Origin of the sequence: Cognatilysobacter xinjiangensis, assembly GCF_014651995.1 — a bacterium.
Lineage (GTDB): Bacteria > Pseudomonadota > Gammaproteobacteria > Xanthomonadales > Xanthomonadaceae > Cognatilysobacter > Cognatilysobacter xinjiangensis.
The window spans coordinates 452,787-508,963 of record NZ_BMXY01000001.1 but is presented as its reverse complement, the minus strand read 5'-3'; the positions used below and the strand labels follow the sequence as shown (position 1 = coordinate 508,963).

Annotated in this window: 52 protein-coding genes (2 of these 52 cut by a window edge); 17 read left to right on the top strand and 35 right to left on the bottom strand. The window is 68.3% G+C overall.

Annotated features, from left to right (window positions below; genetic code table 11):
- The 5 genes from IE066_RS02385 to IE066_RS02365 form a co-directional block, all read right to left on the bottom strand.
- Window positions 1-2,652, bottom strand: the 5' portion of a protein-coding gene (locus tag IE066_RS02385) for a pilus assembly protein (protein ID WP_229790632.1). Its footprint begins 1,071 nt before the window's first position; only the first 2,652 of its 3,723 coding nucleotides appear in the window; the start codon lies at window positions 2,650-2,652; the stop codon falls past the left edge of the window.
- A gap of 1 nt (window position 2,653) precedes the next feature.
- Window positions 2,654-3,109: a pilus assembly PilX family protein gene (locus IE066_RS02380; RefSeq protein WP_268244843.1), complete on the bottom strand. Its 456-nt coding sequence runs from the start codon at window positions 3,107-3,109 to the stop codon at window positions 2,654-2,656.
- Window positions 3,110-3,174: 65 nt separating this feature from the next.
- Window positions 3,175-4,326, bottom strand: coding sequence for a PilW family protein (locus tag IE066_RS02375; protein WP_229790631.1), 1,152 nt, complete (start codon window positions 4,324-4,326; stop codon window positions 3,175-3,177).
- Window positions 4,326-4,808: a type IV pilus modification protein PilV gene (gene pilV, locus IE066_RS02370; RefSeq protein WP_189446723.1), complete on the bottom strand. Its 483-nt coding sequence runs from the start codon at window positions 4,806-4,808 to the stop codon at window positions 4,326-4,328. The genes IE066_RS02375 and pilV overlap by 1 nt, the downstream gene beginning before the upstream one ends.
- Window positions 4,799-5,326 (bottom strand): GspH/FimT family pseudopilin, encoded by a 528-nt coding sequence (locus tag IE066_RS02365; RefSeq protein WP_189446722.1) that lies wholly within the window; start codon window positions 5,324-5,326, stop codon window positions 4,799-4,801. The genes pilV and IE066_RS02365 overlap by 10 nt, the downstream gene beginning before the upstream one ends.
- Before the next feature lie 144 nt (window positions 5,327-5,470).
- Between IE066_RS02365 and IE066_RS02360 the strand changes: the two genes are divergently transcribed.
- Window positions 5,471-6,514 (top strand): sensor histidine kinase, encoded by a 1,044-nt coding sequence (locus IE066_RS02360; RefSeq protein WP_189446721.1) that lies wholly within the window; start codon window positions 5,471-5,473, stop codon window positions 6,512-6,514.
- A 36-nt stretch (window positions 6,515-6,550) separates the two neighbouring features.
- On the opposite strand, the gene ppnN is transcribed toward IE066_RS02360, so the two are convergent.
- The 5 genes from ppnN to grxD form a co-directional block, all read right to left on the bottom strand.
- The gene (gene ppnN, locus IE066_RS02355) at window positions 6,551-7,933 is read right to left on the bottom strand and encodes a nucleotide 5'-monophosphate nucleosidase PpnN (RefSeq protein ID WP_229790630.1); all 1,383 of its coding nucleotides are present in this window, start codon (window positions 7,931-7,933) and stop codon (window positions 6,551-6,553) included.
- A gap of 124 nt (window positions 7,934-8,057) precedes the next feature.
- The gene (locus IE066_RS02350) at window positions 8,058-11,447 is read right to left on the bottom strand and encodes a TonB-dependent receptor (RefSeq protein ID WP_189446719.1); all 3,390 of its coding nucleotides are present in this window, start codon (window positions 11,445-11,447) and stop codon (window positions 8,058-8,060) included.
- Window positions 11,448-11,624: 177 nt separating this feature from the next.
- A complete protein-coding gene (locus IE066_RS02345) occupies window positions 11,625-12,209 on the bottom strand; it encodes a YhgN family NAAT transporter (protein WP_189446718.1) in 585 nt (194 codons plus the stop codon).
- A gap of 6 nt (window positions 12,210-12,215) precedes the next feature.
- Complete coding sequence (locus tag IE066_RS02340) at window positions 12,216-12,956, bottom strand: SDR family NAD(P)-dependent oxidoreductase (protein WP_189446717.1); 741 nt, start codon at window positions 12,954-12,956, stop codon at window positions 12,216-12,218.
- The gene (gene grxD, locus IE066_RS02335) at window positions 12,953-13,273 is read right to left on the bottom strand and encodes a Grx4 family monothiol glutaredoxin (RefSeq protein WP_189446716.1); all 321 of its coding nucleotides are present in this window, start codon (window positions 13,271-13,273) and stop codon (window positions 12,953-12,955) included. The genes IE066_RS02340 and grxD overlap by 4 nt, the downstream gene beginning before the upstream one ends.
- Window positions 13,274-13,374: 101 nt before the next feature.
- On the opposite strand from grxD, the gene IE066_RS02330 reads away from it, so the two are divergent.
- Complete coding sequence (locus IE066_RS02330; protein WP_189446715.1) at window positions 13,375-13,953, top strand: superoxide dismutase; 579 nt, start codon at window positions 13,375-13,377, stop codon at window positions 13,951-13,953.
- Between the two features lie 61 nt (window positions 13,954-14,014).
- On the opposite strand, the gene IE066_RS02325 is transcribed toward IE066_RS02330, so the two are convergent.
- The 3 genes from IE066_RS02325 to purE are packed head-to-tail and all read right to left on the bottom strand — an operon-like array spanning window position 14,015 to window position 16,297.
- Window positions 14,015-14,599: a hypothetical protein gene (locus tag IE066_RS02325; RefSeq protein WP_189446714.1), complete on the bottom strand. Its 585-nt coding sequence runs from the start codon at window positions 14,597-14,599 to the stop codon at window positions 14,015-14,017.
- Window positions 14,600-14,651: 52 nt separating this feature from the next.
- A complete protein-coding gene (locus IE066_RS02320; RefSeq protein WP_189446713.1) occupies window positions 14,652-15,794 on the bottom strand; it encodes a 5-(carboxyamino)imidazole ribonucleotide synthase in 1,143 nt (380 codons plus the stop codon).
- Window positions 15,791-16,297 (bottom strand): 5-(carboxyamino)imidazole ribonucleotide mutase, encoded by a 507-nt coding sequence (gene purE / locus IE066_RS02315; protein ID WP_189446712.1) that lies wholly within the window; start codon window positions 16,295-16,297, stop codon window positions 15,791-15,793. Before purE ends, IE066_RS02320 begins: the two co-directional genes overlap by 4 nt.
- A gap of 55 nt (window positions 16,298-16,352) precedes the next feature.
- On the opposite strand from purE, the gene IE066_RS02310 reads away from it, so the two are divergent.
- Both IE066_RS02310 and nadC read left to right on the top strand, forming a co-directional pair.
- Window positions 16,353-16,619, top strand: a complete 267-nt coding sequence (locus tag IE066_RS02310; protein WP_189446711.1) for a Trm112 family protein — start codon at window positions 16,353-16,355, stop codon at window positions 16,617-16,619.
- On the top strand, window positions 16,616-17,467 hold the full coding sequence (gene nadC / locus IE066_RS02305) for a carboxylating nicotinate-nucleotide diphosphorylase (protein WP_189446710.1): 852 nt from the start codon (window positions 16,616-16,618) through the stop codon (window positions 17,465-17,467). Before IE066_RS02310 ends, nadC begins: the two co-directional genes overlap by 4 nt.
- A gap of 9 nt (window positions 17,468-17,476) precedes the next feature.
- On the opposite strand, the gene IE066_RS02300 is transcribed toward nadC, so the two are convergent.
- Complete coding sequence (locus IE066_RS02300; RefSeq protein WP_189446709.1) at window positions 17,477-18,244, bottom strand: FHA domain-containing protein; 768 nt, start codon at window positions 18,242-18,244, stop codon at window positions 17,477-17,479.
- A gap of 66 nt (window positions 18,245-18,310) precedes the next feature.
- Between IE066_RS02300 and IE066_RS02295 the strand changes: the two genes are divergently transcribed.
- Complete coding sequence (locus IE066_RS02295) at window positions 18,311-18,646, top strand: DUF3301 domain-containing protein (protein ID WP_189446708.1); 336 nt, start codon at window positions 18,311-18,313, stop codon at window positions 18,644-18,646.
- Window positions 18,647-19,024: 378 nt separating this feature from the next.
- Here the strand turns inward: IE066_RS02295 and IE066_RS02290 are convergent, their stop codons facing one another.
- From IE066_RS02290 to IE066_RS02265, 6 genes are all read right to left on the bottom strand, one after another.
- Complete coding sequence (locus tag IE066_RS02290; protein WP_189446707.1) at window positions 19,025-19,519, bottom strand: ClpXP protease specificity-enhancing factor; 495 nt, start codon at window positions 19,517-19,519, stop codon at window positions 19,025-19,027.
- Between the two features lie 106 nt (window positions 19,520-19,625).
- Entirely contained in the window at window positions 19,626-20,261 is a 636-nt protein-coding gene (locus IE066_RS02285; RefSeq protein ID WP_189446706.1) for a glutathione S-transferase N-terminal domain-containing protein, read from the bottom strand.
- A gap of 123 nt (window positions 20,262-20,384) precedes the next feature.
- Window positions 20,385-21,125, bottom strand: a complete 741-nt coding sequence (locus IE066_RS02280) for a cytochrome c1 (RefSeq protein WP_189446705.1) — start codon at window positions 21,123-21,125, stop codon at window positions 20,385-20,387.
- Between the two features lie 49 nt (window positions 21,126-21,174).
- Window positions 21,175-22,464 (bottom strand): cytochrome b, encoded by a 1,290-nt coding sequence (locus tag IE066_RS02275; protein ID WP_189446704.1) that lies wholly within the window; start codon window positions 22,462-22,464, stop codon window positions 21,175-21,177.
- 1 nt (window position 22,465) lies between these two features.
- Window positions 22,466-23,098 carry a ubiquinol-cytochrome c reductase iron-sulfur subunit gene (petA, locus tag IE066_RS02270; RefSeq protein WP_189446703.1) on the bottom strand — a complete coding sequence of 211 codons (633 nt, stop codon included), beginning with the start codon at window positions 23,096-23,098 and terminating at the stop codon, window positions 22,466-22,468.
- Window positions 23,099-23,312: 214 nt separating this feature from the next.
- Window positions 23,313-24,227, bottom strand: a complete 915-nt coding sequence (locus IE066_RS02265; RefSeq protein WP_189446702.1) for a lytic transglycosylase domain-containing protein — start codon at window positions 24,225-24,227, stop codon at window positions 23,313-23,315.
- Between the two features lie 145 nt (window positions 24,228-24,372).
- Here IE066_RS02265 and miaB point away from each other — a divergent pair, with 145 nt between their 5' ends.
- Together miaB and IE066_RS02255 are read left to right on the top strand one after the other, a co-directional pair.
- Window positions 24,373-25,776, top strand: coding sequence for a tRNA (N6-isopentenyl adenosine(37)-C2)-methylthiotransferase MiaB (gene miaB / locus IE066_RS02260; RefSeq protein ID WP_189446701.1), 1,404 nt, complete (start codon window positions 24,373-24,375; stop codon window positions 25,774-25,776).
- On the top strand, window positions 25,773-26,057 hold the full coding sequence (locus IE066_RS02255; protein WP_189446700.1) for a hypothetical protein: 285 nt from the start codon (window positions 25,773-25,775) through the stop codon (window positions 26,055-26,057). The genes miaB and IE066_RS02255 overlap by 4 nt, the downstream gene beginning before the upstream one ends.
- Here IE066_RS02255 and IE066_RS02250 read toward each other — a convergent pair.
- Window positions 26,012-27,574 carry an amidohydrolase gene (locus IE066_RS02250; RefSeq protein ID WP_229790629.1) on the bottom strand — a complete coding sequence of 521 codons (1,563 nt, stop codon included), beginning with the start codon at window positions 27,572-27,574 and terminating at the stop codon, window positions 26,012-26,014. The genes IE066_RS02255 and IE066_RS02250 overlap by 46 nt on opposite strands.
- A 230-nt stretch (window positions 27,575-27,804) precedes the next feature.
- Here IE066_RS02250 and IE066_RS02245 point away from each other — a divergent pair, with 230 nt between their 5' ends.
- The 8 genes from IE066_RS02245 to IE066_RS02210 all read left to right on the top strand — a co-directional run bounded on the left by IE066_RS02245 (window position 27,805) and on the right by IE066_RS02210 (window position 35,599).
- On the top strand, window positions 27,805-28,776 hold the full coding sequence (locus IE066_RS02245; protein ID WP_189446698.1) for a PhoH family protein: 972 nt from the start codon (window positions 27,805-27,807) through the stop codon (window positions 28,774-28,776).
- Window positions 28,777-28,802: 26 nt separating this feature from the next.
- Window positions 28,803-29,666 carry a hypothetical protein gene (locus IE066_RS02240; protein WP_189446697.1) on the top strand — a complete coding sequence of 288 codons (864 nt, stop codon included), beginning with the start codon at window positions 28,803-28,805 and terminating at the stop codon, window positions 29,664-29,666.
- A complete protein-coding gene (ybeY, locus tag IE066_RS02235; protein WP_189446696.1) occupies window positions 29,663-30,130 on the top strand; it encodes an rRNA maturation RNase YbeY in 468 nt (155 codons plus the stop codon). Before IE066_RS02240 ends, ybeY begins: the two co-directional genes overlap by 4 nt.
- Window positions 30,131-30,241: 111 nt before the next feature.
- On the top strand, window positions 30,242-31,105 hold the full coding sequence (locus IE066_RS02230; protein ID WP_189446695.1) for a CorC family transporter: 864 nt from the start codon (window positions 30,242-30,244) through the stop codon (window positions 31,103-31,105).
- On the top strand, window positions 31,092-32,279 hold the full coding sequence (locus IE066_RS02225; RefSeq protein ID WP_189446694.1) for a lipoprotein N-acyltransferase Lnb domain-containing protein: 1,188 nt from the start codon (window positions 31,092-31,094) through the stop codon (window positions 32,277-32,279). The genes IE066_RS02230 and IE066_RS02225 overlap by 14 nt, the downstream gene beginning before the upstream one ends.
- The gene (locus IE066_RS02220) at window positions 32,279-33,268 is read left to right on the top strand and encodes a magnesium and cobalt transport protein CorA (protein WP_189446693.1); all 990 of its coding nucleotides are present in this window, start codon (window positions 32,279-32,281) and stop codon (window positions 33,266-33,268) included. The genes IE066_RS02225 and IE066_RS02220 overlap by 1 nt, the downstream gene beginning before the upstream one ends.
- An 82-nt stretch (window positions 33,269-33,350) precedes the next feature.
- Window positions 33,351-35,405, top strand: a complete 2,055-nt coding sequence (locus IE066_RS02215; protein WP_189446692.1) for a carbon starvation CstA family protein — start codon at window positions 33,351-33,353, stop codon at window positions 35,403-35,405.
- Complete coding sequence (locus IE066_RS02210) at window positions 35,405-35,599, top strand: YbdD/YjiX family protein (RefSeq protein WP_189446691.1); 195 nt, start codon at window positions 35,405-35,407, stop codon at window positions 35,597-35,599. The genes IE066_RS02215 and IE066_RS02210 overlap by 1 nt, the downstream gene beginning before the upstream one ends.
- A 2-nt stretch (window positions 35,600-35,601) precedes the next feature.
- On the opposite strand, the gene IE066_RS02205 is transcribed toward IE066_RS02210, so the two are convergent.
- The 3 genes from IE066_RS02205 to IE066_RS02195 form a co-directional block, all read right to left on the bottom strand.
- Window positions 35,602-36,522 carry an NAD(P)H-hydrate dehydratase gene (locus IE066_RS02205; RefSeq protein WP_189446690.1) on the bottom strand — a complete coding sequence of 307 codons (921 nt, stop codon included), beginning with the start codon at window positions 36,520-36,522 and terminating at the stop codon, window positions 35,602-35,604.
- Entirely contained in the window at window positions 36,519-37,283 is a 765-nt protein-coding gene (locus IE066_RS02200) for a histidine phosphatase family protein (protein ID WP_189446689.1), read from the bottom strand. Before IE066_RS02200 ends, IE066_RS02205 begins: the two co-directional genes overlap by 4 nt.
- Before the next feature lie 101 nt (window positions 37,284-37,384).
- Window positions 37,385-39,445 (bottom strand): dipeptidyl-peptidase 5, encoded by a 2,061-nt coding sequence (locus tag IE066_RS02195; protein ID WP_189446688.1) that lies wholly within the window; start codon window positions 39,443-39,445, stop codon window positions 37,385-37,387.
- Window positions 39,446-39,577: 132 nt separating this feature from the next.
- On the opposite strand from IE066_RS02195, the gene IE066_RS02190 reads away from it, so the two are divergent.
- Window positions 39,578-41,395: a peptide MFS transporter gene (locus IE066_RS02190; protein ID WP_229790628.1), complete on the top strand. Its 1,818-nt coding sequence runs from the start codon at window positions 39,578-39,580 to the stop codon at window positions 41,393-41,395.
- Window positions 41,396-41,541: 146 nt separating this feature from the next.
- Here the strand turns inward: IE066_RS02190 and IE066_RS02185 are convergent, their stop codons facing one another.
- From IE066_RS02185 to ssb, 7 genes are all read right to left on the bottom strand, one after another.
- Entirely contained in the window at window positions 41,542-43,521 is a 1,980-nt protein-coding gene (locus IE066_RS02185; RefSeq protein ID WP_189446687.1) for an alpha/beta hydrolase family protein, read from the bottom strand.
- A 304-nt stretch (window positions 43,522-43,825) separates the two neighbouring features.
- Window positions 43,826-45,808: an alpha/beta hydrolase family protein gene (locus IE066_RS02180; protein ID WP_189446686.1), complete on the bottom strand. Its 1,983-nt coding sequence runs from the start codon at window positions 45,806-45,808 to the stop codon at window positions 43,826-43,828.
- A gap of 78 nt (window positions 45,809-45,886) precedes the next feature.
- Window positions 45,887-46,789, bottom strand: a complete 903-nt coding sequence (rfbD, locus tag IE066_RS02175; protein ID WP_189446685.1) for a dTDP-4-dehydrorhamnose reductase — start codon at window positions 46,787-46,789, stop codon at window positions 45,887-45,889.
- Window positions 46,786-47,340 carry a dTDP-4-dehydrorhamnose 3,5-epimerase gene (gene rfbC, locus IE066_RS02170; RefSeq protein ID WP_189446684.1) on the bottom strand — a complete coding sequence of 185 codons (555 nt, stop codon included), beginning with the start codon at window positions 47,338-47,340 and terminating at the stop codon, window positions 46,786-46,788. The genes rfbD and rfbC overlap by 4 nt, the downstream gene beginning before the upstream one ends.
- Window positions 47,337-48,230, bottom strand: a complete 894-nt coding sequence (gene rfbA, locus IE066_RS02165) for a glucose-1-phosphate thymidylyltransferase RfbA (RefSeq protein ID WP_189446683.1) — start codon at window positions 48,228-48,230, stop codon at window positions 47,337-47,339. The genes rfbC and rfbA overlap by 4 nt, the downstream gene beginning before the upstream one ends.
- Window positions 48,227-49,279: a dTDP-glucose 4,6-dehydratase gene (gene rfbB / locus IE066_RS02160; RefSeq protein WP_189446682.1), complete on the bottom strand. Its 1,053-nt coding sequence runs from the start codon at window positions 49,277-49,279 to the stop codon at window positions 48,227-48,229. Before rfbB ends, rfbA begins: the two co-directional genes overlap by 4 nt.
- A 60-nt stretch (window positions 49,280-49,339) precedes the next feature.
- Complete coding sequence (ssb, locus tag IE066_RS02155) at window positions 49,340-49,840, bottom strand: single-stranded DNA-binding protein (RefSeq protein WP_189446681.1); 501 nt, start codon at window positions 49,838-49,840, stop codon at window positions 49,340-49,342.
- Between the two features lie 161 nt (window positions 49,841-50,001).
- Here ssb and IE066_RS02150 point away from each other — a divergent pair, with 161 nt between their 5' ends.
- Entirely contained in the window at window positions 50,002-50,988 is a 987-nt protein-coding gene (locus IE066_RS02150) for a polyprenyl synthetase family protein (RefSeq protein ID WP_229790627.1), read from the top strand.
- A gap of 180 nt (window positions 50,989-51,168) precedes the next feature.
- Here the strand turns inward: IE066_RS02150 and IE066_RS02145 are convergent, their stop codons facing one another.
- The 4 genes from IE066_RS02145 to IE066_RS02130 all read right to left on the bottom strand — a co-directional run.
- Window positions 51,169-51,981: a dienelactone hydrolase family protein gene (locus IE066_RS02145; protein WP_189446680.1), complete on the bottom strand. Its 813-nt coding sequence runs from the start codon at window positions 51,979-51,981 to the stop codon at window positions 51,169-51,171.
- 78 nt (window positions 51,982-52,059) lie between these two features.
- The gene (gene murD, locus IE066_RS02140) at window positions 52,060-53,478 is read right to left on the bottom strand and encodes a UDP-N-acetylmuramoyl-L-alanine--D-glutamate ligase (RefSeq protein ID WP_189448736.1); all 1,419 of its coding nucleotides are present in this window, start codon (window positions 53,476-53,478) and stop codon (window positions 52,060-52,062) included.
- Complete coding sequence (gene murL / locus IE066_RS02135) at window positions 53,459-54,817, bottom strand: UDP-N-acetyl-alpha-D-muramoyl-L-alanyl-L-glutamate epimerase (RefSeq protein ID WP_189446679.1); 1,359 nt, start codon at window positions 54,815-54,817, stop codon at window positions 53,459-53,461. The genes murD and murL overlap by 20 nt, the downstream gene beginning before the upstream one ends.
- A protein-coding gene (locus IE066_RS02130; RefSeq protein ID WP_189446678.1) for a bifunctional aspartate kinase/diaminopimelate decarboxylase crosses the window boundary here: on the bottom strand, window positions 54,810-56,177 show its 3' portion. Its footprint extends 1,227 nt past the window's final position; the window shows 1,368 of its 2,595 coding nt (coding positions 1,228-2,595); its start codon lies off the right edge, out of view; the stop codon is at window positions 54,810-54,812. Before IE066_RS02130 ends, murL begins: the two co-directional genes overlap by 8 nt.

Here is a 56,177-nt window from a genome sequence, read left to right as displayed (position 1 = left end):
CTTGACCGTCGCGTCCGAGGATCGATCGTTGATGTCCCAGAGGACGGCGCTGGTGGCGAACGACGTCGGTGCCGACACGTCGATCGCGAAAACGCCGCGACCGCCAGCGCCGAGCGCGCCCACCAGGACCGTCTGCCACGAACCGCTGTAGTAGGCGTCGGACACGTTGACCGGGCCGTCGACGTAATAGCGATGGGTGAAGACCTGATCGTCCTTGTCTTCGGCGCGGTATGGGAAAAGCAGGTTGCCCATGTGGCCGAGCGACGCGACCGGCACGTAGGCGAACTGCTCGACGCCCGTGTCACCATGAAACGCGTGCAGCATGCCGTCGTTGGCGCCGACATAGATCATCGGCTTGCGGGCCTTCTTGGCCTCGAGATAGGCCGCGTAGTTGTACGGATCCGCGCCACCGAGCGAACGGTAGCCGTAGTCGTTCAGGGGCGACACAATCAACGGGCTGGAGTTGACGATATCGCCGAGACGGGTAGTGCGACGGCGCAGCGGCGTCGTCGTCGAGCCTTCGAGCGACTGGTCGCCACGCAAGTAGGCGATGGCCTCAGCCTGGTTCACGCCCAGAGAGTTGATCGAGTTGCGCGCCGAACCGGCCGCCGTGCAACGCGACAAGGTGTCGCTACACAGATCCGCGAGTGAGACGTTTGTCGTGTTGAACGCCGTGACCGTCGGCTTGACGTTACCGGAGCTCTTGCCCACATAGATGTTGCGGCTACCCGCAACGGGCAGCTTCGCGGACGCCTCCCAGCGAACCGTCTGGTAGACCTGTCCGGTCAGATTGTTGGTCGTCAGGCCATAGGCCGTCAGCGTGCTGTACCAGTCGGTGCCAGAATTGGCTGAGGCATACAGCGGCTCAACGCTGAAGGACCCCTCGCCCACGCGCGCGCCGGTCAACGCGAGCGAACCTGACGGGGTCTCGCCGCCACCGACCGAGGCGAGGATGCGGCGCATCGCATCGGTGATGTCGCGGGGCGTGCGCGCGTTGATGTACTCGCCACGCGTATTCGTGGCGGCATGCCAGATGTCGTCGACCGTGCTCGGATTGTCGTTCTGACGCGATGGCCAGTTGCTGTAGACCGAACTGTCGGTGAAAGCGTCCTGGTTCAGCGCGGCGTTGTAGAGGTTGCCACGCGCTCCAAGCGTCACACCATAGAAATTGACGTGCAGGTTGGACTGACAGTCGAGCTTCGGGTCGGGGTTCGGGGCATTGCACGCCTGGGGAACCGGGACCTTGCCCGCCGACATGGTCGGCCGCAGGGACGACGCACCCGCGGCGCCCACCGTGCCATTCGCATTCAAGTAGTACTTCGTCGCGATGTCCGCAAGCGTGTTCGACCAGCCGTCGCCGAATGGCGCCCCCATGACCGTATCAACGTTACCGACGTTCGGGCCGTCCTGATTGCTGTAGCCGTCCGTGAACAGCATGACCGCGTTCTTCTGGCATGCGTACTGAATGGGCGCACCCGAATCCGTGCGGGTGAACTGGATTGACGCGGAGTTGACAGCTTGGCGATTGGGAGTGCTACCCGATGCAGGCAGCGCGAATAGCGAGTTGTAGAGACTGACGCGATCGGCAGTGACGGCCATGTCGTTCATCGTCACCCGCTCACCGGTCGCCGCGACAGGGTTGTCGTAGCCCGCGTGCTGGTTGATGCGCAGGTAACCAATGCGCATGTTGTTGATATCGACCAGCGACTGCGTCATCCCGGCGATCATCGCGCGGTTGCGATTGCCGTAGTAGGTGAACCAGTTCGCGAAGTTCTTCGCCGCAGCGTTATAGTCGGACGTCGACGAATAATTGCCCGACTTGATATCGTACCTGTAGAGGTCGCAACCGGTGCCGCAGCCGTCGTTTACGAGCGTGCGCTTCTCAGTCCTATAGCCGGCAGGCGCCGCAACCGAGGTCGGAAGGTAGAACGTGGCCGGGTAGTACTCGATACCCACGGTGCACGTCGCGCCAACGGTCTGCACCGAGTCTCGGGACTCCCACTTGTTGTTGTCGCCCGCAAGCCCGGAACAGTTACCGGTCTTGTAGTACTTCGTTCCCGCGGGGATCTTCATGCCATTGAGGACGCGGAAGTAATAGTCCGCGTTGCCAGCCATGGCTCGGTCATCGAGCAGGTTGATGGTCAGCGTCTTGCGCGGGTCGACCTTGGCATTCGACGCAGTGGAGTCCGCGTACCGCGTACCGTCTTCGTTGACCCAAGGAACGTATTCGACCGACGGATTGAAGTACTGCGGGTTGTACGTAGGCGACCGTGCAGCTCCCAGCTGATCGATCGGCGGGATCGCATAGCGCCCCGTGTCGATCCGGTAGCCCTCGTAGGGGAACAAATGGTGGTAGTCGCAGGTGCCGCCGCTCGCCCGAAGGACGCCCGGCCCCGTGAAGAACGAGCCGCCGCTAAAGCAGGCTTCGCCATCCTGTCCCGGGAACAGCGTTTCGAAGGTCATCGAGCCGGAGTCGTCGACCGCCATCATGAATGCAGGCGCGACGCTGGACTGGATGTTGAGCGGCGCCTGCGCGAGCACGCCCTGCCCCTGGACCGCATCGGCGTTGTAAGCCCAATAGGAAAGCCCACCCGCAACGACGAGGAGCCCGAGTCCGAGGGATGTCTTGCGCGCGTTGATCATGGTCGTCATGTCACGGCCTGAAAATGGTGTCGACGGCAGCCGTCGCACTGGCGGCGGTGCCGTCGGTGTCGAAAGCCGTTACCTGGAAAACCGGATTCGGATCTTCCTCGATGGGCGTTCGGCCCATGCCGAGGCTGCTGTTGCCGGAGATGCACTGACCGATCGCACGCACGTTCACGGCACCGGTCGCCGCACCTGCGGCCGCCTTCGTCTTCGCCCAGTCGGACGCATCAAAGCCATCGTCGCAGATGGGGTTGATCGACACTGACGCGCAGGTGGTCGAGGTGCGATTGACCGTCGCCTCGACGAAGCATTCGGCCGTGCGTGCACCCGCCTCCGCGTTCTGGAAGGCCAGATTGAGGGTGCGGTAGTTGTAGGCCATGCGCTCCTGCAGGCCACTGACCTGCATGCCGATGACACCCAGCATGGCCAACAGCACCAGCATGATCAGCGCGATGTAGAGCACCGCGCCTCGCTGGCTGCGACGCGAGTGAAACCGGCGACGGGGATTTCAGGGCACCATGGCGGTACTCAGTTTCCGTAGAGACGATTGCGCAAGGCGATCGTCGTTTCATAGGACGCGCGGTAACGACCGTCTTCCGGACCTACGACGCGAAGACCGAGCGCGCGTGGCCGCGTCTGCTCGCTGTCAGCCTGCCGGGTCGTTGCCGGATCTGGACTCGAGGCCACCACGGCAACCTGTACAAGCCCCACGCGGCGCCAGTTCTGCTCGCCCGCGGTCGTCGTAGCCGCACCGAGATCGGAGGCCGGCACCTGATTGGCCATGAAGCCCGAAGGGTTGCCAACGTCCGTCGAGCGATCCTGGCCGTAAAGGAACTGGATGCTTTCGATCCCTTCGACCAGTTCTTCGACGACAGGTGCAGCGGCGCCCGTCCAGCGCGCCCTGAAAAGGGACCGGCGGTTGCTGGCGTTATTGGCGACGTAGTACGCCACGGCCTCGGCGCGATAGAGCGCAGCGTGCCCGGCGGGATTCGGCGTATACCGATCCAGCGCGACGGTAGCCGAGACGGTCTTCGCAGCCGCGTTTCCGGTGCCGTTGAACACGTCGACATAGCTGCAGTCGGCGACGCCGAACACGCCAGGCGTCGCCACGCCGTCTTCGGTCAGGTCGGACCAGCCTGCAGCCGTCGTCGAGACCGTCGAGTTGGAACCGGACACGACGAGATTGCTGACAGGCGCGGAGTTCGGCCGCAGGAAGCGCAGCATGATGATGTCGCTGCCGGCCACCGGAGCGAGGCCCGAAATATGCGCAGGCAGCGCCGGCGTCCAGCCAGCGGTGGGGGCGGCCAGATTCAGATCCTGGTTCACCTGGCTGGTGCCGGTCGCCTCGAATCCCTGGACGGAAAGATTGAAGTCGAGGGGTTCTCCTGCGACCGCTCCGGTAAGCATCCGGAAGGCATCCACCTGCTGCTTGTGGGACTGATCGTTGACGCAGCCGAAGTGCCCGATCAGACGAAGGTCACGCTGCAGGTAATCCAATGCGAACCGGCCGTTCTCCTGTACACGCGCGAGGCCTTCCGACACCTGATAGGCGGCTCGTGACGCGGAAAACACCTGCACGAGCCCGAGCATGAGAATCGAGCCGATCAGAAGCGCGATCATCAGCTCGACCAGCGAGAGGCCCTCGACCCTGCGCGAATCCATGCGATGCAGCCGGGCCATCACAGTCGGCTCCTTGTCTCGAATGAAGTGGCGGGCGCGCCTGCTGTCCACCGCTCTTCGCCCCAGGAAATCCTCACGGTCACTTGCCCATTATTGACCTGCACGTTGGCTGCCGCCGCCGGACCCAGCGCGCGAGCTGCCTGGCACTGCCAGCGCGTGATGTTGCCGGCGACCGTGGTCGCACCCGTTGCCGGACGCGCACACGTCGCGCTGTTGACCGAGCCGGCCGCGAACGATGCGCTCTGGTACTGCATCGCCACGATACGGTTCGCGCGCATTTGGTCGATCAGGTCGTACGCCAGGTTGGTGGCTTGCGTCCGCTGGTTCGCGCCCGTGGCGAAACGAACGCTCATCGTCTGCGTAAGCGCGAAACCAAGCAGGCCGATCGCGAGTACCAGAATCGAAATCAGCACCTCGATCAGGCTGAACCCGGCCTCTTTTCGGGCGCCGCCCGACCGGCGTATTTTTCCGGTCAGCTGCATGACTGCAGGCCTCCGTCCTTGCGTACTTGTCCGGTAGCACCAATGGCCAATACGCGACGCAGCGCCTTGCCGTCGCAGTCGTCCGGCTGGATCGCGAATTGCTGGATGCTGTTCAGCCGCCCGCGCGAGTCGAATCGCAGCGCCGCGGCGGGCCCGTTCACGACGAGCTTCGGGTTGCCCTGCATGTAGCGCAGTTCCTCGCCGGAGTCGAAGCTGCCGTTGCCGTTCCGGTCGGCCCAGACCATCCAGCCGGAGTTCCAGTTGGTTCCGCTACCGCAGGACGCGCCGTCGCTGCTCACGCAGACGCCTCCACCGCGCGTGCTGCGGATCGCCTCCGTCCGCGCGAGCGCGACGGCGGCAATGACCTGGTTGGTCGTCGTCGCCACCCGGTTCGAGCGGATGGTGTACTGGAAGCTCGGAAAGGCGATGGCCGCCAGTATCGCCACGATCGCGATCGCCACCATCAATTCGATCAGCGTGAATCCGCGCACGGTTCCCCGTGTCTGTGCACGTGCCATGGAGAGGCCTGCTTTCCCTGATGACCCCATGGTACGGGAAGCGGCAACTACGGCCATAGCTCAGGGGACAGGCGGTCGAACGGGTCGATGGGCGCGATCGCACGGGACCTGCGTCACAGCCGTCGCGTGCGGCATGATCGTCCGATGCCTGCCGCTGCCGCCCCGCCACTGCCCTTCGACCTGCTCTGGTCGCGACCCCGCGCGATCCTGTGGCTGATGCTCGCCGCGGAGGGCCTGGCGCTGGCTCTCACGCTGGCGCTCGGCATCGACGACGCCTTCCACTTTCTCGGGGCGCTTTCACTGGCCGCGCAACTCGCACTGCTGGGAACGCTCGCCTCGATGTACGGGCTGCGCCGCCCGCTGGCCCGGCTCGGCCCACCCCGGCTGGTGCTCGCCTGCACCGCGCTTTTCGTCGTCGTCAGCGTGCTGGTGGCCGTGGTGACGGCCTACATCTTCGAGCCCGCGGTCGCGCTCGGACGCCAGGCATGGACCCATCTGGTCGCCCGCCTGGTGGGCATCGTGATCGTGGTGACCGCGCTGGGCGCGGCGGCATTCGTCAATTATTGGCGCCTGCAGCAGTCGACGCTTCGCGCCAAGCAAGCCGAACTTGAGGCGCTGCAGGCACGGATACGGCCGCACTTCCTATTCAACACACTCAATACGGCGACGGCGCTCGTCCACCATCGGCCGGAGGACGCCGAGCGGATGCTGCTCGACCTCGCCGACCTGTTCCGCGCCGCATTGGCCGGGCCGCGCGAGATCGGGCTCGCCGAGGAGCTCGCGCTAGTACGCCGCTACCTGGAGATCGAGCAGCAGCGTTTCGGCGAGCGCCTGCGCGTGGACTGGGAACTGCCGGCGTCGATTCCCGATGTACGGGTGCCGAGCCTGTCGATCCAGCCGTTGGTCGAGAACGCGATCCGCCACGGCGTCGAGCGCGTGCCGCAGGGCGCGCGAGTGACGATCAGCCTGTCGCAGACGCTGGCGCACGTGGTCGTGCGCATCAGCAACCCGCTGGTGCTGGGCGTGGGGCCTGGACCCGTGAGCCACGGTGTCGGGCTCACCGCCGCGCAGGTGCGCATCGAGGCGCTGACGCAGGGGCGCGGCAGCGTGGAAACCGGCATCCAGGGCGAGCATTACGTCGCCACTGTGCGCCTGCCCCGCCCTCGTCCCGCGAACTTCCGCGACTGACGACGACGCCGTCGCGCCGTCGTCGAACCGCGACGATCAGGTCACGACGCGGTAGCACGGCCGGTAGTCGCCCGCGATCTTCATGCGGTGCTGCTGCACGAAGGCCCGCAGCAGCGCGTCGAGCGCCTGCATGATGTCGACGTCGCCGTGGATCTCGAACGGGCCGAATTCCTCGACGCGGCGGATACCGTCTTCCTTGACGTTGCCGGCGACGATGCCGGAGAACGCGCGGCGCAGATCGGCGGCGAGCTCGTGAGGCTTGCGGCCGTGGTGCAGGTCGAGCGCCGCCATCGCCTCGTGGCTCGGCACGAAGGGCTGCTGGAAGGCGAGCGGGATGTCGATCGACCAGTTGAAGAAGAACGAGTCGCGATGGCCGATGCGGTGCTCGCGCACGCGCTTGAGGCCCTTGGCCATGCGACGCGCGACCTCGGCGGGGTCGCCCACTACGATCTCGTAGCGCGACGTTGCCGCCTCGCCGAGCGTGAGCCTCAGGAACTGGTCGATCTGCTCGAAATACGGCGCCGATGCCGTCGGGCCGGTGAGGATGAAGGGGAACGGGAGGCCCGCGTTCTCCTCGCGCAGCAGGATGCCGAGCAGGTAGAGAATCTCCTCGGCCGTGCCGACGCCGCCCGGGAACACGATGATGCCGTGGGCCATGCGGACGAACGCCTCGAGGCGCTTTTCGATGTCCGGCATGATCACCAGGTGGTTGACGATCGGATTCGGCGACTCGGCCGCGATGATGCCCGGCTCGGTGATGCCGATGTAGCGCATGCGGCGGCGACGCTGCTTGGCGTGTGCGATCGTCGCGCCCTTCATCGGGCCCTTCATGGCGCCCGGGCCGCAGCCCGTGCAGATGTCGATGCCACGCAGGCCCAGCTCGTAGCCGACCTGCTTGGTGTAGAGGTACTCGTCGCGGTTGATCGAGTGGCCGCCCCAGCAGACGACGAGGTTCGGGTCGCCGGGCTGCAGCACGCGCGCGTTGCGCAGCAGGCTGAACACCGCGTCGGTGATGCCGTCGCTACTGTCGAGGTCGCGACCGCAGTTGTCGCCGAGCTCGATCGCCGTATAGGCGAGATCGCGCACGACGGCGGCGAGCAACTCGGCGACGCCGTGGATGAGCTCGCCGTCGACGAAGGCCATCGCCGGCGCCTTGACCAGGTCGATGCGAACGCCGCGGTCCTGCTGCTGTACCTGGATGTCGAAGTCGGGATAGAGCTCGCGCGCGGCGCGCGGGTCGTCGCTGGTGCTGCCGCTGGTGAGCACGGCAAGCGCGCAACGGCGCAGGAGTTCGTGCATGCCGCCGCTGGACGCATCGCGCAGCCGCGCCACTTCGTTGCGCGACAGGATGTCGAGGCCGCCGCGCGGGTAGATGCGGGCGTCGACGGTGGGAAGCGTGATGCCGGAAGGTACGTCCACTACTGCATTCATCGTTTTTTTGCTGGCTGTCGTCGTTTTTAGTCCGGGGACTCTAGCGCAGCCGGCCCCGCAAAAGAAAACGGCCGGACAAGCCGGCCGTTTTCCCTGAAGCGGATGGATCGGATCAGAACTCGTACTTGAGACCGACCTGCAGCGACCACTGCGAGACGCCGTTGGTCTGGCCGTCGGCATTGGTCGGAAGACCCAGCGCCGTGGCCTGGCCGAACTCGGTGCCGCTGCGGTAGCCGTAGACGTACTTGCCCTCGTGGATACCGATCAGGCTGGCCACTGCGACGTTGGCGTTGAAGCCGTAGTCGATGATGTGGCCCCAGTCCTTGTTGATCAGGTTGCCGACGTTCTGGATGTCCAGCCAGATCTTCGACTTGTGACCCTTGAAGAAGCCCGGCAGCTCCTGGCTGATGCGGAGATCGAACGTGTTCACCCAGCCCGCACGGAACTCGTTCTCCGGCGCAAAGCGGCCGCGGTAGGCCTGCAGCTGCTGCTGGCCGTCCAGCCACTTCCAGAACGCGGCTTCCATCGCCGGGTTCGCGGTGAAGGCGCCCGTGGTGCTCAGCGAACCGAACTTGACGTCGCCCGGGCCCGCCGGCACGTAGAACAGGTCGTTGAAGGTGCGGTTATCGCCGTTCGCATCGCCGTTGAAGATGTAGCTGTACGGACGGCCGCTGCGGCCTTCGTAGAACAGGCCGACCTGCGTGGCGTGGTCACCGAAGAACTTGTGCTGCCAGTTCAGGGCGCCGGTGAAGCGATCCTTGATCTCGTAGCGCGCGGTGCCGGCGACGGGCTCGTTGATGTTCACACCCAGCTGCGAGCCGAAGCCCGAGCCCGCGGTCGAGCTCGTCAGAGCAGCCACTTCCTCGGCCTGCGTGTAGGTGTAACCGAGCGTCCACGACCAGTCGCTGTCGCGGTTGAACGGCTTCTCCAGCGACACCGTGAACTGACGGCCGCGACCCAGGTCGGTGTTCTCGAGCAGGTAGACGTCGTTGAAGTAGCTGTTGTTGCCGAAGCGCGCCGGGTTCGTCGGCGTCGTGCCCGAGGACGTGTTGCCAAACGGACGCGGGCTGTTCGGGTTCCAGTACACAGTGCGGCCGTACGGATCGGTGTAGCCCGCGCCGGTGTTGAGCGTGCGGTAGAACAGGCCGTTCTTGACTTCCGTCATGAGCAGCTCGGCCGAGGCCACGATGCCGTACCACGGCAGCTCATGATCGATGGCGAGGTTGGCCTTCCACACGGACGGCAGCTCGAAGTCCTCCGCGATCGCGTTGACGTTGCGCACGCCGGCGCCGCCCGACGGAATCGACGGATTCAGGCCGTTAGCGCTGAACTGCACGCCGTTGTCGCAACGACCATCGGCATTCGCATCCACGCACACGAGGTTCTGGTACGAGACGTAGTTCATGCCCGTGCTGCTGTAGGCATTGCCGACCCACACCTGCGGGGCATCACCCTGGAACAGGCCAACGCCGCCGCGCAGCTGCGTCGGACGCTCGGTGTCGAAGGTGTAGTTGAAGCCGAAGCGCGGCTGGATGATGAAGCTGCCGCTGTAGGTGTTGGTGTTGTCGATGCCGAAGCCGCCGTTCGGGCAGCTGGCCGGGCCGGTGCCGTTGGCGACGCGCTCGGAAGCGAAGCACGCGTTGAACGGCGGGTTCGGGCTGGCCTCCGGACGGTCGGCGCGGACGCCGAGGGTCAGCGTCAGGTTCGGCGAGACGTACCAGGTGTCCTGCACGAACAGCGAGAGGTTCTTGTTCGTGTAGCGCGCCGCGATCGCATCCGGGTTGGTCGGATTCGCCTGCAGGTCGTAATCGAAGTAGCGACCGTTGAGCAGGTTGCTGAAATCGTGCACGCCGTTACGGGTCGGGACGTAGAAGCTGTAGTTGCCCCACGAGTCCTGCAGGAAGAAGTTGTAGATCTCGCTTTCGCTGTACTCGGCACCGAACTTGACGTCGTGGTCGCCGAGCGTCCAGGTCGCCGAACCGAAGTAGTTCCAGGTCTCGGTGAGCAGCGAGTTGCCCGGCGAGCTGCGCTCGGTACCGATGCGGATCAGGTCGAGGCCGCTGAAGGTGCTGCTCGTGGTACCACGCGGATCGTCGTTGCCGTTGGCGACGTTGTCGTCGAAGTAGATCTGGATCGTCGGCGCCGTGGTCGGGCTGACGCGGATCGACGAGTAGTCACGGAACGAAACCTTGAACTCGGTGGAGAAGTTCTCGGTCCAGTCGCTGAAGAGCTGGCCGACGTAGCTCTCGACCGTCTTCTCGTGGTTGTACCAGTTCGAACTCAGCGACAGCGTGCTGGCGCTGGAAGCCTCCGGACGCACGCGGGTCTGCTCCAGCTTGCTGTAGCGGACGCTGGCGCGATGGTTGTCGTTGATGTTCCAGTCGATCTTCAGCGCCTTCTCGTCGAGCTCCGTGTCGCCGCCCGCGTTGAGGCTGCCGGCGTCGAAGCCCCAGACGTCGCGCGCGATGCGCTGCACTTCGGCCACGTCCTGCGCGTTGAAGTCGGCGCCGCTGGCCAGAGGGTTCGTACCCTGGCTGCCGCCCGCCGGACCGATGTCCTTCTGGCGGTACTTCTCGAAGTTCGCGAAGAAGAACAGCTTGTCCTTGATGATCGGGCCGCCGACGGTGGCGCCCCAGGTCATTTCTTCGGTGTACTCGTCGAACGGCAGGCCGGTCACGTCGAGCGAGCTGCCGGCGATGCGCGCCGGGTAGTCGCCGAACCACTCGCCGTCACGGAACGTGCCGTAGATCGAGCCGTGGAACTCGTTCGTACCCGACTTGGTGACGGCGTTGATGTTCGCACCGGCAGCGCCGGCGATCGTCACGTCGTAGTTCGACAGGTCGATGTCGAGGGCCTCGATGGCCTCCATCGACACCGGCTGGCGCTGGGTCGGCATGTTATTGCCTTCCAGGCCGAACGTGTCGCTGGCCGACACGCCGTCGATCGTGATCTTGTTGAAGCGCGGGTTCTGGCCGCCGGCGCTGATGCTGCCCGAGGCGCGGTCGGTGAACGCGACGCGCGGATCGAGGCGCATGTAGTCCTGGATGTTGCCGTTCATCGACGGCAGCGACTCGATCACCTGCTGGTTGACGCTGGTGCCCGAACCCATCTTGGTCGCGCTGAACACGTTCGAGCCGCCGGCGATGCCGACGACCTGCACCGTGTCGAGCTGGCCGGCGTCGCCAAGGGCGGCGTCGACGGTGCTGATCTTGTTCAGATCGAGGTAGATGCCCTGCTCGGTGTCGGTACCGACGCCGTTCTTGGAGACCGTGACCGTGTACGGGCCGCCGACGCGCAGGCCGCGCGCGGTATAGCGGCCGCTCGCGTCGGTCGTGGCGCGGCTGATCGTGCCCGACTCGACGTGCGTGATCGTCACTTCCGCACCGGCGACAGGCTGGCCACCCGCGTCGGTAACGATGCCGCCGAGACCGGCGGAGGTGCTCTGCGCGAAAGCCGGAGCGGTGGCAAGAGCGGCGAGAAGACCAAGCGTCAGCTTGGACATCCGAACGCGGTTCGGGTGAGTCATTACGGAAGCCTCGATGGGAACGGTCACGACACGGAAGGCACGCCGGGCTCCCCGCCCAGTGTGGTTAACTATAGGTTAACACGTTGATGCCATTGGGTTACACGGTGATGACGCCGTGAATGCGCGCTGCGGCGCAGAACGGCGAACGGTCGTTCAGCGCAGGTAGGCGGACAGGCCGTCCATGAACATCTGAACGGAAATGGCGACCAGCAGCATGCCCATCAGGCGCTCGATCGCGGTCAGCACGCGCTTGCCCAGGAATCGGTATAGGACGGTCGCCGAAAACAGGATCGCGGCCGTCGCGGCCCAGGCGATCAGCAGCGCCAGCGTCCACTCGTTCAGGCGGCCGGGCTCGTTGCTGCCCATCAGCATCACCGCCGCCATGCCCGAGGGGCCGGCGATCAGCGGGATCGCCATCGGCACGATGAAGGGCTCACCGTCGGGAATCTCGCCCATCAGGCCTTCCGGCGGCGGGAAGATCATCCGGATGCCGATCAGGAACAGCACGATGCCGCCGGCGATCGAGACCGACTCCTGCCGCAGGTGCATGAGCTCGAGGGCGTACTTGCCGCCCCAGAGGAAGGCGGCCAGCACCACCAGCGCGATGATCAGCTCGCGGGCCAGCACGATGCGCTGCCGCCGGGGCGGCAGCGAGCGCAACAGGCTCAAGAACACCGGGATGTTCCCGAGCGGATCGAGGATCAGGAACAACAGCAGCGCGGCCGAGGCGACGGTCATACGGAATCAGCCCAGCGACGGCGAAGGCGACCAGACGTCGCCGCGATGCGCGGCACCTGCCGGCGACAGAAGTTCGACGCAGGCCGGCGCGTAGACGGCCGGATCCAGCGCCTGGCGATCGGTTTCCTCGACCCAGGTGCGTGCGCGCAGCGGCGTGCGCATCGGCCCAGGCATCAGGCCGGCGACGCGGACGGCGCTGTTCGCCAGCTCCGCGTGCAGGATGCGGACGACGCCCTGCAGCCCGAACTGCGAGACGCCGTAGCCGCCCCAGTAGGCCGCGCCGACGCGCTCGGGGGCGTCCAGCGTGAAGACGACCGAGGCATCGGCCGACTTCGCCATCAGCGGCACCAGCGCCTGCGTCAGCCACCACGGCGCGGTCAGGCCGACGTGGATCGAGCGCGCGAAATCGGCCGGGTCGGCATGGACCAGCGGGGTGAGGCCGCGGAACTCGGCGGCGCAGTGCACGAGGCCGTCGAGGCGGCCGAAGCCCGACTCCAGCCGCTCGGCGAGCTGCGCGTAGTCGTCGGGCCCCGCACCCTCGAGGTCGAGCGGATAGATCGCGGGTTCCGGGCCCTCGGACGCGAGGCGGTCGTAGAGCCGGTTGAGCTTGGGCACCTTGTGCCCGAGCAGCACCACCGTCGCGCCCGCCTGCGTGCAGGCCCGCGCGACGGCGCTGCCGAAGCCGCCGTGGGCGCCTGTTACGAGGACGACGCGACCGTCGAGGACGCGGCTCTGCGCGTCGCTCACGAAGTCTGGGTCTCGCTGACGATGCGCGCGAGCTCCCCGGATTCCAGCAGCTCCAGCGTGATGTCGCAGCCTCCGATCAGCTCGCCGTTGATGAAGAGCTGCGGGAAGGTCGGCCAGTTGGACAGGCGCGGCAGGTTCGCGCGCACTTCCGGGTCTTCGAGCACGTTGATGGTGTGCAGCTCGGTGGCACCGGCAGCGCGCAGCGCCTGTACCGTACGGCTGGAGAAGCCGCACATCGGGAACTGCGGCGTGCCCTTCATGAAGAGCACGACGGGGTGGCGGTCGATCTCCGCCTGGATGCGCTCCATGACGCTCATGGGCCGGCTCCTGTGCATTGCACCGCCGCGACGGATCGCAACGGTGTCGTGGGGATAGAATGCGCGATTGTACGCCTCCCGCCCCCACCCGGAGATTGCCGATGGCCATCGAACTGCCGCCCCTCCCGTACGACCGCGCCGCCCTCGAGCCGCACATGTCGGCCGAAACGCTCGACTTCCATTACGGGAAGCATCACAAGACGTACGTCGACAACGCGAACAAGATGATCGAGGGCACCGAGTTCGCGGACATGCCGCTGGTCGACATCATCCGCCGTTCGCAGGGTGCGCTGTTCAACAACGTCGCCCAGGTCTGGAACCACACGTTCTTCTGGAACTGCATGAAGCCCAACGGCGGCGGCGAGCCGACCGGCAAGCTGGCCGATGCGATCAACCTCGCCTTCGGCGACTTCGCGACGTTCAAGGAGGAATTCGCCAAGACCTGCATCGGCACCTTCGGCTCGGGTTGGGGCTGGCTGGTGCAGCGCCCGGACGGCTCGTTGGCGCTTGTCAGCACGTCGAACGCGAATACGCCGATCGCCGGCGAGGACACCCCGCTGCTCACCTGCGACGTCTGGGAGCACGCCTACTACATCGACTACCGCAACGCGCGGCCGAAGTTCGTCGAGGCCTTCTGGAACCTCGTCAACTGGGACTTCGTGGCGTCGAACATGAAGTGATCCGCCGAGCGGATCGAAGCACGGACGGCCGGGGCGACCCGGCCGTTCGCGTTTGCGGGCATCACTTCACGTCGTAACCGTACTCGCGTGCCAGTACCGCATCGTCGCCGGATTCGCCGTGACAGGTGGCGAAATACAGGCTCGCCATCCCCTGCTCCACGCCCGACACGCCGCGCGGATTGAGCGCGAGCCGCGAAGCGTTGCCGCCGAACGAGACACGCGGGGCCTGCAACGAGCAGTCGACGATGGCCTCGATCGGTGGCGCCGCATCCCAGCGGATCACGGCATCCGCACCATCGAGCGGATAGTCGCCCGGATGCGGCCCGGATTCGCCCCCCTGCAACGCCAGCCGGTAACGCAGCGACGGCACGGCTTCCCGCTGCACGGACAGGTAGCGATACCACCAGCAGCCGCCCATGCGGCAGTTGGCACGCGACACCTGCCCCACGGCAGGCGCGGGTGCGAACTCCGAAACGTCCGGCGCATCGGACGGGCGTTCGACCGCGCTGGCGGCCTCGCCTGCCGCGATCGGCGTCGCCGCGGGGGCCCGGGTCGTACCGGCAGCGGCCCGCGCCGACTTCGCGGAAAGCCCGTCCGGCTCGGAAACGCGATCGCCGCAGCCGGTCATGGCTGCGACGATCGCCACGATGGCCACTACTCGCGGGCGATGACGGCGCATCGCGACACGCTAGGCGAGATCAGTCCTGCAGCGCGTGAATCACCGGCAGCACCTGGTCCTGACGGCCGAGTGCCGTGCCCACGCGCTGCAGTGACGCGGCAAGCGCGGCGGCATCGTCGCTGCGCAGGGTCGCGTGGCCGACCTTGCGCCCCTCACGCGGCTCCTTGCCGTAGTCGTGCCAGTGCCCGCCCGCCTCGTCGAGCACCGCGCGCGCATCGGGCATCTCGCCGATCCAGTTGAGCATGCACGCGGTGCCAACCATGCGCGTATCGCCAAGCGGCAGGCCGAGCACGGCGCGGAGATGGTTCTGGAACTGCGAGGTCTCGCTGCCTTCGATCGTCCAGTGGCCGGAGTTGTGCACGCGCGGCGCGAGTTCGTTGGCGAGCAGTTCGCCGTCGCGCGAGAACAGCTCGAGCGCGAACACGCCCACGTAGTCCAGCGCCTCGGCAAGGCGTTTCGCATGGCCTACGGCCAGCGCAGCCGTCGCTTCGTCGACGCGCGCGGGGGCAAGGCTTGCCGACAGCACGCCGTCGACATGCCAGTTCTCGGTCAGCGGCCACGCGCGGAATTCGCCGCCGCGTCCGCGCACCGCGACGACCGACAGCTCGCGCTCGAAATGCACGAAGCCTTCGAGGATCAGCCCGACCTTCGAGGCCTGCGCGCCGAGTGCCTGCCACGCCGCGTCGATGTCGCCCGCGCCGCGGATTCGGAACTGGCCCTTGCCGTCGTAGCCGAGGCGACGCGTCTTGAGGATGCACGGCGTGCCGATGTCGGCGATCGCCGCGCGAAGTTCGTCGAGCGTGTCGATCGGCGCGAACGGCGGCACCGGGATGCCGAGCCCGCGGAACAGTGTCTTCTCGGCGAGCCGATCCTGCGCGGTGGCGAGCGCGCGCGGGTTCGGGAACACGTCGACGCGCTCCACCAGCCAGCGGGCGGACTCGGCCGGCACGTTCTCGAAATCGAAGGTGGCGACGTCGATGCGCGACGCGAATTCCGCGAGCGCGGCTTCGTCGCGGTAGTCACCGACGACCATCGGCGCGAACTGGCCGGCGCAGGCGTCGGCGACGTTGTCCATCACCAGGAACCGCAGGCCGAGCGGCGCGCCGGCGAGTGCGAGCATGCGGGCCAGCTGCCCGCCCCCGAGGATGCCGACGGTGGTCATCGGCGCGGGTCGTCCGCGGCCATGACGTCGGCCGTCTGCTTCGCGCGGAACGCGTCGAGCCCGGCGGCGACGTCCGGGAATTCGTTCGCGATCATCGCCGCCGCGAACAGCGCCGCATTGGCCGCGCCTGCGTTGCCGATCGCGAACGTTGCCACCGGAATGCCGGCCGGCATCTGCACGATCGACAGCAGCGAATCCATGCCGTTGAGTGCCTTCGACTGCACCGGCACGCCCAGCACCGGCAGCGGCGTCTTCGACGCGAGCATGCCCGGCAGGTGCGCCGCGCCGCCGGCTCCGGCGATGATGGCGCGCAGGCCGCGGTCGCGTGCCGTGGCGGCGTAATCGAACAGCACATCCGGCGTGCGATGTGCGGAAACAACGCGCACTTCGTGCGGCACGCCCAGCGCCTCGAGTTTCGCGGCGGCGTGCTGCATGGTTTCCCAGTCCGAGCGCGAGCCCATCACGATGCCGATCAACGGCGACACGGAATCCACGGCGGCCATACGTCCACTTCCGGGCAAAGACGTATTCTAAACGGCCCACCCGCGATTGCCCGCCATGGACCGCAAGCTGCTCGACCTGCTGGCCTGCCCGACCACCCGCCAGCCCCTGCGTCCCGCCGACGCGCGCACCCTCAACGATCTGAATGCCGCGATCGCCGCCGGCAATGTAAAGCGAGGCGACGGCGCCGCCCAGACCGGCGCCATCGACGCCGCGCTGGTGACCGCCGACGGTCGGCTCGCCTACCGCATCGACGACGGCATCCCGGTGCTGCTGGCCGAGGAGTCGCTCGACCTCACCGCCTGCGGCATCACCGCTGCATGAGCGCGGTGCCGCTGCCGCCGGCCGCGTCAATCGAGTCCGACGTCCGCCGCGCGCTCGACGAGGACATCGGCAGTGGCGATGCGACATCGGCGCTGCTGCCGGACGTTGCCGACACGGCCTACCTGCTCTGCAAGGAGGACGCAGTGGTCTGCGGCCGCCCGTGGTTCGACCTCTGCCATCGCGCGATCGATCCGGACGTGCGCATCCACTGGCACGCCGAGGAAGGCGCGCGTGTCGCCGCCGGCACGTTGCTGGCGACTATCGACGGCCGCGCCCGCGCGCTGGTGACCGCCGAGCGGACGTCGCTCAACTTCATGCAGACGCTGTCGGCGACGGCGACCGTCACCGCCGCCTACGTCGATGCCGTCGCCGGCACGCGTGCGCGCATCCTCGACACGCGCAAGACACTGCCGGGCCTGCGCCTCGCGCAGAAGTACGCGGTGCGCGTGGGTGGCGGCACCAACCATCGCATCGGTCTCTACGACGCGGTGATGCTCAAGGAAAACCATATCCGCGCGGCGGGCTCGATCGCGGGCGCCGTACAGGCCTCGCGCGAGCGGTTTGCGTCGCTGCCGGTGATCGTCGAAGTCGAGACGCTGGACCAGCTCCGCGAGGCGCTCGACAGCGCCTGCGACCGCATCCTCATCGACGATTTCGACGCCGGCATGCGCCGCGACGCAGTGCGCATCGCGGCGGGCCGCATTCCGCTGGAGGTTTCGGGTGGCGTCGACCTGTCGACCGTGCGCGCGATCGCCGAGGACGGCGTGGACTGCATCTCGGTCGGCGGCCTGACCAAGCACGTCCGCGCGATCGACCTCTCGCTCAAGCTCGGGCGGCGGCCGGGCTGAGCCCTCGCGTCAGAGCGCGAGCGCGATCGCGCAGGCCAGCAGCGCGACGCCGATCGCCACGCCCCACACGAGCCGTCCGTCGAAACGGCTTCCGGTTTCCGGGCGCGGCTCGGTCTCCTCGGACGGCGCGGTCGACACGACGCGGAAGCGCAACGTGTCGAAGGCGATCTCGTCGCCGACCTTCGCTTCGCCGTGCAGGATGCGCTTGCCGTTGAGGTAGGTGCCATTGGTCGAGCCCAGGTCCTCGACCTGCACGCCGCCGTCGCTCGGCACCAGCCGCGCGTGGGCGCGCGAGATGCCGTTCTCGTCGAAGTGCAGCGTCGAATCCGGCGCACGGCCGACCGTCGTCACGCCCGCCAGCGGAAAGCTGCGGCCGAACAGGTGGCCGGCAACGCCGCGCAGCATTAACTTCGGCAACGCTTGGCGCACGGTGGTGGCAAACAGGTCGTCGTTGGCGGAGGCGGGGATCGCCGCGCCGGGCCGCGCCACCGCGACGTTCTCCATGCCGGTCAGGCGTGCCTCGAAACGGTCGAAGGCCACGCGGTCGCCGTCGCGTAGGGCGATCAGGCCGCGCACCGCGGAGCCGTTTACGGTGACGGCGGCGTCGGATGGCACGTCGAGCATCACGCCGTTGGCGGTGACGTGGAGCTGGCAGTGGCGGGGCTGCACGCCCGGCCGGTCGAGGACGATGTTCGCATCCGGCGCGGAGCCGACGCTGTTCACGCCCGGCTGCAGCACGACCTGCGGATGCTCACCCCCCGGAAAAACCAGCTTCATCGAATCGCCCCTGTCCGAAACGTGCCGGCTCTTGTCGCAGCCTGCCCAAACCACCACATTAGCAAAATGCTAACCGCCATCGTGTTGATGATCGTCGCGGCCGCCATGGTGGCCTTCTGGAACGCCGGCCGCGCGGCCGCCGAGCGTGCCGGCCAGCTGGGGCGCGACGCCTGCCGCGCCGCGCACGTGCAGTGGCTGGACGAATCCGTGCACGTGGTCGGCCTGCGCCCCTGCCGCGTGCAGGGCCGCCTCGGGTGGGAGCGCACCTTCCGTTTCGACTACTCGACCGACGGCTCGGACCGCCACCAAGGGCGGCTGGTGCTGCGGGGCGAACGGCTCGTCAGCTTCCTTGGCCCGGCGACGCCGACGCCCATCCCGTTTCCGGATCGCACGGGCAGCTGAAACGGCGGCAGCGATCGCATCGTCCAATCGGCGGGCTGCGCCGCTCCTGTCGTCGCGGTTTCGGCGTTCTCGCGGCGGCACCGTTGATTGCGCGCCAGACGGCAGACGGTCCCGACCATGGCGCTATGCGTCATCGTCGACGAAGCGTCGCGCGACCTCTGACAGCGATTGGCCGACTTCGCGCTTGTCGACCTCACAGCCGCGAGGCATTCCACATGCCGGGCGGAAGCGGGAGGTACAGCGCCTCATGCACAGGCGAAACCCTGATCATCCACGCCGCCGTTGCCGTCGATCTTCGGCCGTGTCCTCAGCGATCGGATCGGCCCAGGTCGGCCGCGAAATGTTAGTCAACCGCGCTGCGTACGGGGCCTGACCCTCTTACTTGACGATGCGCAGGTGCCCGCGGCGCGGCGGCGTCGGCGGCTCGTCGTCGCCGTCCGGGCCAGGGCGCGGCTCCGCGTCGCCACCGTCCTGCACGAGTTCCAGCGACGGACCTTCGTCGCCAGCCGCACCCATGGGCATCTCGGTGGCGACGTCCTCGTCCTCCGACTCCGGCGGCAGCGCCATGCCCTGCCCGTTTTCGCGGGCGTAGATCGCCAGCACTGCGCTGACCGGCACCGAAACGGCATGGCTGACGCCGCCGAAGCGGGCGCTGAAACGGATCAGCTCGTTCGTCATCTCCAGCCCGGCGACGGCGCGCTGCGCAACGTTGAGCACGATGCGCCCGTCCTTTACCGCATGGCGCGGGACCTGCACGCCGGGGCGCGTCGCGTCGACCAGCAGATGCGGCGTCAGGCCGTTGTCGGCGATCCACTCGTACAGCGCCCGCAGCAGGTACGGGCGATGACTGGTCATCTCGAATTCGTCGGTCATGCGGGGCAGTGTAAATGCAGCTGGCGAGGCCGGCGGAAACGGGGCATTCGGAAAAAACCAGAAGGCCCGCCGATGGCGGGCCTTCGTCGGGCGTTCGCGGCGCGGCTCAGGCCGGCAGGTCGCGCAGCTTGCGCTCCTGCTCGGTGAGGCTGCGAGCGAAGCCGGGGTTGCGGAAGATGCGGTTGCCGTAGTCCTCGATCACCTTCCCATCCTTCGGCAGCGGCACGCCGAGTGCCGGCAGACGCCAGATGATCGGCGCCATCGCGCAGTCGGCGAGGCTCATCTCGGGATTGAGGAAGAACTTGCTGGCCTTGAACAGCGGCACCGACGCGGTGAGCAGTTCCTTCAGGCGCTTGCGGCCGGCCTCGGCCTGGGCCTTGTTACCAAGCTGGATGGCCTGCACCTGCGGCACCCAGTCGTGCTCCAGGCGCAGCATTGCCAGCCGCAGGCGCGCGCGCGACAGCGGGTCGACCGGCATCAACGGCGGATGCGGATAGCGCTCGTCGAGGTACTCGCTGACGACGCTCGCGGCGTAAAGGACCAGGTCGCGCTCGACCAGCGTCGGCACCGACTGGTACGGGTTCAGGTCGACCAGATCCTCCGGAGGATTCTGCGGATCGACCGGCACCAAGTCGTAGGTCACGCCCTTGGCCGCGAGCACGAGGCGCACGCGATGGCAGAGGACGCAATCGGTGGAGGAAAACAGGGTGAGGGTATTACGCATGCGTGGATTCGCCGCCATCGTCGACCTCGATCGACCGGAAACCGCCGGCCGCAGGGCGCCGCCCACCCCGTGCGGGCGGTCGCCAACGGTCCCGAGTCACGACGATGCGGCACCCCCAAGCCCCCGGGTGCCGCCGCCGCGTCAATGCTCGACGTCGCGCCAGTATTCCTTCTTGAGCAACCAGGCGAGGAACGTGAGCAGGGCCAGGAACAGGATCACCCAGACGCCCATGGACTGGCGCTTGAGCGCCGCGGGTTCGCCGGCGTACTCGAGAAAAGCTGTGATATCGCGCGCGGCGCGGTCGAAGCCGGCGGCGTCGAGCGTGCCGTCCTGGGTGACCTTCAGGCCGGTCACCGGGCGGTCGCCCGTGGCGGTCGGCTTGCCGAACTCGGCGTGCTGCAGGCCCTGCAGCTGCCACAGCGGGTTCGGCATGGACACGTTCGGGAACACCGTGTTGTTCCAGCCCACCGGGCGCGACTCGTCCAGGTAGAAGGACTTGAGGTAGGTGTAGATCCAGTCGCTGCCGCGCACGCGCGCGATCAGTGAAAGATCCGGCGGCTGCTTGCCGAACCAGTCGCTGGACTCCGGCGGCATCGAAGCCTCGATCGTCTCGCCGTACTTCGCACCGGTGAAGTTGAGGTTCTTCTGCACCTCGTCCTCGGTCAGGCCAAGGTCGTCGGCCATGCGCGAGTAGCGCAGGTACTTGAGCGAGTGGCAGCCCGAGCAGTAGTTCATGAACAGCTGGGCGCCACGCTGCAGCGAGGCACGATCGGCGATGTCGGTGCCGGCCTGCTCGAGGTGTACGCCCTCTTCCGCGGCGAACAGCGGCGTCGAGACCGCGAGGCCGAGAACGAGCGTCGCAAGCGATCGCAGAACTCGCATTTTCATGAATCCAGCAGGCTGATGGGAGGTGGATGCGCGGCGGGACATGTCAGTCATGCATCGTCACCCGCTCGGGAACCGGCTTCGTGCGATCCAGCTTGGTCCAGATCGGCATCGTGATGAAGAACATGAAGTAGAAGAACGTCAGCACGCGACCGATGTAGGTCTCGGTGATGTCCGTGCCGGGGCCGGAGCCGATCTTGCCCAGCCACAGGAAGCTGAAGGCGAGCAGGCCGAACATGACCTTGGCGAGCATGCCGCGGTAGCGGATCGAACGAACCTTCGCGCGGTCGAGCCACGGCACCAGGAACAGCAGCACGATCGCACCGAACATCACCATGACGCCGCCGAGCTTGTCCGGCACTACGCGGAGCATCGCGTAGTACGGGGTGAAGTACCACGTCGGCTTGATGTGAGCCGGCGTCACGAGGCGGTTCGCCTCGGTGAAGTTGTCGTGCTCGAGGAACAGGCCGCCGACGGTGGGCTCGAAGAAGATGATGAAGGCCGCCAGCATCAGGAAGAAGCCGACGCCGACCATGTCCTTGACCGTGTAGTACGGATGGAACGGGATCGAGTCCTTCGGCGCATCTGCCGACCAGCGGTTGCCCTTCGGGCCGTACTTCACGTCGACGCCGTCCGGGTTGTTCGAGCCGACCTCGTGCAGCGCGCCCAGGTGCAGCACGACCAGCAGCAGCAGGACGAGCGGCAGCGCGATGACGTGCAGCGCGAAGAAGCGGTTGAGCGTGGCGTCCGACGGCAGGTAGTCGCCCATGATCCATTCGGTCAGGCCGTTGCCGATGACCGGAATCGCGCCGAACAGCGAGATGATGACCTTCGCGCCCCAGAACGACATCTGGCCCCACGGCAGCACGTAGCCCATGAACGCCTCGGCCATCAGCACGAGGTAGATCACCATGCCGAGGACCCACACCAGCTCGCGCGGCTTCTGGTACGACCCGTACATCAGGCCGCGCCACATGTGCAGGTAGACCACGATGAAGAACAGCGAGGCGCCGGTGCTGTGCATGTACCGGATCAGCCAGCCCCACTCGACGTCGCGCATGATGTACTCGACGGACGCGAACGCCTGCGCGGCGTCGGTCTTGAAGTGCATCGTCAGGAAGATGCCGGTGACGATCTGGTTGACCAGCACCAGCAGCGCGAGCGAGCCGAAGTAGTACCAGATGTTGAAGTTCTTCGGCGCGAAGTACTCCGACATGTGCTTCTTGTAGGCGATGCCCGCGCCCGGGGCACGGTCGTTGAACCAGTTCACCACACCGGTGATCAGGCCCTTGCCGATGTTGTTCGGCGCGGACAGCTGGTCATTGCTCTTGGCCATCTCAGGCGGCTCCCTGCGGATCGACGCCGATCACGATCGTGTTGTCGTTTTCGTAGTGGTGCGGCGGCACGACCAGGTTGGTCGGCGCCGGCACGCCCTGATAGACGCGGCCCGACATGTCGAAGCGCGACTTGTGGCAGGGGCAGAAGTAGCCGCCCTTCCACTCGGGGTCGAACGGCTCGGGGCGGATCTCGGCCTTCATTTCCGGCGAGCAGCCCAGGTGCGTGCACAGACCGACCAGCACGGAGACTTCCGGCTTGATCGAGCGGTACTCCGGATTGCCCTTCAGCACGTAGTTCGGCTGCTGGTCCGGGTTTTCCGACTTCGGATCGCGGAGGTTGCCGTCGAGCGTCGGCAGTGCCTTGAGGATCGCCTGCGAGCGGCGGACGATCCAGATCGGCTGGCCGCGCCATTCGACGATCAGGCGCTGGCCCTCGGGCAGCGCGCTGATGTCCGCGGTGATCGGGGCACCGGCGAGCTTGGCGCGCGCGCTCGGGTTCCACGATTTGATGAAAGGCACCGCGGCAAAGCCGGCACCGACCGCGCCGACGACTGCGGTCGTCGCGGTGAGGAACCGACGGCGGCCGAGGTTGACCGGCTCGTGGGTGGTCTCGTTGACCCCTTCGTTGGCCATCCGGCACTCCGAAAACTGTTCGACGTGGGCTGCCCCGCACGGATGCGCGGGGCCGCTGATAAAGACGTTGAAGTGTAACGGAACGGTGAACGGGCCGACAATCCACGGCGGCCGTCGGACCCGAGGCCTTCGACGCGGATCGCAGTCCCGCGCATGCGAAAACGCCAGCCGGGGTCGCCGGCTGGCGTCGGAAAGGCAGCCCTGGAGCAGGGAATCAGCGCAGGACGGGCGTGCTGCGATAGCGGTCGGCCAGCAGCGCGACACGCTGCACGTAGCGCTGGGTCTCGTTGTACGGCGGCACGCCCTTGTACTTGTCGACCGCGCCCTCGCCGGCGTTGTAGCCGGCCGCGGCCAGGCGCAGGTCGCCATTGAAGCGCTTGAGCAGGAAGGCGAGGTACTGCACGCCGCCGCGGATGTTCTGCGCTGGGTCGAAGGCGTTGTCGACGCCGAAACGACGCGCCGTGGCGGGCATCAGTTGCATCAGGCCCTGCGCGCCGACGCGCGAGAGCGCATTCGGGTTGTAGGAGGATTCGGCATGGATGATCGCGCGGACGATCGACTCGTCGACGCCGTACTGCGCGGCGGCGGCGGCGATCTCGCCGCGGTAGGCGTCGTGGCGCAGGCGGATCTTGGAGAAGTTCACACCCGGCGCTGCGGCGCAGGCGTAGCAGGTCTCCATGTAGCTGTACCGGATGGTGCGCACGGCGCCGGCACTGGCGACACCGGCCGGGCGGCGGCTCGAGTAGTGCCGCACGCCGTCCTTCATGTAGGAGTAGATCTGGCCCTGCACCAGGCGCGGCGCGCTGCCCCGCGAGGACACGACCGGCGCCTTCGCCGCGGCCGGCACGGCCGCCAGCGAGCCCGAGGCCGGCGAGCCGGCGACGAGGTTGACCGGGGTCATCGAGCCCTGCGCGGGCGTCGGAGCCGGCTTGGGCGCCGCGACCGTCGCAGCGGCGCGCTTCGCGGGGCGGGCCGTGTAGCGGCTGACGACCTCGCAGCCGGCGCCAGCGATCTTCTTGCTCGAGTAACTGCGAACGCCATCGACGTCGCAACGGTAGACCGTACCGGCAACCGCGGGGGCGGTGCCGAAGAGGCCGGCAAGCAGCAGGAATGCGACGCGCGTCTTCATGGGAACATCATTTCTTGTTTCCAGAAGTTTCACAACCCCTTGATCTGTTTAGAATTGTCTTCTGCGGACGCGGTCACCTGCGCTGTTGCAGCGCGGTAGACTGCACGGCCGGCCCGGACTAACCGCCGCCCTTCCCGGATACCCCATGACCGACCTGTTGCTCGCCGATGCGCCCGAGGCGCCGGCCACCGCTGCCGCGCCTCGCGGCAAGCTCTTCATCGAGACCCACGGTTGCCAGATGAACGAGTACGACTCGGCGAAGATGGCCGACGTTCTCGCCGCGGCCGAAGGCCTGGAGATCACCCGAGACCCCGCCGAGGCCGACGTCATCTTGGTCAACACCTGCTCGATCCGCGAGAAGGCGCAGGAAAAGGTCTTCAGTCAGCTCGGCCGCTGGCGGCAGCTCAAGCAGGGCGGCAAACCGGTGCTGATCGGCGTCGGCGGCTGCGTGGCGAGCCAGGAGGGCGAGGCGATCGTCAAGCGCGCGCCCTTCGTCGACCTCGTGTTCGGTCCGCAGACCCTGCACCGCCTGCCGCAGCTGATCGAGGCCCGCCGCGAGTCGGGCAAGCCTCAGGTCGACATCTCCTTCCCCGAGATCGAGAAGTTCGACCGCCTGCCCGAGCCCCGCGCCGACGGCCCGAGCGCATTCGTGTCGATCATGGAGGGCTGCTCGAAGTACTGCAGCTTCTGCGTGGTGCCCTACACCCGCGGCGAAGAGGTCAGCCGGCCGTTCGAGGACGTGCTGGTCGAGGTCGCCCAGCTGGCTGCGCAGGGCGTGCGCGAGATCAACCTGTTGGGGCAGAACGTCAATGCCTATCGCGGGCCGTACGGTGACGGCGAGGTCGCGGACCTCGGCCTGCTGATCCGCACGATCGCGGGAATCGACGGCGTCGACCGCATCCGCTTCACCACCTCGCACCCGCTGGAGTTCTCCGACTCGCTGGTCGAGGCCTATCGGGACGTGCCGCAGCTCGCCAACTACCTGCACCTGCCCGTGCAGTCGGGCTCGGACCGCATCCTCGCGGCGATGAAGCGCGGTTACACGGCCCTGGAGTTCAAGCAGAAGATCCGCAAGCTGCGCGCAGTGCGGCCGGACATCTCGATCTCGTCGGACTTCATCGTCGGCTTCCCCGGCGAGACCGACGCGGACTTCGAGAAGACCATGAAGCTGATCGAGGACGTTGGCTTCGACCAGTCGTTCTCCTTCATCTACTCGCGCCGCCCGGGCACGCCGGCCTCGAACCTCGAGGACGACGTGTCCAGCGAGATCAAGCACGCACGCCTGTCGCGCCTGCAGGCGACCATCAACGCCAACGCCGCGCGCATCTCGCAGGCGATGGTCGGGACCACGCAGCGCATCCTCGTCGAGGGTCCGTCGCGCAAGAACCCGAACGAGCTGACCGGCAAGACCGAGAACATGCGCTCGGTGAACTTCCCCGCCCCGCCCCGCCTGATCGGCCAGTTCGTGGACGTGGTGATCACCGAGGCGATGAGCAATTCGCTGCGCGGCTGCGTGGTCACCGCGGACGCCGGAGCCGTCAACGCGTGAGCCGTGACGATGCATCCGGCGCCACCGGCCCGGCCGGGGCGCCGCGTGCGCGCACGCTGGGAGGGCTCGCCCTGCTGTTCGGCGGGTTGGGCGTCGCCGACGCGATCCGCTTCGTCAGGGCCGCGCTGCGGCCGGCCCCGCTCGTGGCCGGCGACTGGATGACGCTCGCCTTCGCGACTGCGCTGCTGCTCGCCGCCACCATGTACCTGCAGCAGCGGCGCCGGCTGGTCGCCGGTCAGCGTGAGGCCGGCGCCTCGAACACCGGACGCCCGTCGACGTAGGTCGCCCGCACGGTCAGCGATTTCAGACCTGACGGGTCGATCGCGAGCGGATCCTCCGCCAGCACCACGAAATCCGCGCGCTTGCCCGCTTCGAGGCTGCCGACCCGGGCCTCGTCGAACCCGGCGTAGGCGGCATCCAGCGTGAAGCCGCGCAGGGCCTCGAATGCGGTCAGCTTTTCCTCCGGGCGCCAGCCGCCCGCAGGCAGGCCGTCGGCATCCGTGCGGGTCGCCGCGGCGTAGAGCCCGAGGCGCGGATCGACCGACTCGACGGGGAAGTCCGAACCCAGGGCGATCCGCGTGCCGGCGTCGCGCAGCTGCCGCCATGCGTACGAGCCCACGATGCGCTGCGGGCCGAGGCGGTCCTGCGCCCAGGGCATGTCGCTGGTGGCGTGTGTGGGCTGCATCGAGGCGATGATCCCGAGCTTCGCGAGCCGCGGCAGGTCCGCCGGTGCCAGCACCTGCGCATGCTCGATGCGCCAACGGTGGTCGCCCGGATGGGTGCCGAGCGCCTGTTCGAAGGCGTCGAGCACCTCGCGGTTGCCGCGGTCGCCGATCGCGTGGGTGGCGACCTGCACGCCGCAGCCGCGCGCCCGGGCCACCACCTCGCGCAGCTTCGTTGGCGCGATTACCAGCAGCCCGTGCGTGTCGTGATCGTCGGAATACGGCTCGATCAGCGCGGCGCCACGGCTGCCCAACGCGCCGTCGATGTAGAGCTTGACCGCGCGCATCTGCAGGCGGCCGCCGGGATGCCGGTACAGGCCCTTCTCGCAGAGCCAGCCGAAGGACTCGCCGTCGCCGTCGGCCATGGCGTCGATGCGCAGCGGCATCTTCCCGGCGTCGGCGAGGCGCTGGTATCGACGCAGGTCGGCCAGCGACACGCCGGCGTCATGCACGCCGGTGAGGCCGTGCTCGACCGCCGCCTTCATGCCGAGTTCGAGCGCGCGCGTGGCGGTGGCCTCGTCGACCGGCGGCACGACGGCATCGACCAGATCCATCGCGGCGTCGACGAAGACGCCGGTGGGCCGGCCGCCGGTGCGCAGGATGCGGCCGCCGTCGGGCTGCCAGTTGCCCCCGAGGTCGCGTGTCACGGCCCGGAGGGCGGCGGAGTTCGCCCAGCCGGCGTGGCCGTCGATGCGGCCCAGCCAGACCGGGCGATCGGGGAACGCCGCGTCGAGGTCCGCTGCGGTCGGGAAGTCCTTCTCGGGCCAGTCGTTCTGGTCCCAGCCGCGGCCGAGCAGCCAGTCGCCCGGCGCGAGGCCCTTCGCCGATGCCCGCAGGCGCTCGATCACCTCGGCCTTGCTGCGCGTGCCGACGAGGTCGGCGCGCAGGAAGGTGTAGCCGAGGTTGGCGACGTGGCCGTGCGCGTCGATCAGGCCGGGGACGACGGTGGCGTCGCCGAGATCGATCCGCCGCGCGCCCGGGTGGCCGGCGAGGACCGCGTCGCGGTCGCCGACCGCGAGCAGGCGCCCGTCGGCGTCGTAGGCGAAGGCCGAGGCCAGCGGACGCGACGCGTCCATGGTGTGCACCTTCGCGGCGGTGACCACCGTGACCTGTGCGACAGCCGCCGTTGTCCACAGGGCTGCGACAATCGCCAGCCCACGCACAGCCTCGTGCATCCGCGCTATCCGCATGGTGATCTTCCCGAGAGGAGCTCGACTCTGCGCAAAGCGGCGGCAGGCTGCAAGCTCACGCGCCGCTGCCGGCGGCCGGTGCATCGTCCCCTGAACCTCCGAGACCTCGCTTCCGAATGGCCGAACACCTCAACCGCGACTTCGTCCTCGACCCGCCCGACCACGAGCGGCTCGCCAACCTCGCCGGCCCCTTCGACGCGCACCTGCGCATGCTCGAATTGCGCTTGGGCGTGCAGATCGCCAACCGCGGCAACGTGTTCCGCGTGACCGGCCCGGCGCAGGCCGCGCAGCATGCCGACCGGCTGATCCACGAGCTCTGGCAGGACACCGAGACCGAGACGCTCAGCGAGCCGGCGATCCACCTGCGCCTGTCCGAATCGGGCGTCGAGCAGCGCATGGCTGAGGCCGTGGAGCCGCAGGAGGTGGTGATCCGCGTCAAGCGCGGCAGCCTGCGCGCGCGCGGCGAGAACCAGGCGCGATACCTGCATGCCATCGCCACGCACGACATCAACTTCGGCATCGGCCCGGCCGGTACCGGCAAGACATTCCTCGCCGTCGCAAGCGCGGTCGAGGCGCTGAATTCCTCCCGTGTGCAGCGCATCGTGCTGGTGCGCCCGGCGGTCGAGGCCGGCGAGAAGCTCGGCTTCCTGCCGGGCGATCTCTCGCAGAAGGTCGATCCGTACCTGCGTCCGCTTTACGACGCGCTGTACGAGATGCTGGGCGTCGAGAAGGTGGCCAAGCTGCTGGAGCGCAACGTCATCGAGATCGCGCCGCTGGCCTACATGCGCGGCCGCACGCTCAACGATGCGTACGTCATCCTCGACGAGGCGCAGAACACCACCGTCGAGCAGATGAAGATGTTCCTGACCCGCATCGGCTTCGGCAGCACCGCCGTGGTCACCGGCGACCTCTCGCAGATCGACCTGCCGAAGGCGCAGAAGTCGGGCCTGCGCGACGCGCTGGACGTGCTCAAGGGCGTCGACGGCATCAGCTTCACCTTCTTCGAATCGCGCGACGTGGTGCGCCATCCGCTGGTCGCCCGCATCGTCAACGCCTACGATGCGCGGGACGCCGCCACACCGGAGTAGCGTGGCGCACCGCCCAGGGGGAAGGCATGCGCGCTTGGATCGTTCCACTTCTGGCAGTCGCGCTCGGCGCGATCGCCGGCCCGTCTCCCGCGAAGGAGGCCAAGGCGCCCTTCATCGCCCGGAGCCTCGTGCTCGCGCCGCGTGTCGTCGGTGATTACCGCCTAGCCGATCACGGCTACGATCCTTCGAACCGCTTTGCCGGCGTGAGGTTGCGCTATTTCGGTTCGCGCCATCCAACCGTACCGATCGATGTCTTCGTCTATCCGGCGGGGCGAATGGACGCGAAGGACGCGCTCGACGCCGAGGAAAAGGAACTGCGGGACTCGCTGGGTCTGGCCGCGAAGGCCGGCTATTACAGCGATCCGGCCGTGGTGGCCGTTCGGACCCTCGAACTCGACCCCGGCATGCGGCCTTCGGCTTCCGGCAGCGACGAGCTCGCGCCCGGCATAGCCGCCGTGCTCACGCGCGAGCCGCTCGTAGGACGCAGCCTGCTGCTCGGCTACCGCAAGGGCGAGCAGGCCCAGCGCTCGGCAGGTGTTCTGGCCTACAAGCAGCTCTATTTCTTCAAGGGGCGGCTGACCATGCCGACCGACATGATCGAGGCCGACGCCTTCGATGCCTTTACCGACGACGCGCTGAAGACGCTGATCCCCGCGATCGAGGTCATGCATGACGGCGCCTGCTCCGAACGGACCATCGCGCTGGACGTCTCGGAAAAGGATCCCGACAAGCAGGTGGCGGCGCTGATGCAGCAGATCGCCATGGACGCCGCGCGTGGCGTCGACGAGAACTGCGTGCCAGCGAAGCGGTACGCCAAAGAAAAAGCGGACACGGGCGATCGCGACGTCATCGAAATCGCCTTCGAGCCCGACGACTGGAAGTCGAGATGAGCCAGTACGCACCCGACGTAACGGTGACCTACGCCGCAGCGCGCAAGGGCGTGCCCTCCTCCGCGAGCTTCCGGAAGTGGGTGGCGGCCGCGCTGGCCGATCGTGACGCGCCGGCCGAAATGGCGATCCGCATCGTCGGCCCGGACGAGGGCCGCAAGCTCAATCGCACCTATCGCGGCAAGGACTACGCGACCAACGTGCTGAGTTTCCCGGCCGAGTTGCCGGAAGGGCTGCCGGAGGACGTCGAGCTGCCGCTGCTCGGCGACCTGGTGATCTGCGCGGAGGTCGTCGCACGCGAGGCCGCCGAGCAGGGCAAGCGCCCGGCCGACCACTGGGCGCACCTCGTCGTCCACGGCACGCTGCATCTGCTGGGCTGGGACCACGAGGCCGACGACGAGGCCGAAGCGATGGAAGCCCGCGAGCGCGAGATCCTCGCCGGGCTGGGCATCGCCGACCCGTACTGACCGCCGCCGGGCGGCTTGATACGGCCGCTGGCGACCCCATGTCGACGGACCGGTCGCCCCGACCGGCTAGACTGGCTCCCGTCGCCCCGAGCGGCGTACCCGAAAGAAGACATGTCCGAGGACGACAGTAGTACCCCTCACGAACGCGGCAGCGACCGCCGTTCCTGGTTCGACCGGATCAGCTCCGCTCTGTCGGGCGAGCCGTCGACCCGCGAGGACCTCGTCGAGCTGCTGCGCGACGCGCAGAACGACGGGCTGATCGAGGCCGACACGCTGCGCATGATGGAAGGCGCGATCGCGGTGTCGGACATGACCGTCGGCGACGTGATGATCCCGCGCTCGCAGATGGTGTCCCTGCCCGCCGACGCCCGCTTCCTCGACCTGATGAAGATGGTCGTCGAGTCCGGCCATTCGCGTTTCCCGGTGCACGGCGAGGACCGCGACGAGGTGCTCGGCGTGCTGCTGGCCAAGGACCTGCTGCGCGGCGTGGTCAGCGATCACGGGCCGGCCAGCGTGCACGAGCTGCTGCGCCCGGCGCTGCTGATTCCCGAGTCCAAGCGTCTCGACCTGCTGCTGCGCGAGTTCCGCCATTCGCGCAACCATATGGCGATCGTCATCGACGAGCACGGCGGCGTCGCCGGGCTGATCACGATCGAAGACGTACTGGAACAGATCGTCGGCGAGATCGACGACGAGCACGACGACGCGCAGGACCCGAATGCGCTGATCGCGGCGCAGGCCGACGGCCAGTTCGTGGTCGACGCGCTGACGCCGATCGAGGACTTCAACGAGCGCTTCGGCGCGGACTTCGACGAGGACGAGTACGACACCATCGGCGGGCTCGTGACCGCGGCGATCGGGCACCTGCCCGAGGCCGGCGAGGAACTCGCCCTGGGCCGCTTCGTGTTCCGCGTCGCCGGCGCCGACGCGCGTCGCGTGCACGCCTTCCACGTGGGCGTGCATGGCGAGGGTTGATCGCGGCCTCGCAGGCCGCCTGCTCGCGCTGCTCGTCCTGCTGCTGGCGCCGCTCGCGACGTTCGCCGCGCCGCGCATCGGCGTCGTCACCATGCAGCCGGGCGAGGTGTTCTGGGAGCGTTTCGGCCATGACGCGATCGTCGTGGTCGACCCTGCCAGCGGCGCCGCGACCTCCTACAACTACGGCTTCTTCGACCCGAGCGAGCCCGACTTCGTCGGGAACTTCGTGCGCGGCGTGATGCGCTACCGGCTGGTCGCCCTGCCCTTCGAGGAAGACATGGCGACGTACCGGGCCGAGGGCCGCGGCGTCTCGATCCAGTGGCTGCGCCTGACCGACGCGCAGGCGGACTCGCTCGCCGCCGCGCTCGCCGAGAACGCGAAGCCCGAGAACGCCGCCTACGGCTACGACTACTTCCGCGACAACTGCGCCACGCGCGTGCGCGACATGCTCGACCGCGCGCTGGGCGGCGCGCTGCATCGCCAGCTCGCGGGGCGCTCGCACGGCAGCAGCTATCGCAGCGAATCGGTACGGCTCGCGTCGCCCGCACCATGGATGTGGCTGGGTTTCGACCTCGGCCTCGGCCCGCGCGCCGACCGCCCGCTCTCGCTCTGGGACGAGGCCTTCGTGCCGATGCACCTCGCCGACGCGCTGCGCGAGGTGCAGGTCGATGGCCGGCCTATCGTCGTGGCGGAGGAAAGCGTGCTGCCGCATCGCATCGCGCCGGAGCCGGCCGACGCGCCGCGCGCCACCTGGCCGTGGCTGCTGGCGGGCATCGCGCTGGCGGCGGCGCTGATCGCCGCACGCCGCACGCGCTTCGTCGCCGGTTTCGCGTTCGCGTTCTGGCTGGTGTCGGGTCTGCTCGGCCTGCTGATGCTCTACCTCTGGCTGGGCACCGCGCACGAGTTCGCCTGGGCCAACCGCAACCTGCTGCTGGTCAGCCCGCTGGGCCTGCTGGCGTTGCCGGGCGCCGTGCGACTGCTGCGCGGCCGCGCATCCGGGCCGCTGATGCAGCGCATGCTGCCGCTCCTCGCCACGCTCGCGCTGGTCGCGATGTTCGCCTCGTGGCTGGAGCCCGGCGCGCAGGCCAACGCACGCTGGATCGCGCTGCTGCTGCCGCTGCACCTCGGCCTCGGCGCCGCGCTGCGCAGGCGCGGCGCCGCACCCGACGCCTGATGGATCCGGCCCTTACCCGCTGCGTCGTCAACTGCGCCGCGTACACGGCGCAGGGCGAGCGCGTGGACATCGACCTCGAGCAGATCAGCGAGGTGCTCGCGGTCGACGACGGCAGCTTCGTATGGGTCGGACTGTACGAGCCGGGCGCGGCCGTACTCGCGACGCTGCAGGAGGAGTTCGGCCTGCATCCCCTCGCCGTCGAGGACGCGCAGAACGCGCACCAGCGGCCGAAATTCGAGGGCTATGGCGATTCGATGTTCATCGCCGTACATACCGCGCATGTCAGCGACGGCACCATCCGCTTCGGCGAGACGCACATCTTCGTCGGTCCGCGCTACATCGTGACGGTGCGCCACGGCGCCTCGACCAGCTACGCGCCGGCGCGTGCGCGCCTGGAGCGCGAGAAGACGATGCTCGTGCACGGCCCGGGCGCGGCGCTGTACGTGGTGCTGGACCTCATCGTCGACAACTACATGCCGATCGTCGACGAGTACGACCGTCTGCTGGGCGAGCTGGAAAAGGACATCTTCGCCGCCGAGTTCCGCAAGGGCACCATCGAGCGCCTGTACTGGCTGAAGCGCGACCTCACCCAGTTGCGCATGGCCGTCGCGCCGCTGCAGGACATCGTCAGCCACCTCGCGCGGTCGCCTTCGCCGCTGGTGGATGCCGCCATCCAGCCCTACCTGCGCGACGTGCACGACCACGCCATCCGCATCGATTCCAGCACCGAGACGCTGCGCGAGATGCTGACCGCCGCGATGTCGGTGAACCTCTCGCTGGTGACGGTGCAGCAGGGCGAGATCGTGAAGCGGCTCGGTGCCTGGGCCTCGCTGCTCGCGGCGCCGACGCTGGTGGCGAGCTGGTACGGCATGAACTTCGAGCACATGCCCGAACTGCACGGCCGCTGGAGCTACGCCGCGCTGATCGGTGCAATGGCAGGCATCTGCGGCCTGCTGTACTGGAAGTTCAAGAAGGCGCGTTGGCTGTAGCGCCCGCACGCCGCTGCCGCGGCGCACATTGACCCCTGCCGCCCGGCTGCGCGACGCTCGCCGCTCCACGGGGAGGTGCGGCATGCGGGGACTGGCGGGACTTTTCTGGGCGGGACTGGCGATCGTCGCCGTGGCGTCGCTCGCGGTGCTGGCGCTGCATCGCGGCGAGACGGTGAGCGCGATGTGGCTGGTCGCCGCATCGGCCTGCACCTTCTTCCTCGCGCACCGCTTCTATTCGCGCTACGTCGCCTCCGCCATCGGCATCGACCCCGCGCGCGTCACGCCCGCGCACCGCCGCAACGACGGGCTCGACTACGTGCCTACCGAGCGCAGCGTGCTGTTCGGCCACCACTTCGCGGCGATCGCCGGCGCGGGTCCGTTGGTCGGTCCGGTGCTGGCCGCGCAGATGGGCTACCTGCCGGGCACGCTCTGGATCCTCTTCGGCGTGGTGTTCGCCGGTGCCGTGCAGGACATGCTGGTGCTGTTCTTCTCGACCCGCCGCGACGGGCGCTCGCTCGGCGAAATGATCCGCAGCGAGATGGGCAATGCCGCCGGCGTGGTGTCGATGTTCGGCATCGCCGCGATCATGCTGATCCTGCTCGCGGTGCTGGCGCTGGTCGTGGTGAAGGCGCTCGCGCAGAGCCCTTGGGGCACGTTCACCGTCGCGATGACGATCCCGATCGCGCTGCTGATGGGCGTCTACCTGCGCTGGCTGCGGCCGGGCCGCATCCTCGAGGTCTCGCTGATCGGCCTCGTGCTGCTGCTCGCGTCGATATGGGCCGGCGGGCACGTGGCGGCCGATGCGCAGTGGAGCGCGCTGTTCCGCCTCGAGGGCACGACGCTGGCCTGGCTGCTGATCGGCTACGGCTTCGTCGCCTCGGTATTGCCGGTCTGGCTGCTGCTCGCGCCGCGCGACTACCTGTCGACCTTCCTCAAGATCGGCACGATCGTCAGTCTCGCGCTCGCCATTCTCATCGCCATGCCCGAGCTGCGCATGCCGGCGGTGACGCGCTTCGTCGACGGCACGGGGCCGGTGTTCTCCGGCCAGCTGTTCCCGTTCCTGTTCATCACCATCGCCTGCGGCGCCGTGTCCGGCTTCCACGCGCTGATCAGCTCGGGTACGACGCCGAAGATGATCGGCAGCGAGCGCGACATTCCCTTCATCGGCTACGGCGCGATGCTGATGGAGGCCTTCGTCGCGGTGATGGCGCTTGTCGCCGCCTGCGTGCTGCAGCCGGGCCTTTACTTCGCGATGAACGCACCTGCCGCGGCGCTCGGCACGACGCTGGAATCGGCGTCGGCGGCGATCAATGCCTGGGGCTTCGCGATCACGCCTGATGTGCTCGCGACCACCGCGCAGCGCATCGGCGAGGAGACCGTGCTGTCGCGCACCGGCGGCGCGCCGACCCTCGCGGTCGGCATGGCGCAGATCCTCGCGGGCCTGGGCGGCGGCGACCGCATGATGGCCTTCTGGTACCACTACGCGATCCTGTTCGAGGCGCTGTTCATCCTGACCACCATCGACGCCGGCACGCGCGTGGCGCGCTTTATGTTCCAGGAGATCGCGGGTCTCGCGGTGCCGCGCCTGCGCGAGACGGAAAGCTGGGCCGGCAACCTGCTGTGCACCGCGCTCGCGGTCGGCGGCTGGGGCTGGTTCCTCTACCAGGGCGTGGTCGATCCGCTGGGCGGCATCAACACGCTGTGGCCGCTGTTCGGCATCGCCAACCAGATGCTGGCCGGCATCGCGCTGGTGTTCTGCTGCGTGGTGCTGGTGCGCATGAAGCGCGAGCGCTACCTCTGGATCCCGGGCATCGCGACGCTCTGGCTGCTGGTCTGCACGCTGACCGCAGGCGCGCAGAAGCTGTTCCACCCCGACCCGAAGATCGGTTTCCTCGCAGCGGCGCGGAAGTTCTCGGAAGCCACCGCGCGCGGCGAGGTGCTGGCGCCGGCGAAGTCGCTGGCCGACATGCAGCGCGTGGCCTTCAACAACCACCTCGATGCGGCGCTCTGCCTGCTGTTCGTCGCGGTACTGCTGGCGACGGTGTTCTTCGGGCTGCGCGCGATGCTCGCCGCGCGCAGCAGCGGCACGCCGACCACGCGCGAGACGGGCTATGCGGCCCGGGCAGGCGCTGCGTGATGCGCATCGAGTGGCGCGATATCGCCCGTCGCCTCGCCGCCACCGCGCGGCTGGCGATTGGCATCCCCGATTACGAGCGCTACCGCGAGCACATGGCGCACCGGCATCCGGATGTCGAGCCGATGGGCCGGGAGGCCTTCTTCCGCGAGCGGCTGCAGGCGCGCTACGGCCGCGGCCGCTCCCGCTGCTGCTGAGCTCAGGCGCGGCTGCCGATTCCGTGCATCAGGCGCGGAATCTCATCCAGCAGTTCGCGCGCGAGAAAACCGAGCGGGCCGCCCTGGCGTTCGGCCAGCGCATCGCCCGCGGCGGCGTGCAGGAACACGCCCCAGGCCGCTGCCTGGAAAGGCGTCGCGCCGCGCGCGGCGAGCCCGCCGACGATGCCGGCGAGCGTGTCGCCGGAGCCCGAGGTCGCCAGACCGACGTTGCCGTACCGGTTGCAGGCGATGGCATCCTCCGCGCCTGCATCGAGCGCAGGGCCGTCGACGACGTAGCTGGTCGCGCCCTTCATCACGCAGACCGCGTTGAAGCGACGCGCCATCTCGATGCCGAGTTCGAGCGGACGCGCCTCGATGTCGCTGCGCTCGCGGCCGAGCAGTCGCGCCGATTCGCCGGCATGGGGCGTCAGTATCCGCAACGCATCGCCCTTGGCGATCGCGTCGGCCTGCCCGTCGAAGGCGCATAGCGCGGCGGCGTCGACGACGACCGGAATCGCCGGCAGCGCCGCCAGCCAGCCGCCGAGCATGCGCGCGGTGGCGGCCGACTCGAGCAGCCCCGGTCCGACCACGATCGCATCGGCGTGCGCGGCCATCGCCTCGATGCGTGCGCGTGCGGCCGTCGCCAGCGCACCGCCTCGCGTTTCCGGCAGCGCGACCACGCGCGCCTCGGGCACGGCGGAGGCGACGAGCGGCGCGGCGGTGGCCGACGTCGCCACCTGCAGCTTGCCCGCGCCCGCGCGCAACGCCGCGACCGCGCACAGCAGCGCGGCGCCCGGCATTTCACCGGCGCCGGCGACGACGAGGATCCGGCCGCGCGCGTCCTTGTCGCCCTCGTGCGAGGGCTGCGGCAACGGCCAGCCGCGCAGGCGTTCGGGCGTGATCGCGAAGGGCTCGAGGGTCATTTCGGGCCCGCCGGCACGTCGGGCTCGGTGGTCACGGGCTCGCCGGCCTGCACCAGCGGCGCGACGAAGTTGTAGCGCTCCAGCACCAGCTTGCCGGCCTTGCCCAGCGCCGGATCGAAGCCGTAACCGGTGATCGCACAGTTCGCCACGTCCTTCTGGCGGTCGATCTCCAGCACCTGCGCCTCGCTCATGCGTTCGAGCAGGTAGCGGAAGCACAGCACCGTCACCTGGTGCGCGACGATCAGCACGCGGTCGCAGCGGTACTCGCGGGTGATGGTGTCGACGACGCTGCGCAGCCGCAGGATCACGTCGCACCAGCTCTCGCCGCCGGGCGGGCGGTGGTAGAACTTGCCGACCAGGTCCAGCGCCTGCGCCTGCTCCGGATAGCGGTCGCGCACGCCCAGGCGCGTGAGCCCGTCGAAGACGCCGAACTCGCGCTCGCGCAGGCGTTCGTCGTAGCGGATGCGATCGCAGTCGATGCCGCATTGCTGCAGCACGCGCTGCATGGTCTGGCGTGCACGCACGTAGGGCGAGCAGAGGAACACGTCGGGGCGTTCGTCTTCGGGCAAACCGGCGAACCAGCGCCCGAGTGCATCGGCCTGGCGCTCGCCGAGGCAGGAGAGCGGCACGTCGGCATCGCGCGTACCGAAGTCGTAGGTCAGCGCCTCGGCGACGCGTGCACGCTCGCGCTCGACATTGCCCGCGGATTCGCCGTGGCGGACGATCCAGAGCCGATCGGGCCACTTCTGCGTCTCGTTCATGTCGCAAGCCTGCGGCAGACCGCGGCTACGGCCCGTCAACGCGCGATCGGCAAACGACGACGCCCGCCCCCGACGTGGGGCGGGCGTCGCAGGTCACGCGCTTACTGGCCGATGTGCTGGCGCAGCCAGTCGTTGACCGTGTCGTGCCACTTCACGCTGTTCTGCGGCTTGAGCACCCAGTGGTTCTCGTCCGGGAAGTACAGGAACTTCGACTCGATGCCGCGGCGCTGCAGCGCGGTGAACACGCCCAGGCCCTGCTCGACCGGGATGCGGAAGTCCTGCTGGCCGTGGATGACCAGCATCGGCACGCGCCACTTGTCGACGTGGTTGACCGGGTTGAAGCGCTCGTAGTTCTTCGGCACGTCGAACGGCGTGCCGCCCTGCTCCCACTCGCTGAACCACAGCTCCTCGGTCGCGTAGCCCATCATGCGCTGGTCGAACACGCCGTCGTGGCTGACCAGGCACTTCCACGGCTCGTTCCAGTTACCCGCGATCCAGTTGACCATGAAGCCGCCGTAGCTCGCGCCCAGCGCGCACGCGCGGTTGCCGTCGAGGAAGGCGTACTTCTTCTGCGCGGCGGCCCAGCCCTTCTGAAGGTCCTCCAGCGGGCGGTCGCCCCAGTGCTGGCTGATCGCGTCGGTGAACGCCTGCCCGTAGCCGGTGGACCCGTGGAAGTCGATCATGACGACCGCATAGCCCTGCCCCGCGTACGTCTGCGGGTTCCAGCGGTAGCTCCAGCCGTTGCCGAAGCTGCCCTGCGGGCCGCCGTGGATCAGGAAGGCGACGGGATAGGTCTTGCCCTCCTCGTAGTTCCATGGCTTGACCACGTAGCCGCGCACGGTGTCGCCGTTCCAGCCCTTGAAGTCGAACTGCTCGTAGTCGCCGAAGCGCACGTCGCCGAGCAGGCCGGAGGCGTCCGGCGTGACCGAGCGCACGCCCTGCCCGGCGAGCCCGCCGGTGAACAGCTGGTCGCCCGACTTGATCGTGCTGCGGGCGAAGGCCAGCACGCCGTTCTCGATGTCGAAAGACGAGATCGAGCCATCGCCCACGACCTTGGAGACCGCGCCCGAGGTGACGTCCACCGCGAACAGCGGGTGCTCGCCCATGTCCTGCGCGGTGGTGTAGATCGTGCGGCCGTCGTTCGACAGCGCGATGCCGTCGGCGGAGCGATCCCACTTCGCCGCGATCTCGCGCTTGGCGCCGCTGGCGACGTCCATCGCCATCAGCGCGAAGCGGTCGGCCTCGAAGCCGGGGCGCTTCATCGCGCGGTAGTACAGCGTGCGGCCGTCGGCGCTGAACACGCCGCCGGTGTCCCAGGCCTTGTTGTCGGCGGTGAGGTTGCGCGCGTCGGCGCTGCCGTCGGCCGGGACGAGGTAGAGGTCGAAGTTGGTCGACCACGGCTCCTCGCGGTCGGCGTTGCGTGCGCTGAACACGATCGACGTGCCGTCCGGCGACCAGCCGAACTCCGTGGCGTCGCCGAACGGGCGCGAGGGCACGTCGCCCGTTACGTTGGCGCCGACCAGCGTCGCGGTCGCGGGCGGCTTGCCGGACAGGTCGGCGACGAACAGGCGATTGAGCTTGCCCTCGTTCCAGGCGTCCCAGTGGCGCACGAACATGCGGTCGAACACCACGCCACTGGTCTTGGGCAGGTCCTTGTTCTCGCCGTGCTTGGCGTTGCAGGCGAGATCCGCCGCGCAGGCGGGGTAGGTTTCCAGGCTGACCGCCACGCGCTTGCCGTCCGGCGAAAGCAGGAAACTGCCGACATCGAGCGGAAGCGCGGTGGCCTGCACCGGCGCGCCGCCAGCGGTAGGCACGTAGTAAAGCTGCGACGAGCCGTTCTTCGAACTCAGGAAGTAGACGCGCTTGCCGTCGGCGGAGATCTCCGGCGAGTTGACGTTCCAGCCCTCGGGCGTCAGCCGGCGCGGCTTGGCCGCGGCGTTGGCCGTGTCCTGCGCCCAGAGCGCGGCCGCCGCCTTGTTGGCGTCGAAGTCGACTACCCGGCGCGCGTAGACCAGCGTCTTCCCATCGGGCGTCAGCAGCGGGCTGGAGAAACGGTCCATCGAGACCAGCTCGCGGGGCTGCAGGCCATGGGGTGCGGCGCTCGCGGCCAGCGGGATCGCGGCGGCGACGAGCAGGGGCAGAAGGGCGAGGCGACGGGACATCGGGACTCCGCGTTCGGGGCGATCCGCCGATGGTAGGCCGACGGCGGGTGCCGGCAAAGCGATCATCCGCGGCGGGAAGGCGCTCGGCATGTCGTGGCTATACTCGGGCACCTTTCACACGCGGAGTCGTGCGTGTCGTCATCCCCGCCTGTCGCCGCCCTCGCCGCGGACCCGCGCCGTGACCTGTTCGGTCATCCCAAGGGCGTCTACGTCTGCTTCTTCACCGAAATGTGGGAGCGCTTCTCGTTCTACGGAATGAAGGCGCTGCTGCTGCTCTTCCTGCTCAAGCACCACCTCTTCAGCGACGACATGGGCTACGACGTGCTCGGCGCGTACGGCGGCCTGGTGTACTGCATCCCGGTGTTCGGCGGCATGCTGGCCGACCGCTACCTCGGCATGCGCAAGGCGGTGATCTTCGGCGGCATCCTGCTGGTGCTCGGGCACCTGGGCATGACGGTCGAGGGCGCGGAGGCGCACGTCGTCGGCGGGCAGGTGGTGCGCGACGAGGGCTCCCTGCGCGTGTTCTACCTGTCGCTCGCACTGATCATCATGGGCGTCGGCTTCCTCAAGCCCAACATCTCGACCATCGTCGGCAAGCTCTACGCCGAGGACGATCCGCGGCGCGACTCGGGCTTCTCGCTGTTCTACGCGGGTATCAACCTCGGCGCGCTGTTCGCGTCCATCGTCTGCGGCTACCTCGGCCAGACGCTCGGCTGGGCCTGGGGCTTCGGCGCCGCCGGCATCGGCATGGCATTGGGCCTCGCGCAGTTCCTGTGGGGCCAGAAGTACCTGCACGGGCTGGCCGAGCCGCCGGAACCGGCGCGGTTGCGCGAACGCGTTTTCGGCATGCCGCGCGAGATCGCGATCTATGTAGGCGCGGTGATCGGACTGGTGCCGGTGGCGGCGCTGATGTGGGCGGTCGCCAACGGCGCATTCTCGCTGGGCGAGCACCTCTCGCTCGCGCTGATGCTGATGCTGCTGGTGATGGCCGGCGTGCTGGTCTGGTTCTTCTGGTTCACCGCCACCAAGTGCACGCCGGTGCAGCGCCAGCAGATGTATGCGCTGATCGTGCTGATCGCGATGTGCCTGGTGTTCTTCACCCTCTACGAGCAGACCTACGGCTCGTGGGTGACGTTCACCGATCGCATGCTCACCAAGGACATCGTGCCTTCGCTCGTGCAGCGCGGCGCCGAGTTCGAGGCCGGCACGCAGGTGGGCTTCGCCGATTTCCTGCGGCATGCGCCCTGGTCGATCGTCTCGCTGCTGCTGGCGCCGCTGGCGTTCGTGGTGTCGGCGTCTCTGTCCGACCGCAACCCCGGCTCGGGCGCGCCGCGCGTGTTCTTCGGCCTGTCGGTGCTGGCGATGCTGGTGTTCCTGGTGCGCGACGTGCTGGTGCTACCTCAGACCGCCGGCTCGCTCACCTTCCTCGGCGCGCTCTTCATCGTGCTGTTGGCGCCGACCTTCAGCGTGGTCTGGGCCTGGCTGGGCCGACGCGGCCGCGACCCGTCCAAGCCTGTGAAGTCGGCGCTGGGCCTGATGTTCGCCGGCCTGAGCTTCATCCCGCTCGCGTGGGCGGCGGAACACGCGGGCGCATCAGGCGCGATGGCCAGCGTCTGGTGGCTGGTGCTGGCCTACTTCGTACTGGAGGTCGGCGAGATGTGCCTGTCGCCGGTGGGCCTGTCGGCGGTGACGCAGCTGTCCGTGCGTAGCGTCGTCAGCCTGATGATGGGCACGTGGTTCCTCGCCACCGCTTTCTCGGAGACGCTGGCGGCGCAGTTCGCCAAGGTCGCATCGCTGGAGATTCCAGAAGGCACGGCGATCGACATGGCCGAGGCCGGCGCGAAGTATGCCGACCTGTTCTGGCTGATGATGTGGATCGGCCTGGGCTGTGGCGTGCTGGCGCTGCTGATCTCGCCGCTGCTGAAGCGATGGATGCATGGGGTGAAGTGATCGCGGACGCGAATCCGCCCGGTGCAAAGAAAAAAGGCGCCTCGCGGCGCCTTTTTTCTTCCACCGTCAACGCGATGGAACCGCCATGACGTTGCGTCGACGATGCTGTCGGCAACGGCGGGGCACGTGGCCCCGCCGTACAGGCATCACTTCGCGCCCTGGCCGATATGCCGGTCGAAGAACCCGAGCATCTCGGTGTACAGCCGGAGATTGTTCTCTTCCTTGTAGAAGCCGTGCATCTCGCCGGACTGGATGATCACGCCTTCCGGCGGATTCCCGGCCTTGCGCAGCGCATCCGCCATCGCTTCGGTCTGGTCGGGCACCGCGCGTTCGTCGCGGGCGCCGGCCGCGAGGTAGACCGGAATGCGAACCTTGTCGGCATTGAAGGCCGGCGAGTTCGCCTGCTGCACCGCGCGGTCGGTACCGACGGTGCGACGCAGGTAACGCACGCCCGATTCGCTCTGCGGAATGTCGCCCTTGGTGAACAGCATGCCCATGTCATAGACGCCGACGTAGCCGAACGCGCACTTGAACATCCCCGGCTCGCGGATCGGTGCCATCAGCGACGAATAGCCGCCGAAGCTGCCGCCGTAGATGCAGACGCGATCCTTGTCCGCATAGCCTTCCGAAATCGCCCAGCGCGTCGCGTCGATGATGTCGTTCTGGATCGCCTGCCCCCACTGGCCGTGCCCGGCGTCGCGGAAGCCACGGCCGTAGCCGCCGGATCCGCGGAAGTTGATCTTCAGCACCGCGTAGCCGCGGCTGGCCAGCAGCTGCGCCTCGCTGTTGAAACGCCAGTTGTCGCGGGGGCCGATGGGGCCACCGTGGGGATTGACGATCAGCGGCAGGTTGCGGCCGGAGGTACCGGCCGGCACGACGAGATAGCCGTAAAGCTTCTGGCCGTCGCGCGCGGTGAACGAGAACGGCTTCACCGACGCCATCTTCGCCTTGTCCAGCCACTGGCGCTGCTGCATCAGGAAGCGCGCCTGGCCGGTCGCGCGATCGTAGAGATACAGCTCGCCCGGATTGCGATCGCTGTACACGGACACCACGATCTTGCTGCCGTCCGACGTTGCGCTGGAGAAATCCACCATCTCGCCCGGGAACGCCGCGGCCAGGCTCTGGTAGAGCTTGCCGTCCGCATGCTCGGGCTCGAGCACTTCCACCTTCGGCGCACCGGCCTCGGTGACCACCGCGACGATGCGCGACTGGTCCGCGGCCTGGATGTAGCCGGAGATGTCGGCCACCGGATCCTGGAACAGCGGACGATAGGCCCCCGTCCCGACATCGAACACGCCGATGCCCGCGGGCTTCACGCCGTCGGTTTCGCTCGCGTAGACCGTGCCGTCCTCCGACGTGCCGATGATCGCGAGGTGGCGCCCGTCGCTTTTCGAGGCATTGACCAGGTTCCACTTGCCGTCGTCGCCGCGGCGGAAGAGTTCGGTGCGCTCCTCGAACTCGCCCTCCTCGTTGCGGCTTGACGCGCATACCGCGAAGCGCGGCTGCTTCTCGCGGTCGAGCGCGATGTCGCAGTTCTCCTTCGGCGCGCGCGCCAGCGTTTTCCAGCGGCCAGTGAACGTATCGAGCAACACCACCTCGGTGCCGGCGCCTTCGTCCGAGCGCGGTGAATACACGGTCATGACGACGTTCGTATCGTCGTTCCGCAGCGTGTCGAGCAGGCTGAAGCTCTGGTTGGAGACGGTCTTCGATCGCTGCGTCGCGTCGCGGGTCCCGTAGAAGATCAGCGGCCGCGGCTGGCTGCCATCGGCGTTGACAGCGAACCACTCGCCGGTACCGAAAGGCTGCTCATAACTGCCTACCTTACGCACCGCCGTGAACAGCAGGCGCTCCGGACTTGCCCAGTGGAATGCGCCGACGCTCTTGCGATCCGGGAGCTGGTTGACCTTGACGATCGACAGGTCCTTGGTACGCAGCACCACGAGGACGTCCTGGTCACCACGGTCGACCGTCGTTGCAAGATATTCGCCGGTCGGTGAGATGCGAACGGAGCTGTAGCTAGGATGACGGACAAAGTCCTCGATATCCGCGGCCTGTGCCGGCACGGCGGCGACCTTGGCGGCACCGACCAAGGCAAGGGCCAAGGCGGCCCGGTTCAGCGTTTTCATGTTTGTTCCCCAAGGAAAATCCCCGGGGACAAGCGTAGCCAATGATCACGCTCGCTGCATGCATGCGAGCGGCCGCGCGGGACAGCTTTGCGTCCGCGACCTTCGAGATGGTGGCGTTCAATCACTTGCGGAAGCGGAACGTCGGGCCGCCCCTGACCCACGATCCACGACCGACAAGGCGCGGGCGGCGTGCGCTTGGGGCACGATCCGGCGAAGGCTCAATACAAGCCCATCGATAGCGCTCGACTCCTCGGGTGCGCTAACGCCAAATGGAAAGGCGCCCCGAAGGGCGCCTCCACTCTGCTCAGCGCGTCGCGGTCTTCGCGCCGGCCACCGGCGGGGATGCCGTTTCCCCGCCGAGGCTGCGGGACAGGAACGCGAGCAGCTTTGTATAGAACTCGCGGCGGTGCTCGACGAGATAGAAGCCGTGGCCCTCGGTATCGAAGTACAGCGTTTCCACCGGAACGCCCGCCTTGCGAAGTGCGCGTTCCATCATGCGGCTGTGCTCGATAGGCGCGCGCTCGTCCTCGCCACCGGCGGCAAGGAAGACCGGCACCTTGATGCGATCGGCCAGGCGCGTCGGCGACACCTCGGCGACCTTGTCGCGCGGACCGATCCAGTCGTTGACGTAGTTGCGGCCCAACTTGCGGTCGGCGATGTCGCCTGCCGTGTGCATAGTCGGCAGGTCGTAGACACCGACATAGCCGACGGCGCAGCGGTACAGGTCGGGTTCCTTGGCGACGCCCATCAACGACGCGTAACCGCCGTAGCTGGCGCCGTACAGGCAGATCCTCGATCCATCCGCGATGCCCTGCTCGATCGCCCACTTCGTGGCGTCGGTCAGGTCGTCCTGCATGGCGCCGCCCCACTGCCGCGCACCGGCGTAACGGAAGTCGCGGCCGTAGCCTCCGGAGCCGCGGTAGTTGACCTGCAGCACGGCATAGCCCGCGCTCGCCAGCATCTGCACGTCATTGTCGAAGCGCCAGTAATCGCGAATCCCGAACGGCCCGCCGTGCGGCATCACTACCATCGGCAGTCGCTTGCCTTCACTGCCTTTCGGACGCGTCACGAAGCCGCGCAGCGCCAAGCCGTCGCGGGCCTTGAAGTTCACTGGCACTGACGGATTCATCAGGTCGGGGTCGAACCAGTCCTGATTACTCATGACGTAGTCCGCCTTGAGCTTCCTGGTATCGAACAGATAGTAATCGCCGGAGTTGCGGTCGCTCGAGACGTACACGAGCGCCACACCTCCATCGGCGGTCTCCGACGTGATCGAGACGGTGGAGCCTTCGAAAGACTTCTCGAGCAGGCGGTAGAGCTTCGCGTCCGGGCTGGTCTCGTCGAAGAAGCGCATCTCGGGCTTGCCGGCGGCGAAGTAGGCGCCGATCGGCACGTTCGTGCCCGGCTTGTAGATCATCTGCATCGGATCGGCCACCGAGTCGCGCATCACCTCCCTGCGCTCGCCGCTGACAGTGTCGTACGCGATGATCCGATCCGGGCCCTTCTCGCTCTCCAGAAGCAGATAGGCGATGCGGTCGTCGGCCGAGAAGCCGAGCGGCGCCTCATCCAGGCCGGTCGCGGCGGCATCGTTGATCACCTGCCACGGCTCGCCATCACCCTTGCGGTAGTACAGGCGGGTACTCAGGTCGATGTCTTCGCCGTGCGCGAAGCGGACGATACCGGCATTGTCGGTCGTGAACGAGGCGTTGCGCATCGGCGCGCTCGCCACGCGAGTGCGACGGCCGCTATAGACGTCCATCTTCTCGGCTCGCGCGAAGGTGTCGGTGGCGAACGGCGAGACGGTGATGATCACGGACTTGTCGTCGTTGGCCAGATCGTCCACCAGGAACGCCGCGACGTCTTCTGCTTTCTTGCCCTTGATGTGCGTTCCCAGCTCCTGACGCACGCGGTAGCCCACCAGGGGATCCGCCTGTCCGCTGGTCGCGTTCAGCGCGAACAGCTCCCCCGTAGGACTCGGCTCATCGAGCGCACCGAACTTCTCGCCGACCGAAATCAGAACGCGCTCGGGGTTCACCCAATTGAAGCCGACAACGGTCGTGTTCCTACCAAGCGAGAAACTACCCGTGACCTTGTTGTCACTGCGGCGGATGACGGCCAGGATCGTGCGATCCTCCATCGGCACGGTGGCCGCAAAGTAATCGCCCTTGGGCGAGATCTTGATCTGCTCGAACTTGTCCTTGCGGATGTACGGCTCGATGTCGAGCGCATGCGCGAGCGGCGACGCGGCCATGACGGCCGCGATGACCGCGATCCTGAATCGGTTCATTCCCCTAGCCCTTCGATGAGTGCCGTCGGCCCGCGTGCGACCCATGTCGCGCCGTCCCGGGCCACCGGTCCCGCTAGGCTAGCCCACGGCGGGTGCCTCGACACCCTCCAGCGTGGTTTCCAGCGCGTCGCGCCAGTCGGGAAGATGAATTCCGATGCCGGTGAGGTCGCCGGTATCGAGGACCGAGAACGCGGGACGGCGGGCCGGTGTCGGATAGGCGGACGTCGGAATCGGCTTCACTCGCGGAGCCCGCTGCAAGAGTCCGCGGCGAACAGCGCTGTCGAAGATGGCGCTCGCGAAACCGCACCAACTGGTGCGTCCGGCGGCGACGAGGTGGTGGATGCCGCCGACGTCGGCTCGGTCGAGCAATTGCGTCGTCACCGCGGCGATCAGCCACGCCGGCGTCGGGCTGCCGATCTGGTCGTCCACGACACCCAGTTCGTCGCGCTCCGCACCCAGTCGCAGCATCGTGCGCAGGAAATTCTGCCCGCGAAGGCCGTAGACCCACGCGGTGCGCAGAATAAGCACGTCGGCGCCGCTGTCGAGCAGCGCTTCCTCGGCCGCGCGTTTGCTGCGGCCGTAGACGCCCAGTGGCGCGGTGGCATCGTCGACGCGATAGGGCGCGTCGGCGCTGCCGTCGAAGACGTAATCCGTGGAGTAATGCACGAGGCGCGCACCGATGCCGGCGCAGGCCTCCGCCATCGCCCGCGGTGCCTCGGCGTTGATGCGGAACGCGAGGTCCGGTTCCGCCTCCGCGCGATCGACGGCGGTATGCGCCGCAGCATTGATCACCCGCATCGGCCGCACCTCGGCGATCAGCGCGCGGACGGCGTCGAGGTCGGTGACGTCGAGTGCGGCCTCCCGAGAGCCCTCGCACACGCGCTCGCCCGAGCGCGTCGCGACGACGAGATCCTCGCCGGCAAGCCGCCTCGCGAGCTCGTAGCCCACCTGCCCCGTGCCACCGATCAGCAGCGTGCTCATTCGAAGCGTGGCAGGCGGTCGGCGGCGACCTCGGCGAGCAGCGGCGCCGCCGAGTCCTTCGCCGACAGCAGGGGCGACGACACCGGCCAGTCAATCGCGAGGGACGGATCGTCCCAGCGGACAGCTGCATCCGCGGACGGGTCGTAGGTCGCCGTGCACAGGTACGAGAACAGCGCCGTTTCGCTGAGCACCACGAAGCCGTGCGCGAAGCCTTCCGGGATCCAGAAGTGGCGGCGGTTCTCCTCGTTGAGAACGACGCCCGTCCAGCGCCCGAACGTGGGCGAGCCGGCGCGGATGTCCACGGCGACGTCCCAGACCTCGCCCTGCAGCACCGTCACGAACTTGCCCTGCGGCTTCGGCCACTGGTAGTGCAGGCCACGCAGCACGCCACGCGACGACTTCGACACGTTCCCCTGCACGAACGTCGGCGTGACGCCGTGCTCGGCGAGGCGATCCATGTTGAAGGATTCGTAGAAGAAGCCGCGGTCATCGCCGAACACGCGCGGCTCGATCACCACGCAGCCCGGCAGGTCGGTCTCAATCCACTTCACGGCACGTAACCCCGCTCGGACAGGCCGAGCAGGTAACGCCCGTAGCCGTTCTTCGACAGCGGCTTCGCCAGTCGGACCAGGTCATCGTTGCTGATCCAGCCATTGTTCCAGGCGATTTCCTCGGGGCAGCACACGCGCAGACCCTGGCGCGCCTCGATCGTCTCGATGTAGTTCGACGCCTCCAGCAACGACTGGTGCGTACCGGTATCGAGCCACGCGTAGCCGCGGCCGAGGCGCTGCAGGTGCAACGAGCCCTCGTCGAGGTACAGGCGGTTGAGGTCGGTGATCTCGAGCTCGCCGCGCGGCGACGGGGCGAGGCGCGACGCCAACTCGCTTGCACGACCGTCGTAGAAGTAGAGGCCGGTGACCGCGTAGTTCGAGCGCGGCTGCGCGGGCTTCTCCTCCAGGCCGACGACGCGACCGCCCGCATCGAATTCGGCGACGCCGTAGCGTTCGGGATCGTTAACCCAGTAGCCGAACACGGTGGCGCCGTCGGTGCGCGAATCCGCCTCGCGCAGCATCGCGGTAAGGCCCGGGCCGTGGAAGATGTTGTCACCCAGCACGAGGCAGCTCGGCGCGCCGGCGAGGAAGTCCTCGCCGATCAGGAAGGCCTGTGCGAGGCCGTCCGGGCTCGGCTGCACCGCGTATTCGATGCGCATGCCCCATTGCGAGCCGTCGCCCAGCAGGGCGCGGAACAGCGCCTGCTCGTGCGGCGTGTTGATCACGAGGACATCGCGGATGCCCGCCAGCATCAGCACGCTCAGCGGGTAATAGATCATCGGCTTGTCGTAGACGGGCAGCAGTTGCTTGCTGATCGCCTGCGTAATCGGATACAGCCGCGTGCCGGAGCCGCCGGCGAGGATGATGCCCTTGCGCCCGGTCGTGCTCATGCCTGGCCGATCCGTTCGAGGCGGTAGCTGCCGTCGAGCACGCGGTTCACCCACGCCTGGTTGTCGAGGTACCAGTCGACCGTGCGCTCGATGCCCTGCTCGAAGGTGACCGTCGGCGCCCAGCCGAGTTCGCCCTTCAGCTTGGACGCGTCGATCGCGTAGCGGCGATCGTGGCCCGGTCGGTCGGCGACGAAGGTGATCAGCGACTCGCGCGCGCGGCCATCGGCGAGCGGGCGCCTGGCGTCGAGCAGGCGGCAGATGGCGCGCACCACTTCGATGTTCTCGCGTTCTGCGTCGCCACCGACGTTGTAGGTCTCGCCGACCCGGCCTGCTTCCAGCACGCGTGCGATCGCGCTGCAGTGGTCGCCGACGTACAGCCAGTCGCGCACGTTGCGGCCATCGCCGTACACCGGCAGCGCCTCGCCGGCGAGTGCGCGGGCGACGATCAGCGGGATGAGCTTCTCGGGGAACTGGTACGGCCCGTAGTTGTTCGAGCAGTTGGTCGTGAGGACCGGCAGGCCATAGGTGTGGTGGAAGGCGCGCACGAGGTGGTCCGACGCGGCCTTCGACGCCGAATACGGCGAGTTCGGCGCGTACGGCGTGGTCTCGGTGAACTTGCCGGTCTCGCCGAGCGTGCCGTAGACCTCGTCGGTGGAGACGTGCAGGAAACGGAACGCGTCGCGTGCCTCGCCTTCCAGCGAGCGCCAGTAGTCGCGCGTGCGCTTAAGCAGGCTCAAGGTGCCGACCACATTGGTCTGCACGAACGCGGCCGGGCCGTCGATCGAGCGGTCGACATGGCTCTCGGCGGCGAAGTTGATCACCGCATCGGGGCGATGCTCGGCGAGCAGCCGCGCGACGACATCGGCGTCGCCGATGTCGCCCTGCACGAACACATGGCCGGGATGGCCTTCGAGGGCCGACAGCGTGTCGAGGTTGCCGGCGTAGGTGAGCGCATCGAGATTGACGACGCGAATACCGCGCCGCACGGCGTCCAGCACGAAATTGCCGCCGATGAAACCGGCGCCGCCGGTCACGAGCCAAGTGGTCAAGCGTCTGCTCCTTGCAGTGGAGGTGGCGATGGCCGCCCTCGCGTGACGGCCCGACGACGATCAGAACGGGATGTCGTCGTCCGCGAAGTCGCCGCCGCCGAAATCGTTGTTGCGCGCGGCCGGGGCCTCGCGGCGCGGCGCCGGGGCCGACTGGGGCGCGCGCGGTGCACGTTCGCCACCGCCGCGGAACTCGCCACGACCGCCACCCATGCCACCGCCGCCTTCGCCACCACCGCCGAGCATCTGCATCTCGTCGGCGACGATGTCGGTGAAGTACTTCTCCACGCCGTCCGCGCCGGTGAACTTGTCGTAGCGGATCGAGCCTTCGATGTAGACCTGGCGGCCCTTCTTCAGGTACTCGCCGGCGATCTCGCCGAGCTTGCCGAACAGCTTCACGCGATGCCACTCGGTGCGTTCCTGCTGGTTCCCGTCGCGGTCCTTGCGCACGCTGGTGGTGGCGAGGCTGAGAGTCGTCACCGCCATGCCGCCCTGCGTGTACTTGACCTCGGGATCGTTGCCGAGATTGCCGACGAGAATGACCTTGTTGACGCCGCGTGCCATGAGTTCTGTCCTTTCGGGGCCGTGAGTGACGGCCGACATTGAAGTATACCCGGCGGCCGTCGGGGGTCGGCCGCCGCCACGCTGCCGCGTAGGAAAAAGTCCCTCCGCAGGCCGCGCCGCCTATAATCGCCGGCCGCTTTCCCACCGCGCGAGACGCTTCGATGCCGTCCCCCACCCTGTCCGAGATCCAGGCGCTTGCCCGGGCGCCGATGGCCGCGGTCGACGCGCTGATCCGGCGTCGCCTCGCCTCGGACGTGGTGCTGATCAACCAAGTTGCCGAGTACATCGTGGGCGCGGGCGGCAAGCGCCTGCGGCCGATGCTGCTCCTGCTCGCTTCCGGCGCGGCCGGCGGCGAGGCGGCCATCGACGCACGCGCGCACCAGCTCGCGGCGGTCGTGGAGTTCATCCATACGGCGACGCTGCTGCACGACGACGTGGTCGACGAGTCCGACATGCGCCGCGGCCGTCGCACCGCCAACGCCGTCTGGGGCAATGCCGCCAGCGTGCTGGTGGGCGACTTCCTGTACTCGCGCAGTTTCCAGCTGATGGTCGAGTTGCAGCGCATGGAGGTAATGCAGATCCTCGCCGACACCACCAACCGGATCGCCGAGGGCGAGGTGCTGCAACTGCTGCACATCCGCAACCCGGATACCGACGAGGCCGCCTACCTGCGCGTGATCGAACGCAAGACGGCCGTGCTGTTCGCCGCGGCGACCCGGCTTGGCGGCCTGCTCGCCGGTGCGCCCGCCAAGCAGGTCGACGCGCTGGAAGCCTTCGGCCTCGACCTCGGCTATGCCTTCCAGATCGCCGACGACGTACTCGACTACGCCGCCGACGCCGATGTGCTGGGCAAGAACATCGGCGACGACCTCGCCGAGGGTAAGGCGACGCTGCCGCTGATCCACGCGATCGCGCACAGCGATGCAGCCACGTCGGCGCGCCTGCGCGAGATCGTCAGTGCGGGCGATGCCGAGGCGCTCGATGAGGTCGTCGCGGCCATCCGTGCGACCGGCGGGCTCGACTACAGCCGCGCGCGTGCCGACGAGTACGCGGCGCGTGCCGAAGCCGCGCTGTCGGCCCTGCCTGTGAACGCCTACACGGATGCGCTGCGCGGTCTCGCGCGCTATGCGGTGAGCCGCGAGGTCTAGCCCGCTGCGTCGCGGGCTGCCTTGGCCGCGGCTACGCGGCGCGTGTCGCCGCACGAATGACCCTCCCGGCATGTGTCATTCGGCCGGCAGCCCTGAAGATGCCTGCGTTCGCAGTGCGGCGAGCGGTACAGGGCGATGCCGCTGAGACGTGGCGCGTTGGCGTCACGCGCGGCGCGCAATCTAGCGCCGCGGCGTCTTCGCGAATCGCTCGGAGAAGAAGTCCGCCATCATCCGGTATGCGCGCTTGGCCGAACGCTCGTCGTAGCGGCAATTGCTGGACGGGTCGTTACCGGCGTCCGGCTCCGCGAAGCAGTGCACGGCGCCACCGAAGTCGACGAACTGCCAGTCGGCGCCGGCCCGCGTCATTTCGTCCTGGAACTTCGCCACGGCTTCGCGGCTGACGCCCTTGTCGGCCGCGCCATTGAGCACCAGCACCGGTGCCTTCAGCGCGCCGGCCTGCGCGGGCAGGGTGGTATCGATGCCCGCATGCAGCGCCACCACGCCGCCCAAGGGCGCTCCCGAACGTGCGAGCTCAAGTGCCGCCGTGCCGCCGAAGCAGAACCCGAACACGCCGATGCGCGAGGCATCCAGCGGCGCGGACGCCTGCGCGCGCAGCGTGTCGACGGCCTTCTGCATGCGGCTGCGCAGCAGCGCGCGCTCGCCCCGGAGCACGCCGGCGGCCTTGCCCGCCTCCTTCGCGTCCTTGGGCCGCAGGTCGCGCCCGTAGACGTCGGCCACCAGCACGACGTAGTCCTTGCCGGCCACCGCCTTGGCCTTCTCGACTGCCGATGCGTTCACGCCCATCCAGTTGGGCACCATGACGAGGCCCGGGCGGCTCTTCGCGCCCGCATCGTCGTAGACGAGCACGCCACGGAACGGCTTGCCGTCGATCGTCCAGTCGACTTCGCGCGTGCGCATCGCGGCCTGCGTCTGCAGCGTGGCGGCCATCAGCAGCGCGGTGACCGTGAAACGGAAGCGTCGCGTGCGGGTCATGGCAGTCTCCGGGGGCGGGATGCCCGGAGCGTACCGCGCTGATCGAGGCGCCGACGTGCAGCCCGTCGGCGCGGAGGCTCAGGCGATTCCCAGGCCCGGAATCGCGCTGATGATCTCGGGGTCGAAGCCCGCGCGGCGGGCGAAGTCGCGACCGCGATCGACGTAGTCGTGGTAGGCACCGAAGCTCGGCGCGCCGGGCGACATCAGCACGACCGGCGACGTCGCGCCGGCCGCCCTCAACGCATCTGCCGCGCGCGTCATCGCGTCGCCCAAGTCCGCCGCCTGCAGCAGCGCGAAGCCGGCGTCCGCGGCCACGGGCTTCAGCAGCGCGTGGATGCGTGGACCATTGGCGCCCATCGTCACCACGACTTTCGGCGCGTTCTGGCGCATTGCCACCGCAAAACCTGACCAGTCGAGGCCGCGGTCATGTCCGCCGACGAGCACCGCGACATCGCGATCGGCGAAGCAGTCCAGCGCCGCCAGCGTGGCATGCGGCGTGGTGCTGATCGAATCGTTGACGTACGTGACGCCGCCCCGTTCGCCCAGCGACTGCAGCCGGTGCGGCAGCGGGCGGAAGTCGAAGGCGGCCCTCGCCAATGCACGCGCGTCGAGCCCCAGCGCTTCGATCGCCGTCAGCACCGCGGCGAGGTTCCCGCGGTTGTGGCGTCCCGGCAGCGGCAGGCCGAGCGTGTCCATGACCGCCTCGTCGCCGCGATGCAGCACGTCACCGCGCAGGTGCCAGCCGCGCGCATCGCCGAACCAGCGCACGTCGATGCCGGCGGGCAGTTCGAGCGCGGCGAGAATCGGGTCGGCCGCATTGAGCACCGCGATGCGCGGCCCGGCGTGCGTCACGAGCTTGAGCTTGTCCTCGACGTAGCGCTGGTGCGAGCCGTGCCAGTCGAGGTGCTCGGGGAAGATGTTAAGCACGACCGCGACCGCCGGATGCGCGCCGCTGATCGCCACGTCGCCGGTCTGGTAGCTCGACAGTTCGATCGCCCAGTAATCGGGCGACGGCTGCGGCTCCAGCACTTCCAGCAGCGGAAGGCCGATGTTGCCGGCGAGCGCGGTGCGATGGCCGGCGCTGCGCAGCAGGTGCGCGAGCAGCGAGGTCGTGGTGCTCTTGCCTTTGGTGCCGGTGATGCAGACGGCATTCGCGACGACGCCCACCACGTCCGCATGTTCCGCGAACCACAGCGACGTCCCGCCGATCAACCGCGTACCCGCCGCCGTCGCCGCGGCAGCGCCCTCGCCATACGGGCTGATGCCCGGCGACTTGACGACGACGTCGAACGCCGAGAGCGACTCGCCATCGACGCGCGTGGCGATCGCCAGCGCGCCGTCACCCAGCGCGCGCGCATCGCCGGCCTCGGCCTCGCTGCAGAACAGCGTCAGCGGCAGCGCCGGCAGGCGCGAGCGGATCGCGCGATACGCGGCGCGGCCTTCGCGGCCCCAGCCCCAGAGCGCGACGCGCCGGCCGTCAAGCTGCGAGATGCGCACGCAGGCGGTTCCACAGCGCATCGGGAATGCCGTGCTCGTCTGAGATCACGAGCAGCGGCTCGATCGCCGGCACGTCGTCCAGTTGCGGCAGGATCTCGTGCGCGAAGCGCTCGACGATCGCGTCCTCGCGCCATTCCGGGCGCTGCGCGAGCGCCGCCATCGCTGCACGCGATTCCTGGCCCTCGCCCACGCATTCGAACGGCTTGTGGTCGCGGTATTCGAGCAGCGCGTCGAAGCCGCCGGTCTGGGACGCGTCGTCGAGCAGGTTGCGCCCGAAGATGCCGACCAGGCGCGGCTTGCTCATGAACGGCGCCAGCGCCAGGAACACGAAATGGCACTTCGGGCAGATGCCGCACCAGCGCTGCGCCGGGCGCTCGCCGAGGATGTGGAAATTGCGGTTGCAGCTGGAGAAGTGCTGGTCGTAGCGGTCCGACTTCGCGAACTGCCGCGCGACGGCCAGCTCGCTCAGCGGGCGCAGCAGCGAGTAGTAGCGAAGGTCGGCGGCGACATGCGTGCGCAGGTGCTTGGCGAAGGCCTGCTCGAAGGCCCAGCCCTTCGACCACTGGTGGTTGACCTCGCCGGTGCCCTCGATCATCGAGCCGTAGCTCGCCGAGCGCTCATTGGAGAACACCACCTGGTCGACGCCGTGCAGCAGCGCGGCGAGCGCTAAGGTCGCCGAGTTCACCGCGGTGACCGGGATGTGCCCGTTCCACGCGCCGCTGCGGTTGTACTCGAACAGCTGCGGTGCGAGCTGGCGGCCGATGTTGAGCGTCGGCAGGCCGGTGCGCTCGGCGCAGGCCTGGATCAGCTGCGAGCCGCCGATCCACGTCACCGTCTGATCGATGCCGGCGCCGCGCAGCGATTCGATGCTGACCAGCGAATCCTTGCCGCCGCCGATCGCCACTAGCGCGTGCTGGCGCAGGCCGAGCGAGGGCGCATCGCCGCTCGCAGCGGCCGATGACGGGAAGCGGATCGCGCCGCGCAGTTGCAGGCCGTTGCGGTAGGCGAACTCGCCGAGGCCGCTCTCGTAGACCTCGGTGAGCAGCGCGGCGGTGGCCGCGTCGATCGCGTAGGACTCGATGAGGATGTCCTTCGGCACCGCGGCCTTGTAGTAGCTCACGCCAGCGATGAGGTGCAGCAGGCGCAGCGCCCGTTCCACCGCCTTTGCGCGATCGCCGTCCAGGGCGAACGGCGCGCCGGGCACGGTGACCGTCTCCACCAGCTCGGGGCCGTCGTCGAAGGCGTAGACGAGCTGCGCCACGCCGGTGGCCGCGTCGAAGCCGCAGCGGACGAAGCGGAAGCTGCGGATGGAATCGCGCGAGAAGCGCCAGTCAGTCATCGAGGATGTCCTCGGCCGGCAGCGGCCGCAGGTTGTAGGTATTCGCCATCGCCATGCCGTAGGCACCGGCGTCGGCGATCAGCACGAGGTCGCCCTCGCCCGTCGCCGACGGCAGGCGCCGGTGACGGCCGAGCACGTCGCCCGATTCGCAGATCGGGCCGACGACGTCGAAGGTGTCGAGCGACGGGTCGCCGTCGCGCGTGAGGTTGTGGATGCCGTGGTAGGCCTCGTACATCGCCGGCCGCAGCAGCGCGTTCATGCCGGCATCGAGGCCGATGCGGCGCACGCCGTCCTTCTCGACCACCTGCGTGACCTGCAGCAGCAGCGCGCCGGCTTCCGCCACGAGGTAGCGGCCGGGTTCGATGGCGAGACGGCATCGCGGATACGCGGATTTGATCGCACGCACGCCCTCGCGCCAGGCGTCGAGGTCGAACGGCCGCACATCGGGCGTGTACGGCACCGGAAAGCCGCCGCCGATGTCGATCGTGTCGATGCCCTCGGAGGAATCGGCCAGTGCGGCCAGCGTCCCGTAGACCTCGCGCCAGTGCGCGGGATCGTCGATGCCGCTGCCGAGGTGCGCATGCAGGCCGGTGATGCGCAGGCCGAGCGCGCGCGCCTCGGCCATGAACGCGTCGAAGCGCGCGATCGGAAGGCCGAACTTCGCCTCCGCGCCGCCGGTCTTCACCTTCTCGTGGTGGCCGTCGCCGTGGCCGAGGTCGAGGCGCAGCCAGGCCTCCCGACCGCGTACTACGTCGGGCCAACGATGCAGCATCTCGAGGTTGTCGAGCGTGACATTGACGCCCGCCTCGAAGGCCGCCTCGTACTCGCGGCGCGGCGCGAAACTCGGGGTGAACAGGATGCGCGACGGATCGAGCGCCGGCAGCGTGCGCCTCACGTGTTCGACCTCGGCCACCGACACGCATTCGAAGCCGAAGCCGACGGCCTCGAGCGCCCGCAGGATCGCAGGGTGGGCATTGGCCTTGAGCGCGTAGAAGCCGCGATCGACGATGCCGCCGGCAAGCAGCGAACGCGCGCGCTCGCGCACCGTCGGCAGGTGGTAGACGTAGCGCGGTGTCGACGCGGCGGCCTTCGCCAGCAGCTCGTCGCGATGCGCGACCCACCACGGCGTGGCGCGATCGGGGCGGCCGTGCACGACGTCGCGCCAGGCCGGGCCGAACACGCTTTCGTCCAGCACCGGCATCGCGCCGCCGCGCACCAGTTCGGCATGCAGCGTGGGCAGCAGGCCCTCGGCATCGGCCTCGTCGACCACGAACGTCAGGTTGAGGTCGTTGGACGACTGCGAGATCAGGTGCACGCGCTCGCGGCCGAACGTCGCCCAGACATCCGACAGCTTGTGCAG

What these genes read in the sequence shown, in the direction of transcription:
- IE066_RS02145 (WP_189446680.1), bottom strand. Translation starts at nt 51,981, where the DNA reads ATGACCCGCACGCGACGCTTCCGTTTCACGGTCACCGCGCTGCTGATG.
- IE066_RS02230 (WP_189446695.1), top strand. Translation starts at nt 30,242, where the DNA reads ATGTCCGAGGACGACAGTAGTACCCCTCACGAACGCGGCAGCGACCGC.
- IE066_RS02200 (WP_189446689.1), bottom strand. Translation starts at nt 37,283, where the DNA reads ATGAACGAGACGCAGAAGTGGCCCGATCGGCTCTGGATCGTCCGCCAC.
- murL (WP_189446679.1), bottom strand. Translation starts at nt 54,817, where the DNA reads ATGACTGACTGGCGCTTCTCGCGCGATTCCATCCGCAGCTTCCGCTTC.
- IE066_RS02245 (WP_189446698.1), top strand. Translation starts at nt 27,805, where the DNA reads ATGGCCGAACACCTCAACCGCGACTTCGTCCTCGACCCGCCCGACCAC.
- IE066_RS02240 (WP_189446697.1), top strand. Translation starts at nt 28,803, where the DNA reads ATGCGCGCTTGGATCGTTCCACTTCTGGCAGTCGCGCTCGGCGCGATC.
- IE066_RS02220 (WP_189446693.1), top strand. Translation starts at nt 32,279, where the DNA reads ATGGATCCGGCCCTTACCCGCTGCGTCGTCAACTGCGCCGCGTACACG.
- IE066_RS02320 (WP_189446713.1), bottom strand. Translation starts at nt 15,794, where the DNA reads ATGACCACCGTCGGCATCCTCGGGGGCGGGCAGCTGGCCCGCATGCTC.
- IE066_RS02265 (WP_189446702.1), bottom strand. Translation starts at nt 24,227, where the DNA reads ATGAAGACGCGCGTCGCATTCCTGCTGCTTGCCGGCCTCTTCGGCACC.
- IE066_RS02290 (WP_189446707.1), bottom strand. Translation starts at nt 19,519, where the DNA reads ATGACCGACGAATTCGAGATGACCAGTCATCGCCCGTACCTGCTGCGG.
- pilV (WP_189446723.1), bottom strand. Translation starts at nt 4,808, where the DNA reads ATGCAGCTGACCGGAAAAATACGCCGGTCGGGCGGCGCCCGAAAAGAG.
- IE066_RS02275 (WP_189446704.1), bottom strand. Translation starts at nt 22,464, where the DNA reads ATGGCCAAGAGCAATGACCAGCTGTCCGCGCCGAACAACATCGGCAAG.
- IE066_RS02365 (WP_189446722.1), bottom strand. Translation starts at nt 5,326, where the DNA reads ATGGCACGTGCACAGACACGGGGAACCGTGCGCGGATTCACGCTGATC.
- IE066_RS02195 (WP_189446688.1), bottom strand. Translation starts at nt 39,445, where the DNA reads ATGTCCCGTCGCCTCGCCCTTCTGCCCCTGCTCGTCGCCGCCGCGATC.
- IE066_RS02295 (WP_189446708.1), top strand. Translation starts at nt 18,311, where the DNA reads ATGCTAACCGCCATCGTGTTGATGATCGTCGCGGCCGCCATGGTGGCC.
- IE066_RS02150 (WP_229790627.1), top strand. Translation starts at nt 50,002, where the DNA reads ATGCCGTCCCCCACCCTGTCCGAGATCCAGGCGCTTGCCCGGGCGCCG.
- IE066_RS02280 (WP_189446705.1), bottom strand. Translation starts at nt 21,125, where the DNA reads ATGCGAGTTCTGCGATCGCTTGCGACGCTCGTTCTCGGCCTCGCGGTC.
- IE066_RS02250 (WP_229790629.1), bottom strand. Translation starts at nt 27,574, where the DNA reads ATGGACGCGTCGCGTCCGCTGGCCTCGGCCTTCGCCTACGACGCCGAC.
- IE066_RS02180 (WP_189446686.1), bottom strand. Translation starts at nt 45,808, where the DNA reads ATGAACCGATTCAGGATCGCGGTCATCGCGGCCGTCATGGCCGCGTCG.
- IE066_RS02285 (WP_189446706.1), bottom strand. Translation starts at nt 20,261, where the DNA reads ATGGCGGCGAATCCACGCATGCGTAATACCCTCACCCTGTTTTCCTCC.
- IE066_RS02360 (WP_189446721.1), top strand. Translation starts at nt 5,471, where the DNA reads ATGCCTGCCGCTGCCGCCCCGCCACTGCCCTTCGACCTGCTCTGGTCG.
- IE066_RS02210 (WP_189446691.1), top strand. Translation starts at nt 35,405, where the DNA reads ATGCGCATCGAGTGGCGCGATATCGCCCGTCGCCTCGCCGCCACCGCG.
- ssb (WP_189446681.1), bottom strand. Translation starts at nt 49,840, where the DNA reads ATGGCACGCGGCGTCAACAAGGTCATTCTCGTCGGCAATCTCGGCAAC.
- IE066_RS02350 (WP_189446719.1), bottom strand. Translation starts at nt 11,447, where the DNA reads ATGTCCAAGCTGACGCTTGGTCTTCTCGCCGCTCTTGCCACCGCTCCG.
- IE066_RS02205 (WP_189446690.1), bottom strand. Translation starts at nt 36,522, where the DNA reads ATGACCCTCGAGCCCTTCGCGATCACGCCCGAACGCCTGCGCGGCTGG.
- IE066_RS02310 (WP_189446711.1), top strand. Translation starts at nt 16,353, where the DNA reads ATGGACCGCAAGCTGCTCGACCTGCTGGCCTGCCCGACCACCCGCCAG.
- grxD (WP_189446716.1), bottom strand. Translation starts at nt 13,273, where the DNA reads ATGAGCGTCATGGAGCGCATCCAGGCGGAGATCGACCGCCACCCCGTC.
- petA (WP_189446703.1), bottom strand. Translation starts at nt 23,098, where the DNA reads ATGGCCAACGAAGGGGTCAACGAGACCACCCACGAGCCGGTCAACCTC.
- IE066_RS02185 (WP_189446687.1), bottom strand. Translation starts at nt 43,521, where the DNA reads ATGAAAACGCTGAACCGGGCCGCCTTGGCCCTTGCCTTGGTCGGTGCC.
- IE066_RS02300 (WP_189446709.1), bottom strand. Translation starts at nt 18,244, where the DNA reads ATGAAGCTGGTTTTTCCGGGGGGTGAGCATCCGCAGGTCGTGCTGCAG.
- ybeY (WP_189446696.1), top strand. Translation starts at nt 29,663, where the DNA reads ATGAGCCAGTACGCACCCGACGTAACGGTGACCTACGCCGCAGCGCGC.
- rfbA (WP_189446683.1), bottom strand. Translation starts at nt 48,230, where the DNA reads ATGAGCACGACCGGGCGCAAGGGCATCATCCTCGCCGGCGGCTCCGGC.
- nadC (WP_189446710.1), top strand. Translation starts at nt 16,616, where the DNA reads ATGAGCGCGGTGCCGCTGCCGCCGGCCGCGTCAATCGAGTCCGACGTC.
- IE066_RS02330 (WP_189446715.1), top strand. Translation starts at nt 13,375, where the DNA reads ATGGCCATCGAACTGCCGCCCCTCCCGTACGACCGCGCCGCCCTCGAG.
- miaB (WP_189446701.1), top strand. Translation starts at nt 24,373, where the DNA reads ATGACCGACCTGTTGCTCGCCGATGCGCCCGAGGCGCCGGCCACCGCT.
- rfbD (WP_189446685.1), bottom strand. Translation starts at nt 46,789, where the DNA reads ATGAGCACGCTGCTGATCGGTGGCACGGGGCAGGTGGGCTACGAGCTC.
- IE066_RS02375 (WP_229790631.1), bottom strand. Translation starts at nt 4,326, where the DNA reads ATGGCCCGGCTGCATCGCATGGATTCGCGCAGGGTCGAGGGCCTCTCG.
- IE066_RS02345 (WP_189446718.1), bottom strand. Translation starts at nt 12,209, where the DNA reads ATGACCGTCGCCTCGGCCGCGCTGCTGTTGTTCCTGATCCTCGATCCG.
- IE066_RS02225 (WP_189446694.1), top strand. Translation starts at nt 31,092, where the DNA reads ATGGCGAGGGTTGATCGCGGCCTCGCAGGCCGCCTGCTCGCGCTGCTC.
- IE066_RS02215 (WP_189446692.1), top strand. Translation starts at nt 33,351, where the DNA reads ATGCGGGGACTGGCGGGACTTTTCTGGGCGGGACTGGCGATCGTCGCC.
- purE (WP_189446712.1), bottom strand. Translation starts at nt 16,297, where the DNA reads ATGGCCGCCGTGGATTCCGTGTCGCCGTTGATCGGCATCGTGATGGGC.